The organism is Paenibacillus sp. MDMC362 (assembly GCF_003269305.1).
Taxonomy (GTDB): Bacteria; Bacillota; Bacilli; order Paenibacillales; family Paenibacillaceae; genus Paenibacillus_AQ.
In genome coordinates, this window is the sequence record NZ_QLYT01000063.1 from 1 (window position 1) to 50,117 (window position 50,117).

The window sequence follows — 50,117 nt, forward strand, 5'->3', positions numbered from 1 at the left end:
GCAGATGCCACCTCCATATTCTGAATCAATTCGTTCAGCCTCCTTTCCGATCATTTTGTCCGGCCTGACAACTATATTAAACCACAGCCGAAGACTGGACTAAAGTGAACAAACAGGCTTAATTGTTTTTTACCAGCATCGAGACGAAAGATTCACAAATAAACGAAAACCTGAGAACCCTTGTCCCGCCTTATTACTTACTTCCACGTAAGTATCTCACTTATAAGTACGTACTTCCGGAAAGTAAACTATCTGCTCTACAATGGGCGTAGTCATTAACCAATACACTCATAAGGAGAGATTGACAATATGGAACTTCAATTGGCATTGGATTTGGTGAATATTCAGGAAGCAAAGGAAGTCGTGGCGGAGGTAGCGGAGTATATCGATATCGTGGAGATCGGCACGCCGGTTGTCATTAACGAAGGGCTTCATGCTGTCAAAGCGATTAAAGAGGCGTTCCCGCATCTGCGCGTGCTGGCTGACCTGAAAATTATGGATGCCGGCGGTTATGAAGTGATGAAGGCATCCGAAGCCGGTGCGGATATCATTACGGTGCTCGGCGTATCCGACGATTCCACGATCAAAGGCGCGGTAGCGGAAGCTCTCAAGCAAGGCAAGCAAGTGATGGTGGATATGATCAATGTAAAGGACATTGAAGGCAGGGCGCGGGAGATCGATGCTTTCGGCGTGGATTACATCTGCGTTCATTCCGGCTACGACCACCAGGCGGAAGGCAAAAACTCATTCGAAGAATTGGCGGCGATCAAACGTGTCGTGAAACAAGCCAAAACTGCCGTTGCGGGCGGAATCAAAATGGAGACGCTCCCTGAGGTGATTCAGGCGAATCCCGATCTCGTCATCGTCGGCGGCGGAATTACAAGCCAAACCGACAAGAAGGCCACAGCGGCTCAAATGAACGAGCTTGTGAAGCAGGCATAAGTCACCATGAGTCATAACATCTTTCAACATGCATCCGTCATTGCCAAGGAGTTATCGGAATCTGTACAGCAGGTGGATGCTGGCGAGATCGAGGACTTGATTGAACGGATCATGCAGTCCGATGCCGTCTTCTTGGCAGGGGGAGGAAGATCCGGTCTGATGATCCGGGCTTTCGCCATGCGGTTAATGCAGATGGGATTTAAGGTTCATATCGTCGGCGATACGGTAACACCGGCCATCGGAGCGCGTGACCTGCTTCTTATCGGTTCAGGCTCCGGCGAAACCCAAGGATTGGTATCCATGGCTCGGAAAGCCAAGGAGATCGGGTCCGCCGTTGCGGTCGTAACCGTGAGACCCGAATCGACTATCGGCAAGCTTTCGGATGCCATGGTCCAACTTCCGGGAACAACGAAGGAGCAGAATCAGGAATCACTTGTCACCGTTCAACCAATGGCTTCTTTATTTGAGCAGAGCATGCTGATCGTGCTCGATGCGGTTATCCTGAGATTGATGGAGAAAAGCAAGCTTCGCTCCGACCAAATGTTTAGCCTGCATGCCAATTTGGAATAAGAAGAACCGGAGATGATGATAGGTTTGCCGCTTTGATGATATCACCGCAACCGTTGTATAATATAGAGAAGAAGGGGTGATGCATTATGGCAAACGAGGTCAAGCAGCGAATTAATCTGAAGGAAATAAACTGCCATAAGGAGTTAACCCTGGCGGTCATCGGCGGCAAATGGAAACTGATCATCCTCTGGCATCTTGGCTTGGAAGGCGTGAAACGCTTCGGTGAACTGAACCGAATGATTCCCCACATCACGCAAAAAATGCTGACCAATCAGCTTCGTGAATTGGAGGAAGATCAGCTGGTCCACCGCGTGGTTTACCCTGAGGTTCCCCCTCGGGTCGAATATTCGCTTACACCTTACGGGGAGAGTTTGATGCCTATTCTAAAATTGATGTACGATTGGGGAAAAGATTACGGCGAACAAGTCATCTGGAAAGACGGCGAGTTGCCTGTGAATAAAGACGATGAACAGGCAGCGGAGGAAGCAGTCGCCCAAAAGCTGTAATTTCTCGAACCTGCTGCATGCGAATGCATGAGCAACGGGATCGTCACAATTTCATCCGGCAGTAAAATTCATACTTCCGAGGTTTATTTAACAAGGAAGCTGTCGTTTTCGAGCGGGAGCCGAGTAACAGCACGATTTTTCTTAAGATAACTTAGAGCAATGCTAGTATGGAAAAGCCCTCCTTATATGTTAAGGGGGGTTATTGAGCGTGATGATTCTGAGTTCTGAAGCATTAAAATAAACGGCGAGCCAATGGGCTCGCCGCCGCTGGTTTGCTCTTCCTTGATCCATATAATTGTTGCCGGCTTTCAAGGTATTCAGTGAGTTGATTAAACGTACCGCCAAATCCTTGTTTCACCATCGGAGCCATTTCATCAAATGCTGCTAGTTCTTCTGCAGTTGCGTTAACAGGTCCCCCTTGCATGGTAAGCGTGGTTTTTCCATCGTTTTCTTAGGAATACCCTTGAGGCCCCCACCATTTGCCGAAGATTTCAGGGTCGGTCCATACTCTAAAAACCAGTTCCCTGGGGGCATTGAAAACACGTGACAGAAGTAAGCCTTGTTAAGGGGACTTTTTATGGGAAGTTTATAAGATAAAATCCGAAGTAAATAGGGATATATCCATTTAATAAAAAAAGCCAAACTCGTCTGAACGAGTTGGCTTATTAAAAGCGACCGCAGTCTGTTCATTATTTGTTTATCGGTTGGCCGGCATATGCTTGGACATTTAGCGGAGCTGTGAGGTATTTTGGAGCTTTAGCTACAAATGCCTGAAAATGGCTGCTCGCATTGTGGAGCCCCACAGCTTCCTGGTCTTTCCACTGTTCAACCATGAGATACGTGTTATCCTGCTCCGTATCTTTAAGCAGCTTATAAGATTCATTTCCTTGTTCCGCGCGGGATGCCTCAATAAGTTCTTTTACGGATTCCAGAAATTCTGCCTCTAGTTCACTGTTTACTTTCATTTCTGCATGAATAATAATCATCGCGATGACCTCACTTCCACTCCGCAATACGATCAATAGGAAGACGGGTCGTCAGACGCGCTTCTTTGGCAGCTTTACCTACAGAGATGAGCATTACCGGCACATAACGTTCTTTCTCCATACCAAATGCCTCCGCAATCCGCGATTTGTCGTATCCGCCAATGGGGTTCGTGTCATATCCACGGGCACGAGCAGAAAGCATAAGCTGCATGGAGACCAAGCCGCTATCAATAAGGATCATTTCACGGAAAGACTGTGCCGGAATACGTCCGAAGAGATCGGTATAGTTTGCCATCATCTGATCTTTAATCTCTTGTGGCAGATAACCGCGTTCCACAGCGCTACCCATAATTTCATCTGCATTGTCGAATGCGTTCATATCTCCAAATACAGCAATGACTGCGGAAGAAGTTGAAACTTGCGTTTTGTTCCCTGGTGCAAGCTCTTCAAGCGTCGCTTTACCTTCCGGGCTATCAACGACAAGAAATCTCCAAGGCTGAAGATTAACGGATGACGGAGCCAAAGTCGCTTCTTCCAAAATTTCAGTCATTTCTTCACGGCTGATTTTGACCGATGGGTCGTATACCCGCACGGAGCGCCGGGAAGTAATAATTTCTTTATAATTATTGTTTAGGGAAGTTACAGTCATGATATTCTCTCCTTTAATCTCTATAAGTTAATTGGTCTTACTTGGTTCTTTCATTTGTTGAATTTGGCTGTTCAGTTTCTGTAGTGTTTGAACAAACGCAAGTCGCTCTGATTCCGTAAGGTCTGCCTGCAGTTCCTCCATAAAACGATCTTTCTCTGCCTTAAAAGCTGCTACTTTACTTTTGCCCGCTTCAGTTAGCTGTACCAACGTAATCCGGTTGTCATTCTCACATCTGGTTCGGAGAAGTATTCCTTCCGCTTCCAGCTGCTGAACATGACGGGTCACCGCGGCTGGATCAATAGACACTGCCTTCTGCAGATCCGATTGGCTAATTTGGCCCCCCGTCAGTTTGCATAGGAGTTCGAGCCGATTGGGGCTAACTCCAGCACATCGTTCAAACCGGGTCGAAATATGCTTGTTTAAATGCATTAGCAAATACAGCAGGTCTTCCGTATGGCACGTAGCGATTATAAAGACCCCCTTCAATTCATTGACTCGTCAATGTTTGATGGGTCAATCATATACTTTTGTTTTCTGAAAATCAAGTCTTTTGCATAAAAAACTGAATCGGATTTCATGTATAATAGAAAGTAGTTTCCTAATTCATAGAGTTGAGGAAAGATAGTTATTCATGGAGAATGTAATGCTAACGCATGAACAACATAAATCAGGAGGACAAGGTTATGGCAAAAGCAAAAGTTCCCAAGAGACCCACTAGAGATGAGTTTGTACTGGAAGAGCTCGGAAATCAGCTTACGGAAGCTTACCAGGAGGAATCGGTCATCGTACTGACGGTCTGGGGATGGGAAGAAGCAGTCCGCGGACAAATCGATCAAATGGACTCCCGCACAGGGAAGGTGCACATGAAAGAAAATGGCGTCATTACGAAGGTTCCTTTTATGGATATTATGGAAGTGAATTATCCCAGGGACTAATTGGAATTATATCGAAAAAGGAGATCCTGCGAGGATCTCCTTTAGTTTATCTCTGTCTAACTATAACCATCTATTCGCTGTCATTGTACCACGCCACTGAGCAAGCTTTCCCACTCCTGAACGATGTGGTTTTTGTCCAGACGATGGCCGATCAGCGTAAGATATCCACGTTGAAGCTGCAGCTTGCTTGGCTTACATTCAAGCTGTGAACCCGCCCACTGAACTAGAGAGGGACCCGTCGAGAGCTGGATGTAGCCTTTGGCCCGAATCAGGCTGGAGCCAAGTGCAGCGAGAAACGTCTCGATCGCGCTCAACTGAAGCGGGAAGGGGGATGGAGCAGATAAGGTCAAAGTATCCATGCCCGTGAAGGATGTGCTGCGGTGTCCAGACTCTTCTCCGTGCAGATGGCTATGGTGGTCATTGGCAGGTCTCTCTGGCTGGTGATGCGCATGCTTGCTGTGATCACTAGTCAACGGTGTGTCTTGCGTACGATCCGCAAGATTCCCTGGCTTCCCTTGCGAAGGTGGAAACGAATGGCTCGGGTCCTTAGAGGGCTCAAGCTGAAGCTGTAGCGTCGAAAACACTTCATTTTCATCCAAACGGCTGTAGTCGGTTACGGCCAGACTTGCCGCCGTGTTTATTTTTCTGATGGAGGTCATGACTTTGTTGATCTGTTTATCATCGCATTCCCCCGCCTTGTTAAGGATAATCATATCCGCGAAGCTAATCTGTCCCCGCAGGGTGCGCACCAGTTCACGACTGGATGCAAAGAAGCTGTTGTACTCGAGGAATTTGCTGCAGTCGGCCAAGGCAATTTTGCGCTGGATTGAGATTCGATCAGCCAGGGACGGATCCTGCAGATCCTCAAGAATCTGTTCAGGATTCGCCACGCCGGTCGTTTCGATGAATATGAGATCCGGCTTCTGATCGAACAGGGTTTGTAATGCTTGACCCATCTCGTCTCGCCTGGTGCAGCAGATACATCCGTCGAGCAGCTTCTCAATCGGAAGATCGGGGATTTGGCCGGAAACCGTATCGCCATCCACATCTTGTTCGCCCATCTCATTCATAAGCACGGCGGTTCTCCACTGCCGCTTGGCGGCATATTCCAGCAGTCTGAGCAGCAGCGTGGTTTTGCCGCTTCCCAAAAATCCGCTTATCAATACAACGGGTATCTTGTTCATTTATTTGTTACCTCCTTGGTCGGGGTTATCGAATACAGCTCGTCAAACTCTGCGACGGAGTCCGGATTCGTGAAAATGTAAGGGGATGCCGGCTGCTCGATCGGCTGAATCTGCTTCGCTTGAATTTGCAGAGTCTCTTTACCATTTAAGGTGGCTACCTGGATCGTGCCATCAATCTGGACCCACGTATCATTTGCGAACGACGCAGCATTCGTGCCGCGCACAAGAACCCCGAACGGTACGGCGTCGGCGGTGCAGCACATCACGAGGAATCGGCTGACGGCAAAGGTATCCTCATTCATATGTCCGTCGCGGAAGACGAAACCTTGCACCGAGATGGTTTTTCCTTGAAAATGCTCCTTGTACATATCCATGGCCCCGACAGTTTCCGAGAAAATGTCCGGTTCTACCTTAATGACGGGCAGCGAATATAAGCGCTTGGCAAGCTCTGCAAACTCCACACTATAGATGTCCTTGGCAACGAATCGTTCGTTCAAAGCGATATTTTCATCTGCCCCTTGATCCAAACCGGGTAATCGATTATCCGTCCCTGAAAAGGCGGACGTGTTGCGGTCATCGGTTTTACGCCGTACATCGGGATTCGGATAGGTGTAGATCATTCCTTTTTTGGATGCCATATCGCTGCCCAAGGCTTGGTCCGGCAGGAGCAGGCCAAACAGCAGCGGCACCGAGAATAACCCGTATACCGTTACGTTTTTGACAAGGCCGGTAGGCAGAGGGTGCTCGCAATCACACACCTCTCCGGAATCGCCCGAAAGAGAATGCCACATCATTCCGAATGCAATGAACAACAAGGGAACCGGGCAGAGAAGCAGCAGGGTCTGCATATGAGGCGCAAGGTAATATTCGAGCGAATCTGAAGCATTCAGATGCATGATATAAGCGGCGAGAGCCGCAACAAGCAGCGACCGGAGCATATAGTGAATCCGTATCCTCAAACTGGACTTCATTCTCCCAATCACCTCCAATCTCAAGCGGATACCTGATGATCCTACACGGTCCCGGTAATCTCGTTTGGTTTTTCGTCAATCTTTTATCCTTAGGCAGCTATCCACCCAAGAGTGCGTTGACGGCTACAGAGCCGATAAAGACAAGCGTCATCACCAGCAGGCTTAAACCGATCACGAATTTAGTCTTGAAAGTAGTCGACAGCATAAGCAAGCTTTTGAAATCCAGCATCGGGCCGAGCACGAGGAAGGATACGAGCGGACCTACGGTGAAGGTGTGCGTGAACGCCGATGCCACAAATGCATCCGAAGTCGAGCAGAGGGACAGAATGAAAGCAAACCCCATCATGAACAGGTAAGAAGCGGCGGGACCGTTCCCCAATGCCAGCAGCTCTTCTCTAGGAATGAAGGATTGGATGCAGGCTGTCAGGAATGCGCCAAGAACCAGGTATTTGCCCATTTCGATCAATTCGTCCCCGGCGTGGACAAACAGACTTCTCCAGGTTTTGGGATGCTCGTGCAGCTTGCGTTGACCAACGGCCGAATTTTGTTCGGAAAACTCTTGTAAGGAACGCTTGAGCGGGTTGTTCCTAGAAAATACATAGACAAGCAAACCTACCGTTACCGCGACTGCAAAAGCCAGTCCCATCCGGCCGATCGTTACCTCGGGATGTGAACGGAAGGCCATGATCGTCGCAGCGAACACAATGGGGTTCAGGATAGGCCCGCTGAGAATAAAGGTTACAGCGATGTAGGCAGGCATCCCCTTAAGCATCAATCTTCGGACGACCGGGATCATCCCGCATTCACAGATGGGAAAAACGATCCCCAGCATGGAAGCGAACAGGACGCCGATGACCGGATTTTTGGGCGTGATCCGACGCACCCACTGTTCTTTAACGAACAGCTGGAGAAGGGACGACAGCAGCACTCCAAGCAGCACAAAAGGAAGCGCCTCAAGGAAAATGCCCGTAAAAACCGTTTTTACCTGCTGTATGTCACGGCTTGATATTAGACCTGAATCGTTCTGCAGCCATATCGTCAAGACCGGTATCACGAAGACAAGCGGAATCATGAAGGGCAGCATTTTGAAGATTACCGGATTTTTCATTCGGGCCTCCTGGAGCGAATTGTTCTTAGGACATTCTATGCTTGTACCATCGGCAACATACTAGATTCTTGCAAATTAATCAAAAGAATTACGATTTAACACGTCAACTTCATGACCGGTAGCGCGAAGTCCAAAGTCGTGGTATATTTAAAAAAGTTATCTGTGTGTTACTGGCGTAGCTTGGGGTACCAAGAGGGAGCACATAGGATCATATGCCGTACGCCTGGGCAAGAGGTAAGGAGACGATCAGTCGCCTTGCCTCTTTATGTTTTTTAATACAATGGCGAAGGAGCGGATTAGCATGAGTAAGGAACCCGTAATTTTGGATGGAAAAAAGGTATCCGATGATATTAAGGATAAGCTGGCGGTGAAGGTACAGGAATTGAAGCAGCACGGGATAACGCCTTGTCTGGCAACGATTCTAGTTGGCGATGATCCAGCTTCGGCGACCTATGTGCGGATGAAGGGAAATGCTTGCGAGCGCCTTGGCATCATATCCAAGAAAGTGGTGCTGGAGACATCGACATCGACCGAGGAGCTGCTCGCCGCGATACAAGAGCTGAACGAGGATCCGAATGTCCACGGTATTCTGCTCCAGCATCCGGTGCCGCATCATATCGATGAACGGGCGGCTTTTGATGCCATAGCCATTGAAAAAGACGTGGATGGTGTGACCACGCTCGGTTTCTCGCAAAATGCGTTTGGTTTTGCCGATTATCCGTCTTGTACGCCTGCCGCGATTATTGCGATTATGGATTATTATGATCTGCCGATCGAAGGGAAGCATGCCGTGGTGGTCGGACGCAGTCCGATTCTGGGTAAGCCGGTATCAATGATGCTGCTCAATCGCAATGCTACCGTTACGATCTGCCACTCGAGAACGAAGAACCTCGGGGAGCTTGTGTCCCAGGCGGATATCGTGGTTGCGGCCGTAGGCAAGCCTAATTTCATTCAGGGGAACTGGATTAAGCCGGGAGCCGTTGTATTGGATGCCGGCTACAATAAAGGGAATATCGGCGACTGCGATTATGAAGCCTGCGCAAAGGTGGCATCTGCGATTACACCGGTACCGGCAGGTGTCGGCCCCGTTACGATTGCTACATTGCTGAAGCATACCGTCGAATCGGCCGAGCGAACCGTGCAAGCCTAAGGGAAATCCATAGACCATTTGTTTATGAATGAAGGGTGCGCCGATGAATTGTCCCCTTCGAATCGTTTACTTTCTAGCAAGAGCCTGGAACTTGGAAAAGATATGGTTCCTGCCATAATAGGCTTGGAGTCCCCATTTCACGGATTCCTGGACGTCATGGTATAGTTAGGAAAAAAGCGAAACGAAGGGGAGAGATTCATGCACAAACGAAACATGATCCATTGTACTGCCCAACTAGGAGCTGTGGAGGACCATCTGTTCGTTGCAGCGCCGCAAGCGGCTCTCGGGAGCACCGAATGAAGAACACGATTGCAGATATTGCCAAAAAAGCCGGAGTCGCCAAAAGCACGGTCTCCCGTTTCTTAAACGGAGGCTCCGTCAGCAATGCAACACGCCAAAAAATTGAGCTGGTCATTCAGGAAACCGGCTATATTCCGAATTCGTTTGCACAAAGCTTGAAAGCGAAGAAAACCAGCATGATCGGCACCATTGTACCGCGTCTGGATTCATTCTCAGCATCCCAGACCGTTGCCGGCATGGATGAAGAGTTAAGGAAACACGGTTATCAGCTTCTTATTATCAATGCAAGCCAGGACTTATCCAGGGAGATTGAAGCGCTGTATGATCTCGCCAGGCAAAAAATATCTGGCATTATTTTATTTGCCACTCAAGTGACGGAAACCCATCTTGCCGCGATTCAAGAGATCGGCATCCCTGTCATCCTGTTAGGACAGCAGCATAAGGATGTTCACAGCATGATTTATAACGACTATGCCGCAGGCTATGACATGGGCCGATATGTGCTGTCCAAGGGACATCGCCATATTGCCTATATCGGGGTGACGGAACAAGACGTTGCTGTCGGAGTTCAGCGGAAGGAGGGGTTTCTGAAAGCGGTAAGCGAGTACAGTGAGGCGGAAGCGGATCTCTATGAGAGTGGATTTAAGATGTCGGATGGTGTAAAGACCGCATGGTCCATTTTTGAATCGAACCGAACGATGCCAACTGCCGTGGTCTGCGCAACGGACAACATTGCGTTAGGCGTTATGAAAGCGGCACATATGAAGGGCATTCAAATTCCTAACGAACTCTCCGTTACCGGATTTGGCGGATACGACGTAACCGAGGTGATTCATCCTGGATTGACAACGGTTAAATATGGATATTCCCAAGCGGGTCATCTCGCCGCACAGCATATTATGAAGCTGGTCAACGACGAGCCTGTGGATTTTCTGACGGTTATGAGCTGCGATATGATTCATCGCGAAAGCGTTGACAATCTAAAATAGGTATTTTATACTGAAAAAAGCGGAACCGGTTCCAATACTGCATTTGCTTGGTATTGGAGCTGTGTTCATTATTTTTACTCCTTATTGGAACCGGTTCCACTATAGGTGAGTTAGGCAGATGTTCATGGATAGCATGAACCGTTTGATTTTTTTAGTAAGCCCATTTATAAGGAGAAGAGATATGGACAGAGAACAGAAATACCGACGCCTGGATCAGGCTTCTCCCGAAGAGCTTTCCTCCCTAAGGGAGAAAGTGAAATTAAGCGAATGGAGGCAGAGGTTTCACGTACAGCCCATCATGGGCTTGCTGAATGACCCTAACGGGTTTTCTTATTATAACGGGGAATATCACTTATTTTACCAATGGTTTCCGCTGGGTACGTATCACGGCTTGAAATACTGGTACCATACATCCTCGAAAGACCTGGTGCATTGGCAAAACCGAGGCATCGCCATTGAACCTGGCCACTCGCAGGATGCTTATGGCGCTTATTCGGGCAGCGGAATCGTGAAAGACGGCAAACTGTATCTGATGTATACCGGAAATGCGCGGGATGAGGAATGGAACAGGCAATCTTATCAATGCATGGCCGTGATGAACCGTGATGGATTGGTCACGAAGCTCGATAAGCCGCTGATCGACCGTGTGCCGGACGGATATACCGAACACTTTCGGGATCCGAAGGTATGGAAGGACGAAGACAAATACCGGTTCGTCATCGGCGCCCAAAGGGGCGATCAGACAGGAACGGCTGTCGTATATGAATCACCGGATTTGCTGGATTGGACATGTAAAGGGGAAATCCAAACCCGTCTTGAACATTTCGGCTATATGTGGGAGTGCCCCGATTATTTTGAACTGGAAGGACGGGGCGTGCTGCTGTTTTCGCCGCAGGGGCTGAGCCCGCAAGATGACGCATACCGGAACATTTACCAATCCGGATACATCTCGGGCAAGCCGCTGGACCGGAGCACGCTGGAGTTTGAACACGGCTCGTTTTACGAGCTGGACAGAGGTTTTGACTTCTACGCACCGCAGACCATGCTGGACGAGCAAGGCCGGCGCATCATGGTAGGCTGGATGGGTTTGCCGGAGGTCGTCTATCCAACTGACTCGCATGGCTGGGCGCATTGTTTGACTCTTCCGCGTGCGTTCTCGTTCCGTGAGGGCAAGCTGATCCAGCAGCCGGTCCCCGAGTTGGAAGTGCTCCGCAATAAGGCCAAGGAAGCAGCGGATACACTTTACAGTGAAGTGAAGAGTTATGCAGGAGTTGAGGGAACCGTATTCGAGTTGATATGCGAGTTTCATGCGATCGAAGCGGACGCCGTCGGCATTGAATTTCGAGCCGGCGAAACAGAGCGGACAGTCATCTGGTATGACGCTGTCAGGCAAAAGGTTACACTGGATCGCTCATCATCAGGTGCAACGATTGTGAGTGATTACGGAACGACACGAACCTGCATGCTGCATGCCAAAGCAAACACGATCAAATTCCATCTTTTTGTGGATATTTCTTCGGTAGAGGTGTTCGTTAATGATGGCGAAGAGGTATTTACGAGTCGGATATTTCCAAAGCGGGACAGCCGTCATATACGATTTTTCGCAACAAACGGCAGCACTGGCTTGAAGGTCAAGAAGTGGGATCTTGCCCAAGCCGTAAAAGATATAGAAGGGGATGAATGAACATGGCAGCGGATAATCGGAACATTGCAAAGCAGGTAGTGGAGGCCATCGGTGGCAGGGAGAACATCGCTTCCTTTGCTCACTGTGCTACGAGACTTCGTATTATGGTTCACGATCAGAAGAAGATTGACCAGAAGAAGGTCGAGAATATTGATAAGGTCAAAGGCGCTTTTTTCAACTCCGGCCAATATCAGATCATTTTCGGAACAGGAACCGTCAATCAGATTTTTGAAGCGGTTGAATCGCTTGGCTTGGAGAGCACAAGCAAGGATGAGTTGAAATCCGAAGCGAAAAAATCAGGGAATCCGTTCCAGCGGGCGATTCGTACGTTCGGTGACGTGTTTGTGCCGATTATCCCGGTACTAGTCGCCACTGGCTTGTTCATGGGATTACGGGGATTGCTGACCCAGGACACCGTGCTTGCCTGGTTTGGTGCGACACCGGATGATATCTCGGCTAATTTTCTGCTCTTCACCCAGGTGCTGACGGATACGGCTTTCGCTTTCTTGCCGGCTTTGGTCGCCTGGTCCGCGTTCAGGGTGTTCGGGGGCAGTCCCGTGCTGGGTGTCGTCCTTGGTTTGATGCTGGTTAATCCGGCTCTTCCCAACGCTTATAGCGTGGCAAACGGTTCGGCTGAGGCACTCATGATTTTTGATTTCATTCCGGTCGTAGGGTATCAGGGCTCGGTTCTGCCGGCATTCTTCATTGGACTACTGGGCGCGAAATTCGAGAGATTTTTGCGAAAACGCATTCCTGAAGCGATTGATTTGATCGTTACGCCGTTTCTAACCTTGCTTGTAATGATAACCCTCGGCCTGTTTGCGATCGGCCCCGTGTTCCACTCCCTGGAAGAGGTGGTCCTGAACGCGACGACTTTCTTGCTGGAGCTGCCATTTGGCATTGCAGGTCTTGTGATCGGCTTCTTCAATCAGATTATTGTGGTCACAGGCGTGCATCATATTTTCAATTTCCTTGAAATTCAGCTTCTTGAGAAGACGGGAAGCAATCCGTTTAATGCAATCGTGACTAGCGCCATGGCAGCGCAGGGGGCAGCTTGTCTGGCTGTCGGACTTAAGACGAGAAACAAAAAACTAAAGGCTTTATCCCTGCCGTCCGCATTCTCGGCCATGCTGGGAATATCGGAGCCGGCGATCTTTGGGGTCAACCTCCGTTACGTCAGACCGTTCGCAATCGCCTTGATCGGCGGTGGCGTGGGCGGTTTCATGGCTTCCATCTTCCAACTCGAGGCTACGGGGATGGCGATTACCGTAATTCCCGGTACGCTCTTATACTTGAACAGCCAGCTTCCTCTTTACATTTTGTGCAATGTTACCGCGATGGCTTTAACTTTTGTGCTGACTTGGCTGTTCGGATTCAATGATAAAATGCTCGATGAGGTTCGCTCGGAAGCAAAATAAGCCCTCAGAAGAAGTCCGTCTGCATAAGGCGGACTCTTTTTGTTGTCGCTAGATAAGAAAATGACGGCAAATTGCGCTTATGTTCATGTAGATGGTTATCTTGGATTCATCGATATTAAATACCATAGAGACCGTGCTCCTGTACGGTTTTTATGCATTATCGGGAAGTGTCCGAACGACCTTGCTGAAATAATGTCTTGCTCTGAAATGCTTTTCATCATTTACAATATGGTTACTGGCTAGAATATACGGAAGAGGGGCGAGTTTCATTGAATAAGAAAATCATATTTTTTGATATTGACGGGACGCTGCTGGATCATGACAAGAAAGTTCCGGTTACAACGAAGGAGTCCATTCGGGAGTTAATGGGTGCCGGGCACATCGTCGCCATAGCGACAGGGCGCGCTCCTTATCATTTTGAAGAGCTGCGGGAGGAACTCGGTATCAATTCCTATGTTTGTTTGAACGGTCAGTATGTGGTTCATGAAGACAAACCGATATATGGAAATCCATTGGCGCAAGATGCCTTGCAGAAGCTGACGGAGCAGGCCGTTGAGTTTGATCATCCAATCATATATGCCGGCAGCGAAGCCATGAAGATGAACGTAACCGAGCATGTTCATATTGATTCCAGCTGGGGGGAACTAAAACTCACGATCCCTGAATATGATCCGGAATATTATTTGGGCAGAGATATTTATCAGGCTATTGTATTCTGCACGGAGGATGAGGAAGCGGCTTACGTGAACAAATTCGAGGGCCGGTTCGATTTCGTTCGATGGGGTCCTTATGGAATCGATGTGTTGCCGTCCGGGGGATCCAAAGCCGAAGGGATCAAACAATTGATTCAGCTGCTGCACATTGATCTGGAAGATACTGTGGCCTTTGGCGATTATCTAAATGATCTGGAGATGCTGTCGTACGTGGGCCACGGTGTGGCGATGGGCAATGCGCCGGAAATCGTCAAGAAGGCGGCCAGGCATATAACCAGGGATGTTGGTCAAGACGGTATACAGTACGGCCTTCGTATGTTGGGCCTGCTGGGCAAGGAACCGCAGGAAATCGTGTAGTTAATTTAGGATAAAAATCATGCAGCGTGTCAGTCTTCGTTCCTGCGGGACGATAAGGACTGGCATGTTTTCGGTTTGAAGTGCATTTCGAGAAGCGCATTTTTGACGATGGAACGAAGGAGTAACATCGCTGTGAATATAAGAGCATTTAAGAAGGTTATCTTATGACCCGGGATTGTCCGGCCGTAAGATAACCTTTTTTTTTGATGAAAGTGCAGGGTCTTCACGTGGCCTGCTGCCTGGTTTAGCAGCCTTGCAACAAGTATAATTGAAAAATAATTGTTAATAATTATTAATTGTCTATATACATTAGTGTGTGACGTACAGTATAATGTTACCAGGAGTTGATGATATGTCAGAGGATCAAGATATTCTGAACAGTTTGGTGCAGGAGCTTCGGCGAGGAACCATCATACTTGGTGTCCTCAGCCAATTGTCGGAACCTCAGTATGGATACTCATTGGTGACCATATTGCAGGAGAAGGGGATCAGCGTGGAAGCGGGTACCCTGTATCCCTTGCTGCGGCGGTTGGAAAAACAAGGCTTGCTGGATAGCGAGTGGGATACGAATGAAGCTCGTCCGAGGAAATATTACATCATAAGTCAGACAGGGAAAGAAATATATCGCCAGCTTTACCATGAATGGAAAGATATGATGACAAGTCTTAAAGGGCTTGTTGATGACAAGGGGGAGGTTTAATAATGGATCTGATTAACAGGTATATTTATGCAGTGACGCAGAAGCTGCCCGAATCACAAAGAGCCGATATTGAAAAGGAACTGCATGGGCTCATCGAAGATATGCTGGAAGACAGGGGCGCAGGCGTCGGGATTGCAAGCACTGAAGATGTGGAAAAGGTGCTGCTCGAGCTCGGGCCACCCGGAGACATGGCAGCTAGATATAGAGGAAGAGAACGGTATCTCATCGGCCCCGGTTTAATTGACAGTTATTGGTCCGTCCTGCGAATTGTATTGTACTCGGTGGCCGTCGCGCTTGGCATCGCGTATATGGTTGATTTCTTTACAAGCTCGGATCCGAACGCCGAGAAGCTTCTGGAATATTTAGTCTCATTGCTGAGTGTGGCTATTCACGGGTTCGCATGGGTTACCGTTATTTTTGCCTATATCGAATATCGCGGTGCTCGGCAAGTTTCCAAAGACGCTTGGCAACCATCGGATTTGCCTGTAATTCCGGAACCAGCCGTTCGGATTAAACCGATCGAGTCGGTGCTGGGCATTCTATTCTCCGTGCTGTTCTTCGTACTATTTACGTTTTCCATTGACCTGATCGGTGTTCATCGGTTTGATGAAAACTCGATCGCCATTCCGGTGTTTGATCAGGCTGCGTTTGCCAAGTATTTGCCGCTGATATGGCTTCTTACCGCCTTCAGCATATTCAATGAAGCCAGGAAATTAATCACAAGAAAGTGGACGCCGCAGATTGCCGTCATGCATGTCATATTTAACGTTGCTTCCGTTATCGTTGCGGTGATCCTGTTCTCCGATATGACGATTTGGAATCCGATATTCATGGATCAGCTCGTTCAAGCGGGTCTCGTAACACCGGGAAATGAATCATACGACCTCGTAAAATCAATTTGGGATCGATCCCGAGATGGTCTTATTTACGTCATCGTGATCATTACCCTCATTGATACCGTGTCCGTTCTGATGAAGCGGTTTCGGCGGAAGGAAGGAAATACAGCTTTAACTAAATAAAGACATAAGTATTGAAGTAAAGGGTGTCCCAAAAGATCTTGGATCTGGCGGGATGCTCTTTTTTTGCTATTAGGAGCCACTCCTTATACGAATCGTTCCATTAACGACACGCAGCTTATTGGATAAGCATAGGATAAGGAACGAAGCAAATAATTTTTTGACAAAAATGTGAATGATATGTGTCAAAATTATGTACAATGGTGTTATAATAAGGTAAGAGTCAAATGAAAACCCTTACAGAATGAACGGAGCTGATTATGATGAAATACGCAATCCATTACTCTACAAGAATGAAAGACGTTATTTTATTTTCCTTTGTCATTAGCATTATCCTGTTTCAGGTAGCTACCTTGACCCAATATTCCTATCCTGTCCTATTCTATATGCAGATGGCGGTGAATGTCGTTGTTGTTGCGGCACTAGCAATTGAAGGGTATGCCCGATTGGTGAAACGGGAAGTGAATATTCAGGATAATTCGGATACGATTACAATCAATGGCGTAGAGATTCATGCCGATCAGATTCGTGAGATCAAGGTTTCCGGATGCCATAAAGCCGCATTCCAGATAAACCTCAAGAACAAGAACGTGAACCCGATGTATTGCTGCTTTAAATTTGAAGAGAAGAATTGTGAAGGAATTCGAAGTCTTACGCGTTGGGCCGAGCGGAACCAGGTTTCCGTGCGTAAGGTCGGACCGCAAACTCGTTCCGGGTTGGTACTCACATCAAACCATTAATTGACGAATAATGATTTATATTATGAATAGAAGCACCTGAACCTTGAAGAGTAGGTTCAGGTGCTTCTTTGTTGTCGTTGTAGAGGAGGGGTGTTTTTCCGGGCATCCGTATCTATAGAAACTGAAAGTTTAACCCATGTTAAGATCCTGTTTCAAGGCAGGTTCATTTGGTCAGAAATACAGCCAAGAATGCTTTTGCTCGATTCATTAATAAGCAGGCGTTCTTGTTAATTTTGCAACTTAGCTGCTGCAGCCGCCGCCACAGCCACTCCCGCAAGAGGACCCGCTGCTGCAGGATGAACCGCTGCTGCAAGAGGATCCAGATCCGTCGCCTGAAGATCCATCACCCGAATCGGATCCGCCGGACCCGCATGCCGAGGCATAGGTGCATGAGGAGCTGCTATTATTTTTATGAAGCTCGCGCTCATCAGGGATCATGTGGTCACCAAATTGTTCCGGTGCGTTCCAGGCAAAAAAGACGGCCGCTGCCAGGAGCACATCGCTATTTTGGAAATTGACCGACTTCTCTTGTCGCTCCGGCCTCTCTTGGGCGGTTCTAACCCGATCCTGCAGATCCTGGATGATTGCATCAATGGCCGTGCGGGCTGCAGGAATCTTCTCATAGGTCCAGGCATTAAAGCGCTTCTGTTCATGATTCACGGTGAAGTGGCGGGAAGTTACGGCCTCCAGTTCTTCGCGCGGCAGCGGGACCCGGAAGAAAGCTCCCCATAGCTTGGCGCTATATTCATGCCAGCCAAATAATTGTACATATACCGTATCAAACCACGCGCGTTCATTCGGAATAGGCACATGCTCGCTCCCGGTGTTTGGAGCGTGGTGAAGCATTTTGCCAAGAAAGCGTTCCGAGAATTGTTGGTACTCGTATGTATACATCAGCATCTCATGCCATACTTCATCCACGTCTTTACTGAACATCGGGACACGATCCAGCACCGCGCACATGATAAAGAACCGTTTAAGCTCCTGCCATCTCCATGCATACTCCTGTTCGGACAGATTCGGATGCTCACTCATCACCCGTTGCTTCAGCATGTTCTGATAGGTGTAGGGAAGCGCAGCCTCCAGTCTTCCGACAAGCTCGCTCGCCGGGCTTCCTGCCTTGACGATCGGCGGCAGCTGGGGTGTTTTCCCGCGTCGGAGCTTATTGCCTTTAGGGAGCTGCTGGCTGCTGTGTTTGCGTAACGAGCGTTTCACGAAATAAGAAATAATCCATACATCCACCGCAACAAATAAAATAATCAAAATCCAGGTTGTTGTGTTCATTACATGTTCCTCCTTCTTTATAGTGTTCGGAGGTCGGCTTATTATTTCTCTCCTAAGTAAATTATGGCAAATGTGATGCGTGTTGGCAATTGAAATTGGAGAAGATCATAACTTGAATTTAGGGGCTTCTTTATGATACATTCCGTGTGTATCAAGCGAGTGTTTGATCATGGAGCCATGATCTTGATGGATGGCAATTACGTTTACTTTAGGAGCATACATATGTTAACAGGTTGGAAACTATCCGTATTAGGTATTCTTGTTGTAGGCGTTACCGGCATCGTTGCGTCGATTACCGGTCTGATTGAGCCCGGCCGGGCGATAGCGCTTTTCGTTGTATTCGTACTCTTTATTGGGGCGCTGGAGCTGCTGGAACGAATCAAGAGCCGCAGAAAGAAGAAGGGGGAAGTGCGATCTTCCAAATAAAAATGCAAAGACAGCAAGGAGGGAGCTTGTGAATTGGGTAGCCGTACAGCCGTACTACAAAATCAACCGAGTGGTGGATGGTATCGAACAACGGACGGAAGAGCAGGGGCGGGAGATGTTCCTATATGAGGATCGAATTGTAACGAAATACCGGGAGTTCCCGATCAACCAGGTCTTTGATCTGTCGTATCGGCCTATGGGAGACGGCGGTGGTTTCTTATATTTGCACACCCAGCAAGGCGTGTATTCGTACACGGTAAAGGATGATCCAGGTTCTTTTATATCGGCATTTAAAAATCTCTAATGGCATGATCCATAAATAAAACTGGTCTCAGGTCCAGTTCATATCCTCGCCTACAGCACGTTTGCGAAAGCCACGTTGTCATATAAGCTGATACTATATTCTAGGGACGGATTAGGGGGACAGGAGTGGATACGCTATTAGATTTTATTGAACAGATCGGGCACTATGCATTATTCCTCGTATTGTGCCTTGGCTTGGTCGGTCTCCCCGTGCCTAATGAAGTCGTGGCAATGACAGGCGGAGCGTTAGCGGCATCCGAGATTTTAACGCCGGTTCCGTCTTTTATCATGACCTTTCTTGGCGTGTGTTCGGGATCGACGGTAGGTTACATGCTTAGCCGCTTTACCGCGAGCAAGCTGTTAAACCGTGCCCAGGAAAAGTCAAAGATACGCCAGTTTCTCGATGTATCCGAACGTTTGACCCGTCAATATGGCAATTACGCCATATGTATCAGCGCTTTTTTGCCCATCCTGCGCAACGTTACTCCCTATGCGGTTGGCATGAAGGGGATGCCGTATCGCAGATTTGCGGTGTATTCATATTCCGCGTCCTTTGTATGGACCATCGGTTACTTCTCTTTGGGCATGTTTGTCGGAGATCAGGTCGTCGATCATATTGGGGCTCTTATTGACCGGTATGGGTATTATGCTGCGGGAATTGTCGCGGTGCTGGCCATCATTCTGATCATTTCCTCGGTAATTCGAAGAAATAAACGAAGCAAAGAGAATGAAGAAGTTCAGTTTCACGGATAAATGCCGTAGGCCTGTTTAATTAGGGCTCATCCGGCAGGGGCTTGGGTGACGTGCGAATGATTTTTACGTATTCTCGGGGTAAGAACCATGGGATTTCTTGAATTTGATAAACTCTGGTTGACTTGTTATCTTGTTGATAGCCGGGATGCGTACGTTTATTCGTTAAGATGGCGGCTGCCAAAATTGCAAGAAAGATGAAAGCGCAAACAGCGGCTTTTTTGATTATCATGGGAATCACTCCTTTACAAACAGTGATTTCCCAATGGACCTCTTTTCATTCCAAGATACCTTTGACAAAGCTTTGATCTCAAGATATACTGATTTTCAGTGTGATTCGAAAAAATACCATATGGTTTTACCTGGAGGAGCCTGCCATCAACGGGCTCTTTTTGTGTTTTTTTGGAGTTATAGCTAAATAATAGGGAAATACTACTAATGAAGGAAAAATCGGACTGTAGGAGGAGTAGACTTTGTCTTTGCTGCACATCGCCGTCATGGCACCTTTTATTGTAGCGCTTGTGGTTATGTTGACCTACAAGCTCATTGGCCGTGTCCACACCGGATGGGTCATTTTGCCGGTACCGGTTGTCCTGTTCGCCTATTTTTTAGGACTTATCCCAACCATTCAGGGAGGTGAAGAGCTTCAAGCTGTCCTGGTATGGATTCCAAGCGTGGGAATAAACTTTACCGTTTATTTGGATGGGTTAAGTTTGATTTTTGCACTTTTAATATCTGGTATTGGTTCACTCGTCGTTTTGTACTCCATCTTCTATATGGATAAGAGTAAGGAAGCAGTCCACAAATTTTACATTTATCTGCTTCTGTTCATGGGCGCGATGCTTGGTGTCGTGCTCTCCGATAACCTGATGGTGCTGTACGGTTTCTGGGAACTGACAAGCATCTCGTCATTCCTGCTGATTGCATTCTGGCATCATCGCGACCGCTCCAGATACGGAGCTTTAAAATCCATGCTGATTACCGTATTCGGCGGACTTGCCATGTTTGCTGGGTTTATTCTCCTTTATATCATGACAGGCTCCTTTAGCGTCCGGGAGATCGTAGCTAATGTGGGAAGCATTGCGGGAGACGCGCTGTTCATTCCGGCCATGATCCTGATTCTGCTGGGGGCATTCACCAAATCCGCTCAGTTCCCGTTCCATATTTGGCTGCCGGATGCGATGGAGGCACCGACTCCGGTTAGTGCTTATCTGCACTCTGCTACGATGGTTAAGGCCGGTATTTATCTTGTGGCACGTTTTAGCCCGGTGTTTGCCGGTCAAGCCTCCTGGTTCTGGATCATTGCGATTACGGGCTTGACCACGCTGATCTATGCTTCGATCCGAGCGATCAAGCAGACGGACCTGAAAGCGCTGCTGGCATTCTCCACCATCAGCCAATTGGGACTGATTATGAGCTTGCTCGGTCTTGGCTCTGCCGCAGCTTATTATGGGGGCGGCGTGGACACGCTGCTCTATACGAAAGCAACGACAGCGGCCATCTTTCATCTGATGAATCATGCGATATTTAAGGGCGCTTTGTTTATGGTCGTCGGCATCGTGGATCATGAGACGGGCACCCGCGACCTGCGGAAACTCGGAGGTTTAATGTCGCTCATGCCGATCACGTTCACCGTGGCCGTCATAGGCGCATTTTCCATGGCCGGTCTGCCTCCGTTTAACGGATTCCTGAGTAAAGAGATGTTCTTTACGGCGGTCCTTCAAGCGTCTCAGATGAATTTCTGGAATGCCGAGACCTGGGGTGTGCTGATACCGATCGTTGCCTGGATCGCCAGCGTATTTACGTTCCTGTACAGCATGATCCTGGTTTTCAAAACCTTCACCGGCCGCTACCAGCCCGAAAAGCTGGAGAAGAAGCCGCACGAAGCACCGCTGGGAATGCTGATTCCCCCGGTTATTCTGGCATCGCTGGCCATCGTGTTCGGTCTGTTTCCGAACCTGCTGTCTCATGCACTGATTGAACCGGCGATGGCCGCCATTCATCCGGGGCTGCTCGTGGCGGAGGATCGCTTCCATGTGCATATCGAAATGTGGCACGGCTGGACCATGGAAATTTACATGACCATCGGAATCATTGTTCTCGGTACCGTTCTATGCAAGCTTCACGCCAGAGCGCGTATCTTGAACACAACGCTTTTCAAGCGGTTTACATTGAACCATCTGTATGACGGGGGATTGCGCGTTCTCGAAAAGGGCGGCAAATCGCTGACCTCAACCTACATGACAGGTTCGCTGCGTCACTATGTGATCTATATCTTTGTGTTTTTCATAGCTGTTCTTGGCGGAGGACTGCTGCTGGTCGATCATATCGGATTCGATATGACGGACTACGCACCGATGTCCTTCTATGAGGCCGTTGCCATACTCGGCCTGGTCATCCCTGTCATTGTGCTCCCGTTCGTACGGACACGATTAATGGCGATTATATTAACCGGGGCTGCGGGTTATATGGTGACCTTGTTCTTCGTCCTGTTCCGAGCACCAGATTTGGCGTTGACCCAGATGGTTGTCGAGACTGTTTCCGTCATGCTGTTCCTGCTCTGTTTCTATCATCTGCCGAAGCTGAAGCGGGAGAAGGTGCCAATGAGCCTGAAGTGGAAAAATCTGCTGATATCGGTAGGCGTCGGTGCTGTCGTAACCTTGATCGCGCTGGCTGCAAGCAGCGGCAGAACCTTCGACTCGATTGCGGATTACTTCATTAAAGAGAGCTACCACTCGGCCGGCGGTAAAAATATCGTCAATGTCATTCTGGTGGACTTCCGCGGATTTGATACTTTGCTGGAAATTATGGTTCTGGGCATTGCGTCTCTCGGGATCTATGCCTTGATAAAAGTTGATTTGGGTGAAGGGGTTATAGGTGAACGGGATCGTTATGAAGGGGCATATCTGCCCGACAGCAATGATGTTATCCTGCGCACCATATCCAAGGTGGTCGTCTTTATCGTCGTAACGTTCTCGTGGTTCCTGTTCAACTCGGGACACCATGAGCCGGGCGGAGGATTTATCGGGGGGCTGATGACTTCAGCCGCACTGGTTCTGTTATCGATGGCTTTCGGCATGGACATGACCCGCAAAATCGTGCCTTTCGAATTCCGAAAGGTTACGGCTGCAGGACTTGCCATTGCCCTGCTTACAGGGATCGGTTCTTTTGCCTTTGACGCACCGTTCTTAAGTCATTCCTTCGATTATTTCAACCTGCCGTTGCTCGGGGAAACCGAGCTGGCTACAGCGGTTCTCTTCGACCTCGGCGTCTATTTAGCCGTCGTTGGCGTGACGATGACCATCATCAATTCGATTGGGAGGGATAACTGACCATGGAACTGTATATGTCACTTGCCATCGGAATTATATTCGCGGTTGGGATTTACCAGATCCTATCCAAAAGCTTGCTGCGGATCATTCTCGGTACATCACTGTTAACCCATGGCGTCCATCTGCTGCTGCTCACTATGTCCAGGCTGAAGACCGGTGCTGCTCCGCTGCTTGGCGAGAAGGCTTCATCCTATGTTGACCCCGTTCCGCAAGCGTTGATCCTGACATCCATTGTCATCAGTTTTGGCGTCACATCATTCTTCTTCGTATTGGCGTACAAAGCGTATCAACGCTTGGGAACGGACAACATGGAGGAGCTAAGGGGGATGGATGATGAATAATGTAATTGTTCTGCCTCTCCTTATTCCGTTAGTTACTGCCGTAATTCTTATTTTTTGCTCCAAATACGTTCGCGTTCAGCGCTGGATCAGTGTGGTCAGTGTCGTACTGAACCTGCTTGTGGCGTTGTTCATCGTGAATCAGGTAAACAACGAAGGCATCCAAACGCTACATATGGGCGGATGGCTGCCGCCTTATGGGATCGTGTTTGTAGCCGATATGCTCGCGGCACTGCTGGTGCTCACGACGTTGATTGTGGCTGCTGCCTGTCTGTTCTATTCCTTTCGGAGCATCGGGGAAGAGAGAGAGAAGCATTACTTCTATGCCTTTTTTCAATTTTTACTGGCCGGAGTGATCGGATCGTTTCTGACAGGGGATCTGTTTAACCTGTTTGTCTGCTTTGAGGTCATGCTGATCGCTTCCTATGCGCTGATTGTGCTGGGGGGCACCAAGCGGCAGCTGAGAGAAACCCTCAAGTACATGCTGATTAATATTATTTCATCCACCTTGTTTGTTGCAGCCGTTGCTTATTTGTACGGCACGGTCGGCACGCTGAACATGGCGCATCTGTCCCTGCGCGTGGCAGAAATACAGCAGGACGGAATCTTGTCGGTCATCGGCCTGTTGTTCCTGATTGTATTCGCTCTGAAGGCAGGCTTGTTCCTGTTCTTCTGGCTGCCCGGTTCCTACAGCGCGCCTCCGGCGGCAGTTACAGCTTTGTTCGGCGCGCTGCTTACGAAGGTTGGATTATATGCGATTATCCGTACCTTTACGCTGATCTTCCATCACGATACCGGCGGCATCCACGCTGTTATCGGCTGGATGGCCGCGGCAACGATGATTTTGGGAAGTTTGGGTGCGGTTGCGTATAAGGATCTTGGACGAATCCTGAATTATAACATTATTATCAGCGTCGGCTTTATCGCCTTCGGCATAGCTTCGGCATCTTCAGATTCCTTGAACGGGGCTGTATTCTACTTGATGCATGACATGATTGCAAAGGCGCTGCTCTTTATTCTTGGCGGAATCATCATTGCCAGTGCGGGTGCTAACAAGCTGAGTGATATGGGTGGCCTGATGAAGAGCCATCCCTTGGTGGGATGGATGTTCTTTATCGTTGCATTGGCTCTGGTCGGCATCCCGCCCCTTAGCGGATTCCTTGGCAAGGTTCTTATCGTTCGCGGTGGTTTGAGCGAGGGGCATTATGGGTTGACGGGGCTGGCACTGGCATCAAGCCTCGCGGTCTTGTATTCCCTGATCAAGGTATTTATGGGGGCATTCTGGGGCGAATCACCCGGGCATACGGAATCGCAGCCAGTCAGAATCCATCGGACAGCTTATGTGGCAGCTATTGGACTAACGGTTATGGTGATTGTCCTTGGAGTGGGTTCGGAGTGGATTTATTCCTATACCTCTCAAGCAGGCGCCGTATTATCCGATCCATCACTATATATTAACGCTGTACTAAAGGAGTAGTGGATATGGGCCATCAAATCCTGTTAAATATCATCATTGCCGTTGTCTGGATGTTCCTGAACAATAACTGGTCCCCCCAGCACTTGATAGTCGGCTATCTGATCGGTATGTTGCTGATATATCTGTTGCGCCGCTTTTGGCCAAACGATTTCTATTTGCGCAAGCTGTGGTCTATCCTGCTGCTGCTGCTTTTGTTTCTAAGCGAGCTGTTTAAATCGAGTATCACCGTCATCGGTCAGATTATAAGACCGAAGCTGAATGTTCGCCCCGGCATCTTCGCCTACGAAACGGAGCTTAAGTCCGACTGGGAGATTACGGTCTTATCGTGCCTGATCTGTTTGACGCCAGGAACGCTTACCCTGGAAGTCTCTCGCGATGGTCAGACGCTGTATATCCATGCGATGGATATCGAAGATGTCGAAGAGCTCTCGAATCAGATCCGCGGTACCTTTGAACGCGCGATCAAGGAGGTGACCCGAACATGATCCATGGCATGCTGATCGCCTCATTGGTGATTTTGTCGCTTGCTATTCTGGGCTGCCTGTACCGATTAATCAAGGGACCTTCCATGAACGACCGGATCATGTCGCTGGATACGATCGGAATTATCCTGTTGTCCATGATCGCTGTCCTGTGCATGCTGTTCCGGACATCCGTGTACTTTGATATCATTCTGTTGATCGGAATTCTTACGTTCATCGGAACAACCGCGCTTGCCAGATATATTGAGAGGGGTGATGTCATTGAACGCACAAACGATGAGTCAGATCGGTGAGTTTCTGATCGCGCTGATGGTGCTGCTCGGAGCTTTGCTGGGTGCATTGAGTGCATTCGGCCTTATTCGGCTGCCGGATGTTTATATGAGGTCCCATGCAGCTACGAAAAGCGCCACACTGGGCGTCCTCTTGATCCTTGCCGGCGCATTTCTGTATTTCACCTTCTACCTGGAGCATGTCAGTGCCAAACTGCTGCTGGGAATCGTATTCGTATTTATTACGGGGCCGGTAGCGGGTCACTTGAACGGGAGAGCGGCATATCGATCAGGCGTGTCCATGTGGGAGAACAGCGTTCACGATGACCTTAAGCCTGAACTGAAGCGCGAACGTGAGCGGATGCGAGCTTCCCGGAAGGGTGAGCATTCCGAGAAAGGATGACCGTCAACCGTAAACAAGGTCCCGATTGAATGATCGAGAAGATGAGATGGGCTTTCCAAGCATATGGGAAGCCCATTTCTTGTTCCATGTTTGGCTCATGGGTATCATTTTGTGGTAAAATTGACCAAAACAAGGGAGAATATGTACAGATGGTATTGGAAACAGATCAAACGAAATTAAGACAGCTGTCTTCCTTTCTTGCCCGAATGAATGGGGATCGTCATCATCATGTCGGATATTGCGGCGAACAGGAAGGGGAGATCTACAGCACGCTGCTGGAAGATTTTTCGGAAAATGGCCGACTGAGCAGCCAGCGATTTACCGTGATCTATGATCAAGATCAGATGGTGGGTGCATTGGGATTCGATGTGGACGAAGAAGAGGGAACTGCTGAAATATGGGGGCCTTTTATCGATGCGGAAGACGAGTTATGGCATCGATTGGCGAATGAGCTATGGGTTGAAGGAACTATGAAGCTGAATGGCAGCGTAACACGCTATTTCGGATTTTATAATGCAGCGCATCCGTCCGCTGCGAGGTTTATGGAGGACAAAGGGGGAAGAAAGACAGGTGTGCATCATGTACTGAAAATCCAAAAATCCACCTTGTTGGCGAATGCCGCGTCTGGATTGCAGGATATCACGCCCGAGTATTGGGATGAGTTCGAGAATCTGCATGGCACCGCCTTCCCGAATACCTATCTCAGCTCGGAGTCTATTTTGCAGAAGCTGGATGAGTATCATCGGCTCTTCATATTTACGGAAGAAGGCCGTTTCGTCGGGTATGTTTATGTGGAGGGAGACCCCGATTTCCAGGAAGGAAATATTGAATACATCGCGGTATCCGAACAATATCGGCGCAAAGGGTATGGCCGGCTCTTGCTTGATCAAGCGCTCCATTATTTATTCCAAGTCCTGCAGCTGCAAGAAATCTCATTATGCGTGGACCAAGACAATGCAGGGGCGCTCCAGCTGTATCATCGTGCGGGCTTTGAGACGGTGCATAAACTGGCGGCTTACGTATTGGAGTGAACATAATGGTTTCCAACATGGCACGTCCATAAATAACAAGACCCGCCCATCCCAGTAACCGGGACCGGCGGGTCTTGTTAAACATCTAACGCTTCGTTTTTTTGCTGCTGATGACGACGCTCCCGGGCTGATCATCGTGATGGTAACGGTTTTCCATCTTTTTGCCGGCCAGCCACAGCAGCCAGAGGACGATGGCCGCGATAAGAATGCGCCAAGGCTGCTGGATAAAGGCTTGCCAGTCATGTCCAATGAATGCCACCATAAAAATCATCACGGATTTACCTGCCATAACGGCTATCGTGAACGTCGTTGCCGATATCGTGCTGATGCCGGATGCGATATTGATCAGTGAGGAAGGCGTGAAGGGGAAGCAGTACAGGATGAAGATCGGCGTAAAGCCCTTTTCTTCAATCCAATGGAAGAAGCGCTGGGATCCCGGCATTCTTTTTTGGATAAGCAATCCAAGCTTGCCTCCCAACCTACGAACAATCCAGAACACCGTAACGGATCCAAGACAAACGCCGATCCACGACAGCAAGAATCCCCACCATAATCCATAGGCCGCGGAGTTCCCCATCACCAGTACGATAAGGGGCAAAAAGGGAAGGAACGCCTCTATAAATGGAAGCAAAATACCCGGGATGGGACCCAGCTGCGAGTACTGCTGAAGCCATTCCTGCACTTGATCCATGTCAATTTCTTTCATATGGGTCCACACGTTCTGAAGCCATTCCAACATGATGAGTAAATCCTCTCCCTGCCTAGGGTAAAATTATGTATTTTCCGGTCGATCACGGATGAAATATATTATAGCATAACCAGAATCAATATTATAAATTGCAAGTATTGAAGCGGGAGGAGGGATACAGGTAAAGCTTAAACTCCCCTAAAGCCATGGGGAGTTTAAGCTATATCCGTTATCGGTTCTTATACAGATTGGGCAGGCAGCGCTTCCTTGGTTTCAGGATTCGAATCCGGCGGGTGATCCGGCTCGATTCCGTTCCAATCGATTCGGTTCTTGCTGCGCAGTGACCAGACGATCAATAGGATGATCCCGATAATGACCGAACCAATCGTTACCATATAGTTGCCCCAGATCGAAAGATATTCGATCTCGATGAATGCATATTGGGAGGGTACCACGACGTACCGGACCATCTCCAGCCAGGCCAGGTGAAAGCCGATGCTCATCCACAGATTGTCGGAAACGATGCGGCACAGCTGCAATACCGTACCAAAAGCGACTAAATTGATGATATACTCCACCGTAATCAAATCCCATGTCCCTATTCCTAGGGCCACCATGAATCCTGTTACGGTGATAGGCGCAAGCACGAACATTACGACCTGAAGGGTCAAAGCAAGCCAGCGCGGAAAACGGGTGTTTAAGTTTCGGTACACATAACCGCGGAAGGTGATTTCTTCTGGAAAGGCTTCATAGAAAAAGGCAATGGGAACGTTGATGAGGATAACGAGCATCGTAACGATTGGGAAGTGGAAATCCACGATCCGGAGCCATCCGGCTGCGCTGCCGATCAGCAAGGCTGCAGCCGTGACCAGGGCAAGGAAACCGATGCCGAGAAGGAAATAACGAAAACCGGAAGGAACAGAGCTAAGACCAAGTCCGCTCCAGGGACGCTGGTCGACATAACGCCTGAGCAGATAAATCAGCGGCACGGATAAGCTTGTTGTTACGACGGCAAGGAGGATTTGGAGCCCAAGCGTGGGGATGTCGTATGAACCCGCTACCGTGGCTATCACAACTGCTAGTCCGAGCCCTGCAACAAAAGCCAGCCATCCAAGGGCGACACGCCAGAACAGGTTTAAACGGCCCTCACGATCACGAAATGCCCGAGAGATACCGTGTTTAGCCCTCGATTCAGTTAATGTGCGGATGACGAACTCGCTCCTCTCTTAAGAACACGCTGCCTGTGTTCCTATTCTTTTTGACATTAATATATATAGTATTTCTTCTAACAAAGTGTTCCATAGAAAGAACCTATTTTTACGAAGGTAGGCATTAAAGAAGCAAATAAAAGATGCTGAAATGTTGTTTATAGTACGTTGTATTAAAAAAAACCGGAAGTGTATAATGGGATTATGCCGAAAATCGTAGATCATGATAAACAAAGACAACGGGTCGCTGAGGCTGCCCTGCGGGTGATTCAGAGGGGCGGACTCGAAAAAGCGACGGTACGCAATATCGCCGAAGAGGCGGGGTTATCCGTAGGTTCGCTGAGACACTATTTTACCAGCCAAGCTGAGCTGTTGGCATTTTGTATGAACCTGATAATCGAGAGGATTGAAGAACGCTTTTCTACTTTATCCTTGAAGGGACCCGTGTTTGAGGATGTAAAACAAGTATTGATGCAATTTCTGCCGATGGATGAGGATAGGACGATGGAAATGGAGGTGTGGATGTCGTTTGTTGCCAAATCGCTAGTCTATCCCGAGTTAAGAATAATGACCGACAATATGTATGATGGATTAACCAAGGCGTGCCATTATGCGGTGGATACCCTGGTCGCACATAAGCTGGCAAAACCGGGGCTGGATCTTGATTATGAGAAGGAGCGCATATATGCATTGGTGGATGGATTAGCGATTCATCATATCATGAGGCCGCAGCAACTTGCCAAAGAAAAGGTCGAGAGGATTCTTGAGCAGCATCTGCGTTCCTTATGTCTGAATGACAAGGCAATGGACTAAAAGACCCATGTCACTTAGCGTGTCAACATTGACATGCCATTCCTTTTTTTAATACAATGGTTCTTCGACAGGCACTTCGTGTGAAAAAAGATACAAAAGGAGAATGGCATGGTCAAACAACACAAAAATCTGACAGTCGGCGAAATTCTGAAACGCTTCATCTTTATTACCATCGGTGCAGTTCTGATGGCTGTGGCGCTTGAAATATTCCTGGTGCCCAACGAAATTATCGACGGGGGAATTACCGGTATTTCTATCGTATTATCATCGATTACGCCCATTAAACTGGGTGTGTTCCTCTTCATTATCAACTTGCCGTTTCTGTTCATCGGTTATAAGCAGATCGGCAAAACGTTCGCATTTTCCACACTGTACGGGATCGTGGTATTGTCGGTGGCGACAACCTTCCTGCATCATGTAGACCCGTTTACGAACGAGAAAATTTTGGCGGTGCTGTTTGGTGGTTTGATCCTTGGTCTGGGGGTAGGGCTTGTTATCCGTTACGGCGGAGCTCTTGACGGTACGGAGATCATTGCGATCCTGTTGTCCAAAAAGCTGCGCATGCCGGTCGGGCAGATCATCATGATGATCAACGTGTTTATTTTTATAACGGCAGGGTTTGTATTTGGTGCAGATTCGGCCATGTATTCGATTTTTTCATACTACATAGCGGCAAAAGTGATGGATATTGTGGTAGAGGGCTTGGACGAGTCCAAATCCGTTACGATTATATCCAATGAATATGAAGAAATCTCAAGTGCCATCATGCAGCGTCTGGGCCGCAGCACGACGATGATCTATGCCAAGGGCGGATATTCGAAAGAGGATACGCAGATGATTTATTGCGTCATCACCCGGCTGGAGATTGCGAAGCTGAAGACGGTTGTGCAGGAGATTGATAAGAACGCATTTATTTCGATTCAAAATGTCGCGGATGTGCTGGGTGGGAGTATGGCGAAGTCAGATATTCACTAGGTGCACGTACACGCTATTAATGGAATAGGTTGATTAACGAACGGCGGTTTTTTGCAGATCCTCTTCTGCAGAAGGCCGCCTGTTTATTTAGGAGATAACCTATATGCGGACAGTATACTGAAAAAGCACGAATCGAGGAGAAGGGATTGCCTGAGTGTCTCATCGAAGCTCCATGAAAGCCGCAATCTAAAAGCGCTCAGGCTATCCATCCATCATTTCCGTACTTCAAAAAATTCGCATTCATCCCGCTTATGATAGCCGAGCGAGCTGACGCTGGATTGCGTGATGACGGTTTCGTCGGTGAATCGGATGACGAGACTGCCGGAGTCAATCAGATGATTATCCTTGAAGATGCGTATACGGATCTGCTGCTCCATAACTTCCTGAAAGTCCTGGTCGGTTAATAGCGGTCTGACTATCGGCATGGGTCATCCTACTCCTTACGTTTTGAATGGTGGATTGTTCGTAAAAGTCTTATGCTAAAGGGGGATTGGTATGACACTTGCGGCAAACGGGGAAGTAGGTATCATTCCCTCCGATCAGGATCTGCTCGCCGGTATATACGGGTTTACCGTCAATGACGCGAAGGTTCATAATCGCTTTACGCTCGCAGAACCAGCAGATCGTCTTCATTTCCTCGATTTTATCGGCGTAAATCAGCATCCAGCGGCTGCCTTCAAACAGCTCGTTCCGGAAATCATTCTTCAATCCGAAGCCCATGACAGGCACGTTGAGCTCATCTACGATCCGAACGAGCTGCAGGATGCTGTCCTTGGACAGGAACTGGCATTCGTCAACCAGAACGCAGTATGGCTTAGGCTGATGCTCCTTCACAATCCCGTAGATGTCGGTCGTATCGGATATAGGTATCGCTTCGCGTCGCAGGCCGATTCGCGAGGATACATACCCAACGGCATCCCGGTCATCGATAGCGGATGTAAAAAGGAGCACCGGTTTGTTCTGTTCTTCGTAGTTATGGGCGACTTTCAAAATTTCGATGGATTTACCACTGTTCATAGAACCGTACTTAAAAAATAATTGAGCCATGCTTTCGTTCCCTTCCTATAAGTGCAACGTTGCTTCTTTGAGTGTAGTGGTACAACTTCGTTATTCTTACTATATAAGATATGACATGCAGAGTATATTGTCGCATTATTGGGCGTCTTTTGTCCATTGCCTGCAAGGACTATATTCTGACATATTTGACTTAATCGCGGAATGGAAAAAAGGGGCAGGACTTGACCTCGCAATGATGGCGGGGTTATTCACAACATGGCACCAGGCTTAATCATATCAAGGTATAATATTTTTGAATGACGTTGTCAGAAATGACGAACTTCTCTGGTCATATAAGTAGTCAACGCTACGAAAGAGGGTTTGAGCAATTGGAAACGCCAGCAGACAGAACGGTCCAGTGGGATGAGATGGAAGATCAGGAGTTGGTAAAATATGCCCAGGCAGGGGAGCGGGAAGCTTTCGGAGAGCTTGTTCGGCGTCATCGGTCCAAGGTTTATGGCTATGCGAGAGCTATAACCCGGGAGTCCTACCTGGCAGAGGACGTTGTACAGGATGCATTGGTCCGGGCATTTTTGCACTTGGGCAAACTGGTCGATACCCGGCGTTTCCTGCCCTGGGTGCATCGGATCGTACGGAATCAGGCCTATACCCGGCTTAAGGGAAGCTCCGCGATGAAAGAGCAGACATTCACCGAGCTTGAAGGCAGGGGAAGGGATGATAGCGCCGGGGGTGCAGATCAGTGGAGGAATCTGGACAGCATTCTGGGAAGGCTCCATCATTCTTCAGCCGAAGCGACCGCAGGATTCAACGTGCCGGAGGAACGAATCGTCCAGCAAGAGACGCTGCGTGTTTTAACGGACATCATTCAACGCCTGAAGCCACGCGAACGGCTTATTTTCGAATCTCATTTTTTCGATCAGCTGTCCCCGCAAGAAATTGCTGACTTGTTTCAGCTCACTTCGGCCAATGTGTATCAGATTATTTCGAGATCACGGAAGAAAGTGATCCAAGAAAAAATCCGCGTCACCGTTGACTCTTATATTAAGACGAGAAGGGACTTGGGAATTATGAATAAGAAGATTCTACAGTACGAAGGATCGTTGAAAGAAATCAAAACTTGGACAACCGCTGCGGATGCCACGTATAAAATGCTGCAATTTACAGATCGGAAGCTATCCCTGCCGATGGTTATGGGGCTTACAGGTCACGCATTCCGAATCAACATCATCCCGGATCAGGTTCACATTGCAGGTCCGACTGCGTATTTTTTTGGCGAAGTATTATCCCGGGGTCTTCATAATATCGGCTTCCATTCCAAATTCATCGACGGCATGTCGGACGGCATCGGTACCAATGCGAATCTGCTGGATCCATCTGCCCTGGATAAGAGTGCCATGGGCAAGCGCAGCATTCATCAGGAGCTGCCAAGGGCCCTTGATTTGATTCATAGCTCGCTGGACCGCGGATACCCTGTGCTGGCATGGGATATTTTCTTTCCCGAATTTGGTACGCTGTATGGCTATGACGATGAGTCCAGAACCCTCTATGGGGAAGTATGCGGAAAAGCGGATACGCTCGCTTATGAGAATCTCGGAAGGAGTGTAATGGAAGAGCTGTTCGTTCTGGCCGTTGAGGGGTCGGTCGATTTAACGCTTCAGCAGCAGCTTCGACTTGCGCTCGAAACCGCCATCGAACAATATGAGGGGAAAGAAAGCGTGGTACCGACGGCAGTGAAGGGGATTGCGGCATATGATGCTTGGATCGAATCGCTGCAGGGTCGGAAGATCGAACCGAACGGCCATGCATACAACATCGAGGTATTAAGAGATGCCCGGTATTACGCTGCTGAGTTCTTCAAGGAACTGATAGCAGCATGGCCAGATGCGAATACCGAAGGACCGGAGCTCACGCAGCAGTTTAAAGAAGCCAGCGTTTTATATACGGGAATGTGCGAGAAATTCAGTGTCCTGCATCAGATGTTCCCGTTTCCGGTAGGCGGAGAGCCTAATTCGGATGATCAAGAAACGACAGCGATAACGCTGGTAGAGGATATTAAAGCTCGGGAGATCGAAGCCGTTGCTAAATTGAGAGAGATGTTTGCAAAGTTGTCTTCTTAATTAGTGGTTGGTATTTACAATGTTGAGTTTTTGTCTTAAGATAAGACCATAATTCAATATCAAACAGAGTCAACCCCACTTTTTACTGTTTTCTGGATTCCAAAACAGTGAAAGTGGGGTTTTTTGTTGCGTAAGGGGGAGGTTCACGTTGTTGCATTTGTTGAAAAATTCATTCTTCGTATTTTTGGGAGCCTGCTGTTTCGGAATTCTGTCAACGGTTGTAAAGCTTGCTTACCAGGAAGGGTTCTTATTTCAGGACGTAATGATCAGCCAATTCGGGACAGGCTGGCTCATTCTGCTGCTGCTGATGCTGTTATTTGGACGACAAAAGGTCACGGGCAAGCAATTCCTAAGGCTAGCCGGGGTTGGGTTATGTACATGTCTTACAGGCGTCACGTATTACCTTGCCCTTCAGAGCATTCCGGCATCGATCGCCGTCGTGCTTCTATTTCAATTCACCTGGATCGGCGTCATTATCGAAGCTGTTGTGAAACGGCAATGGCCGGATAAATCCACTGTCATCTCCGTTATCATCCTGTTCGTCGGGACGATGATGGCTGGGGGGATGTTGGGTGCAGGCGAGATTCAATTGAATTGGAAAGGGACATTATTGGGGCTGACCGCGGCATTGATGATGGCTTTGTTTGTCTTCTTCAGCGGCCGGGTCGAGACGCAGATGTCACCCATTACCCGGAGCTTTTATACCTCAACGGGTGGTCTTATTCTGCTGACGATCCTGTTCACGCCGAAAGCGTACACGGAGATATCCCTGTTTGACAACGGGTTATGGCTGTTCGGCTTAATCTTAGGCGTATTCGGCGTTGTTCTTCCAGTTCTGCTATTCGCACTCGGTGCGCCCAAAATCAGTACGGGATTGGCAACCATTCTTGGTGCCGGAGAGCTGCCCGTTGCCGTTATTGCTTCGGTGCTGGTGCTGAGCGAGCAGGTGACTGCGCTGCAATGGATCGGGGTTATCGTGATCCTGCTGGGCATTGCGTATCCGCAGATAGCGGCGCAGAAACGGGGCGGATTGCCGGCGGTACAAAGATAGGTGGCACAACGATAACAAGCAGCACGATGTTGGCATAGGATAAAAGACGTTGCGACCTCCCGGTTGCAGCGTCTTTTTGACGTTACAACACTAAAGTTGCAGTGGCACCTCAATATCAACTACTATTTAAAGAGGGAACAGAACTTCTGGTATGTTAGCAGCGTGTTTTGTTTTTATTTATTACTCGAGTCATCACGGCTCTGAATCACACAATCGAAAGGAAGTATCCCATGAATTCTTTGCAAATCGAACAGCTTAAAATCATTCGGAATGAAATTACCCGATTCATGATGAAATACAAATTCGCGCTAGATGAGATCGAAACCAAAATGGAGATATTAAAAGAGGAGTTCCAGGCTCTTCATGATTATAGCCCGATCGAACATACGAAATCCCGCCTGAAGTCCCCGGAGAGCATCATGAAAAAGCTGCTTCGAAAAGGCGGAAACATCTCTCTCAGTTCCATAGAAGATAATATCAAAGACATTGCGGGTCTAAGAATCACCTGCTCCTTCATTACCGACATATACAAAATCAGCGACATGCTGCAGAAGCAGAGCGATTTAACGGTATTAAACGTCAAAGATTATATCAAGAATCCGAAGCCGAACGGATACCAAAGCCTGCATCTGTTAGTGGAAGTGCCTGTGTTTTTCTCCGACCGGGTGGAGAAGGTATGCGTTGAAGTCCAAATTCGAACCATTGCCATGGATTTCTGGGCGAGTTTGGAGCATAAAATTTTCTACAAATATAATAAGTCCGTTCCTCAGCATCTGCTGGAAGAGCTTAAGAAGGCTGCGGATACGGCTAACGCGCTGGACCGTCAGATGGAGCAGTTACACCATGAGGTGCAGGCCATTAAGGACTCGGAAAGCGATGATTCGCTGCTGGAGGAACTGAAGAGCATTCAGATCAACAACCGCAAGTATGAGCTTCCGGCGGGCTTGCTTGAAGTATTGACCGAGGATAAATAAAGTTCCTGGCGAAGCAAAAAAAAGAATGATACATCTGTTTCATCAACCGTGCACCGGGTATATATATCCTAAGTGGGAAGTGGAAACACACATCAACACCAGACGGATAACAAGACGTTAAGTCGGAATTACCGAAAGGATTTGATACCCATGTACAACATGACGAGGAATAAGGACGACACAGCCTGAATGATTCCAAAGTACACCTTGAGCAATGGAAAGATTGCGTTAGAATAGAATAGACCGCTTCCCACGGAAAAAAACCTGCGAGTGATCTCGCGGGTTTTTTTGCTGGCGACAACCATCCAAGCATGCCCATGGAGCCCCGTACGTGAAGCAAAGGGAGCAGTACGCGTGATGTCTGATGCTGTTTTCTCGCGACGGAAAGTCGGTAGTTAGGTATAACGGTTCTGTTCACAATATTGAGGGAATGGCGTCCTCGGAAGTACGGGCTCTATGATATACTTAGAAATTGGATACAATGGTAACGATCAGGATTAAGATGTTATGAACCTACATAATAGAGGTGTATGTACAGTGACAACTACCGTAGTCATCGGCGGCGGCATTACCGGACTTTCGACCTTATACTATCTGCAAAAAGAGTTGAATCAACATCAACAGGATATGGAACTGGTGCTTGTCGAGGCAAGTGAAACGCTGGGAGGCAAAATCCGTACCGTTCAGAACGGTGAATTTATTATGGAAACCGGAGCGGATTCGATCGTATCCCGGAAAACGAATGTGGCACCACTTCTGCAGGAGCTTCAGTTAACGGACCAGGTTGTGTATAATGCCACGGGGACTTCTTTCATATATACGACTGCAGGTTTGAAAAGAATCCCGGATGAGAGCGTATTCGGCATACCGCTTAGCCTAAAATCCTTGGCCGAAAGCGAGCTTGTTTCTGCCGAGGGAAAGGTGGAGGCGCTCAAGGACTATTACACGCCGAATGAAACGTTTACCAAGGATGATTCTTTGGGAGAGTTTCTTGAAGCCTTCCTTGGCAAGGAAATCGTGCAGAATCAGATCGCTCCGGTCATATCGGGCGTCTATTCCGGAGAGCTTCATGACCTGACAATTGCGTCCACGTTTCCCTATTTACTGGAGTATAAAAACACGTACGGCAGCATCATGGGTGGTTTGGCCGAGAATAAACAGAAATTCCTTGGCTCAGGCAATAAGAAATTTCTTTCCTTCAAAGACGGAGTCTCCGTATTGATTGATGCATTGGAACGGACCGTGATACAAGCAGGCGCGAAGATATACAAAGGCGTTGCCGCAGAGAAGCTGGAGAAAGCAGCCAGCGGCTACGGGGTGACGTTGGCAAATGGCGAAAAGCTTGAAGCTGATTTTGTTGTTTTAAGCACGCTCGGAACCGCCGCAAAGGATCTGCTGCAAGATCCGCTGCTTCATGAGGACTTTGACCAGCTGTATACCAAATCGCTCATCAGCGTGTATCTTGCCTATGATATTCAAGACGAAGAGCTTCCCTATGATGGAACGGGATTCATTACGGCCAAGGGAACCCGGTTGAAGTGTGATGCTTGCACCTGGACGAGCCGGAAATGGGAGCATACCTCCGAGAACAAGCGGTTATTGATGCGATTATTCTACAAGAGCTCCAATCCGCATTATGAGGAGCTGATCCGTTTGTCCGATGAAGAATTGAAACAGATCGGGATGGGCGATATCAGCCAAAGCCTTGGCATTAAGGCCGAGCCGATCTCTTGTGAAGTCACCAAATGGCATGACAATATGCCGAATTATCATTTGAAGCACCGGCAAATCGTGGAGTCATTGGAACAGAAAATGGATGACCTGTATCCTAACGTTATGCTGGCGGGGTGCTCCTATTATGGAGTGGGTATACCGGATTGCATTGCAAACGGGGAGAAGACGGCAGGTCTGATTCTGGAAAGGATGCTTGGATGACAATCTACATTGCGCTGCTTAGAGGAATCAACGTAGGCGGACACAATAAAATCAAGATGGCCGATTTAAGAAAGATGCTTGAATCGATGGGACTAGCTCGCGTGCAGACCTACATCCAGAGCGGAAACGTGCTCTTTGAATCCGGGGAATCCAAGGAAACGCTGCGCGTTCAAATAGAGCAGAGCATACTTGAAACGTTCGGCTTCCCGATATCGGTAATTGTTAGAACCTCCGAGGAAATCGAGGGGATCGTTCGGAACTGTCCATTTTCGGAAGAAACGCTGCGTCAAGCGGAGGCAGCGTCGGAGTTGGAGAGTCTTTATGTTGCCATGCTGACGGAAGCGCCTGCTGCTGAAGTTGTGGAGAAATTAAGGCTTTATGTGAACGAAAAGGAAATCTTCGAGGTGATCGGTGAAGAGGTTTACTTACTGTTCAAGGAAAGCGTTCGGAATTCCAAGCTGGCGGTTCAGTTGTCGAAGCTCGGCGTGCCGATGACGATGCGGAATTGGAAAACGATGAACAAGCTGGTACAACTGTCCCAGACGATGAAGAGTGTGTGAGCGGCCGCAATCATGTATACAAATGAAGGGGTACATAGCTGATCTCCATATTCGATAGAAAGTTCGGGCCAAAGTGTTTCACTTCCCGAGGACCGGGTAAATATAGAACAAGTGGGAAGTGGTATTGTCAATCGACGGACGGAAGAACATCATGTCATTCCGAAAGGCAGTTGATTCGCCATGAACACTCGTAAAAGGAGAAGGAGAGCGAAGTTTCTTCGATTCTTTTCAGGTAAGGCACCCTAGCAATTGGAAAATGGCTGCATAATGAATAACAAATTCGCTTCCCACTGATAAGGATCCTGCGATATCATTCGCGGGGTCTTTTTTTTGTGCAGAATAAGCACAAACTGCATCCTATGAGAAAGGATGATGAACAATGCTTGCCCAAAGATGAAACGGATAAGAAATGAATAGATCGGAAGTAATGATCTTTAAACGCCATGCCGGTTTCGTTTGTGGATCTTGAGATATGGATGCTTACTTAAGATATAGTGATGAAGGTCTGTTCGGATATTATCCTATTTTACTAGAAGGCTAGCTGATTTCCGGGACTTGCGTATCATTTATCAGATTTTACATAAAGTGGTTTAAAAAACGAAGGGAATATGCAATTATTGATCTTAGGAGGTGAAGTGCTAAATGGATCTCTCAAGGGGATAGCCTAAATCAGATAGAGTGAGGGATATGATATTGAAAGCGCTTTAATTAAAATTTGGAAATCCCATGGAGACCTGGAGAATTGGGAAACTGAATTGATTGTTCAAAAAATCATTTCTAGGAGGTTTTCCATTGTCTAAGATCGTCCTGAATCGATGTATCTCCTGCTTCTTGATCCTCTGTATCGTGTTGTCGGCCTCGTTTACCGGATTTGCAGAACAGGCTTCAGCCCAGTCATCCACCTTGCCTAACAACATGCCTGAACTCCTGATCACCGAGCTTGTTCCTGATTCCACGAATGTAGGAACCGCCGACGGATATGAATTTATTGAAGTATATAACAATACCGATCAAGACATCGATTTCAGCCATTACAAAATTCGTTATCGTTACTTGGAGAGTGATACCCTTTGGGCTCATGTACCCGATGAGGTGATGATTCCATCCAGAGGCACGCTGGTGTTCTGGATCATTAATGCTCAGAACAGCAAATCCACGATTGCTGATTTTAATAAAAACTACGGCACCAACCTGATTGAAAACACCGACGTTGTCAAAATATTTTCAGGCGGCATGTCCAATTCACGCATGCGGGAGCTCGTGGTTGTAACAAATACCGGCCGTCCGATTGTGTCCGCATTTTACAATGATGGGGAGGTCCATAACGGAGCTGATCGTGGGATATTCTATAAGTATCCCGAAGATGGCAGCCTGAAGATGCAGCGGATCTCCCAGCTGGAGCATAAGGCTACGCCGGGTTCGCTGCAGCATTCCGAGGTGCCTGCAGAGCCGGTACATATTGATGTGACTAAGGAACCGACGGTCACCAACCGGACGACAACAACCAATGTGGAACCGGGTGAAAATCTGGAGATTACGGCAGAAGCGCACGATGATCGTATGGTTACTTCACTTGGGCTATCTTATCGTGTCGATGGACAGAACGATTACAAGGTTGTACAGCTTCAGGAAGGGAAGCAAGGCCTTCGTCATACGATTCCTTATCTGGAGCTGCTGGGACACACCAAGCTGGAGTACTTTTTCACGGTGTCCAACACCTTTAAGAAAGTAGAGAGTCCTAAATATGAAGTCGACCTCACGGGGAACGGGGCCAGCGCCAGCCTGAATGTTGACGATCAACAGACGGTCACCGGGATAACGTATATTCGGGGTGCGGCAGACGGGGCAGCGCCTGCGGATCTCGAGCTTCATATCGACGGGCAGCCGGTTCAAGGTACACCCGTGATGGAGCATTCCGCTTATTTTGTTTTTGAAGGCGATGGTATTGACGATGGGATCAACACGGTGAGCGTAGGCAAGAACGTTCTGTTCAAGACAGAGCCGAATATTGACGGTTATCAAACCATCGTTGCCCCCATCGAACCGCAATGGCTGACAAGCGGCACAAACGAAATTACCCTGCGGGCCGGCGATAATGAGAAGACCTATTTCGAGGATGACAAGCCGACGGGGAACATGGATGATTTTAATGTCCGCAACGTGCGGCTGTTGTTAGGAGACGGGACAGAAATCCGGGATCCGCAATTTAGCGATCCAGCGCTTATCCACGACCTAGGGGACGATGGACGGTTTCTGCCATTTGTAACGTTTCAATTCGATGTTTCTGCCGATAAGGTAAAGGCCCTGTCTCACGCATGGGATACCACGACGTTTACAGACGGTCTGCACAAGGTTGATTTGCATGTAAAGGGTAAGTCTGAAGCAATTGCCAACATACAGGTAGATAACAATGGACCCGAAATTAACGTGACTGTTGAAGAAGGCAAGAGCTATAAGGGAAGCATTCCCATTGATGTGACTGCACAGGATAGCGTATCCGGCGTTGAACAAGTGGAGGTACTGCTAGATGGTCGAGCCATCCAGGTGCCATACGATACTTCATCGTCCGAGCTTGAACCAGGCGTCCATAAGCTGGACATTCGGGCAGTGGACAAGATTGGCAACATCTCGGAACGTACGGTAACGTTTAACACCGCACCGGAGCATCCGAATGCACCCGAATTGGTCTCACCAGCAAATATGGAGAGCGGAACCGGGTTATCGCCGGAGCTTAAGGTTCAAGTCAGCGATCCATCGGATGACGAGCTTGAGGTCTCCTTCCATCAGGCATATCCGTATCATGCATTAAGTGGCGATCGCGTAAAATTATCCAAGAACGCCTCGGATGAAGAGCCTCCTAAGGATAGGTTCCCGGCTGGCGAAACCGCGCTGACCGAAGAGGAATTAAGGCTGGTAGCTGAATCCAACGATCAATATGTCACGGTCGATTCCACGTCCCAGTTCCCTTATATCCGGTTTGAGGTAGAGCTGGAGCATGCCGTGGAGCCGGGTGACCGCGTTGAAGTTACTTGGGAGGGACATACGATGTCGGGCCGCAAGGTCACGATGTATGCGTGGAACCACAACCTGAACAAGTGGACGGAGATCACCAAACATATTGCGCAGTCTGAAGATGATTTTACGCTTCGAGGCGAACTGCCGGCGGCAGACTACGTCCAGAACAGCAAAGTGGATGTCATTGTACAGGATGAAATTCCTTCACGTGAGGATTATGATTACACTTTTGTATGGGTATCGGATACCCAATTCTTAACGGAGCTGTACCCGCATATACAGCAGAAGCAATTTGATTGGATTGTCGATTCCATCGATGATATGAACATCAAATATCTGTTCCATACCGGTGATATCGTGAACGACCCGACAGCTGAGTATCAATGGAAACGTGCCGATGATTACATGAAGATGCTGGAGGATGCACATCTGCCGCATGGCGTGCTTGCCGGGAATCACGATGTGGGAAGCTACGATTGGGACTACACGACCTACAGTCAATATTTCGGGGAGAACCGTTACAAGAATCAGCCATATTACGGAGGTTCCTACAAGGACAATCGCGGACATTATGACCTTGTATCCGTTGAAGGCAACGACTTCATTATGATGTATATGGGATGGGGCGTTGAAGACGAGGACATAAAGTGGATGAACGAGGTTCTCGCAGAATATCCGGACCGTATCGCATTTCTGAATTTCCACGATTACATGCTCGCGAACGGAACTCGTTCCGGTATAGGCAATAAATTGTACAAGGAAGTTGTCGTACCGAATCCCAACGTGGTTGCCGTTCTAAGCGGCCATTACACGGGAGCCAGTCTGCTTAAAAATGAATTGGATGATAATGGTGACGGCAATGTGGACAGAACCGTCTATCAGATGCTGGCAGACTATCAAGGACATGCCGATGGCGGCAGTGGTTACTTGAGACTGCTGCATTTTGATAAGGAAAGCAATCAGATTTATGTGAATACGTATTCGCCATACTTGGATAAGTATAATTATTATACAAATCCGGGTGTGGATGAATTTACGATGAACCTGGATCTTGAACCGAAATTAAAGCGGGTCGCAACAGATTCAATCCAAGTGAATCATCTGAGAGGGGAGTCCATCGGTACACCGCAGAACGTGGCTAGCGGCACTGAGGTTGTTCAGCAATGGGCAGGACTGCAATCCGATGGAACCTATTCGTGGTATGTCGTCGCACAAGACAAATTCGGGGGGAAAACCCTTTCGGATGTGTGGACATTCACGACAGATGGAGGGAATCTCGAAGCTCCGACCAACCTGAAAGCACTGAGTGTGACATCGTCAACGGTTCAAATCGGTTGGGATCCCGTGAGCAGTCCAGACCAACATGCGATGAATTATAATGTATATCAGGACGGAGAACGCGTAGCAACTGTCACGGATAGCGTATATGAAGCGGCAGGGCTGACCCCGGACACGCTGTATGAATTTAAAGTAACCGCCGTGGACAAGGAAGGCACGGAATCGGCTCCGAGTGAGATATTAACGGTCATCACTCAAGCCGTAGAAATTCCGGGTGCGCCTGTGTGGACAGCCGGGGAGCTTAAATTTTCGGACATCACCTCAAACGCTGTATCCATGAGTTGGCCGGAGGCGGCCGCAGATGATGGCGTGGATGGATATCGTGTATATCTGAAAGGGCGGAGTGCACCGGTTGTTACCGTGACAGATGATGTGTATTCGCATACCGCTTCCGGTTTGGAGCCGGACACCCGATATCATTTTACCGTAAAGGCCTATAACGCTGCGGGAGAGAGCGCCGGACTTCATAACTCGGTCACAACACCGGCAGCAGCAGTAGACAAAAACGAGTTAATTGGATTAATTGCATCGGCACAGCAAAGGCTTGAAGAAACACGGGAAGGCACATCGCCGGGGCAGTATCCGGGAGAAGCAAGGTCTGCACTCCGTGCAGCCATTGAAAGAGCCAGCGCCATAGCGCAGCAGGATCATGCAACTGCCAAGGAAGTACAGGACGCGATCAGCGATCTGCAAGCCGCGATCCGAACCTATAACGCTTCGGTGGTACCTTCAACCGTGAACCCTCCATCATCAGGATCAGAGTCGGGTTCGGGGTCCTCTGGAGGCCACGTACTATCTGGAGACAACCGATTAAAAGGACTTGAAGTGATCATCGGCGGCAAAGCAGCTGAGCTCTCCCCTGCATTTAATGAGAACATCACAGAGTACCGTCTTGAGACGGAAGCCGAATCCGTGCAGCTCCGTGTGGATGCGGCGCATAACAAGGCAACAGTTCTTCTGGGACAAGAATCCTTGAAGAAGGATCAGGTTATCGAGTTGAAGGAAGGGGATAACCTGTTGAAGCTGATGATTCGGGCTGAGAACGGTACGACCCGCACTTACCAGTTGACCATTCATCGTAAGACGAAGCCGGTGACCGAAGAACCGAAGCCGGAGCCAAAGCCAGTGATGTTAACCGACATCGCGGGACATTGGGCTTCGTCGGCGATAGAGGAAGCCGTTCAGCTCGGTATCGTTGGCGGCTATCCGGATCATACCTTTAGGCCGGACCGGCAAGTAACACGCGCTGAATTTATGGTGATGATGGCCAAAGCATTGAATGGACAAGGGGATGCTGGGAAGCTGAATTTCAAAGACAGTTCCATCATCGGATCCTGGGCGCTTAAAGCGATTCAATGGGCTGTATCCGAAGGTATTGTGAAGGGATATCAAGACGGCACATTCAGACCGAACCAATCTGTCAGCCGTTCTGAAATGGCGGTCATGATCACACGTTACCTGGACCTTGCCTTACCAGAAGCAGCAACGGAATTCCTTGATCAGCAAGCCATTCCGGCTTGGGCAGAGAAGGAAATCGCTGCCGCCACCGCGGCTGGCATCGTGAACGGGCGCTTAGGTAACCGGTTCGCCCCACGGGATTCCGCGACCCGGGCGGAAGCCGTCATGATGATTCTTCGTATGCTGGAGAACATGGAGAAGAAGTAAGAAATAAGAACGGATATGAGGCTGACACTAGAGCTGGAGCTTTAGTGTCAGCCTCTTTCGGGTTGTACATCAGAAAAGCCCTGCGATTGCCGCAGGGCTTAATAATTGAATATGAAGGTGGATTATCATGGCATTTCAGACTTACTTCAAACCCATCGTCCACCGCGAAATACAGGTTCAATCGTGCCGTCAGCCAGCACGCCATCAATGTCCAGCTCGGCCGATCCGATCATGAAATCAACATGCGTCAGACTGACATTGGCTCCGCGAGCGAGAAGTTCTTCCTTGCTCATTTTGGTACCGCCCTCGATATTGACAGGGTAGGCGCTGCCCAGCGCAAAATGGCACGACGCATTCTCATCGATACCCGTGTTATAGAAGACACGGTTCAGCTGGGAGATTGGCGAATCATGCGGTACGAGTGCCATTTCTCCCAGATAAGACGCGCCTTCGTCCGTTTCCAGCAGTGTTGTGAGATGCTCCCGCCCGGATTCGGCTTCATACTCGACAACCTTGCCGTCCCTGAATGTGAGCTTGATCCCCTCCACCAGGCGGCCGTTTAGATTAAGCGGCAGCGTACTTGTTACGGTCCCGTTCACGCCTGTACGGTGTGGCATCGTGTAGATTTCTTCGGTCGGCATGTTCGCCACGAAATATACGCCGGCTTCATTCTCGTCGCCGCCGCCGAGCCAGAGATACCCTTCCGGCATGTCCACGCGTAGATCCGTTCCCGGCGCACGATAGTGGAAGCTTTTGTAGCGTTTGGCATTCATGTGATTCTGGCGTTGCTTCAGCTGAGCAATATGATCCCGCCAAGCGGCAACCGGATCTTCACTGCCCACCCGGTTCATCTGGAATACCGCATCCCACATGGCTTGAATCCGATCCTCTTCGGGAAGATCCGCGAATACCTTATCGGCCCAGGCACGGGTGGGGGCTTTAATGAGCGACCAACTGATTTTATTGTTGCGCACGTAAACCTGGTATTTCTCGCTGGCTACGGCAGCGGCTTTGACGGCTGTAGATACTTTGGTCGAATCAATGCCGCGGAACAGCTCCGGATCCGGAACCTTAATGCGCAGAATGGCGCCTCCGCCTTCAGCAAGCTGCTGCATGGCGTCGGCCTGCCACTGCGGATAATAACCGAAGGAGTCAGCGGGTGCTTTCTCGTAGCGAATGCGGGTGATTCTCTCATCATCCCAGTCGACTTGCACATATTTGGCACCGGCATCGTATGCCTTGGCCACGATGCGGCGTGTCAACTCTACGGCTTCGATTGGAGCATTGACGATCAGCACTTGGCCTGGCTGAATGTTTACGCCTACCTTAACGACCAGCTCCGCGTATTTCTCCAAATTTTTCTCGAAATTGTCCATATGTAGATTTCCTCCAATTCAGATGTACACTTTTATTTTAACATGTTAAGGAGGTATGCAGATAATGGATCTCATCATCGAAATGAACGGCCCCGAGCATGTTGACGCTCGGGACCGCGTATGTCGTCAGACGGGGACCTGGTTCTTTTTCTTCATCGTAAGGGAAATTTGCCGCTCAAGCAGCTTTTTCAACTCATGGAGAGCAGCGATCTGACCATCCACATGACTTAACTTCTCTTGGTAAATGGACAGCATTTCCTCGCAGTACTCGTAATCATCCGGAGATGTAATTTCACCATTGAATAAAGCTCTGATTTGATCCGTCGTTAATCCCAGCTTCAAATACAATTGAATCATTTTGACCCGCTCGATAGCAGATGTGTCGAACTGACGGTAATCATTATCAAGCCTGTGGGCTTCAAGCAGGCCTTTTTGTTCATAATGCCGGATGGAGCGTGCACTGACCTGGCTGATTTGCGATAATTCACTGATCTTCATTCCACATGAACCTCCTTGCATGAGTTGGATATCCCGATTATACGCTACCAGGTATGAGCGCATAAAGTGTCTGGGCTTTATTTATATGTAATTTGAGAAAAAGAGGAATCGGGGATAAAAGTGTGACAGTCACCTGTCATACTTTATGAATTACAATGACGACAGTAAAGAAGGAAACCTACTTAGAAGGAGTGTATGAGAACTTGAAGACACAATCAACCAACAAATTACCCATCGTGCTTGCCGGCCTGCTGCTCGGCATATTAATGGCATCCATGGACAATACGATCGTAGCAACCGCTATGGGGAATATCGTCGGGGAACTAGGAGGACTTGATCATTTTGTATGGGTGACCTCCGCTTATATGGTCGCTGAGCTTGCGGGAATGCCGATCTTCGGCAAGCTGTCCGACATGTATGGGCGCAAAAAATTCTTTGTATTCGGGATGATTGTATTTATGCTGGGTTCCGTGATGTGCGGTACGGCGAACTCCATTACCGAGCTGGCGCTATATCGTGCCGTGCAAGGTATTGGCGGCGGCGCGCTGATCCCGATTGCATTCGCGATTATGTTCGATACGGTTCCCCTCGAAAAGCGGGGTAAGCTTACCGGGTTATTCGGAGCCGTGTTTGGATTATCCAGCATATTCGGACCGCTCGCAGGCGCGTATATTACCGATCAAATTACATGGCAGTGGATATTCTATATTAATTTGCCAATCGGCATCGTCGCTTTCATGATGGTGACGCTGTTCTATAAAGAATCGCATGAACGCTCCAAACAGCCGATTGATTGGATGGGCGCCACTACGCTCCTGACAGGCGTCATCTGTTTCATGTTTGCTTTAGAGCTTGGCGGCAAGCAGTTGGCGTGGAATTCCTGGATTATCCTGGCGTTGTTTGCTGCGGCGTTTGTCATGCTGGTCCTCTTCGTGCTTGCGGAGAGAAGGGCGGAAGAACCGATCATTTCGTTTCGTTTGTTCAAGAATAAACTTTATACCTCCAGCGTGCTGTGCGGCTTATTCAGCGGAGGATCCTTCATTGTGGCTTCCGTGTACATTCCAATCTTCATTCAAGGCGTACTCGGCGGAAGCGCAACGAACTCGGGGCTCGTCCTGCTCCCCATGATGGTGGGTTCGGTCATCACGGCTACGGTGAGCGGTTTTCTGATGAGTAAAATATCGTATCGTAACATCATGATCCCGACGCTTGTCCTGTTCACGGGAGGGATGGTGCTCGCATCGACGCTAACCGCGGAATCCAGCAGGTTCATCGTAACCCTGTACATGGTTCTGATCGGACTTGGCATCGGCGGCTCGTTCTCCGTTCTGAGTACTGCCGTGATGCATGGTTTATCCTATAAGCAGCGTGGAATGGCGAGTTCTACCTTTAACTTTACGCGGTCGCTTGGGATGACGATTGGGATTACGGTGTTCGGGTTGATACAGAGCCGATCCTTTGCCGGTTCCTTATCCTCGGGATCGAGCGTGATGAACACTGAGTCGCTGCCTGGAGGATTTGATCTCAAGGACCCTCACATCTTATTGGCGCCGGAGACGAGGTCGCTGATCCCGGCCGAGCTGCTCAAGCCGATCTCGGACTCGCTTGCTTCCTCCATTGCGGCTACGTTTGCTTGGGCAATCGTTCCTGCAGCATTAGCACTTGCGGCAGCAACGTTAATGGGGCGCAAAAAGTTGGATGAAACAGCGGAATTAAAGCGGGAGACGGTCGTTGGTTCAGAAGAGGAGAGTGAAACTCCGGAAGATGAAAAGCTGGCGATGGTGCCGTAGTGGTTACGGTATGGCGATATGATCTGGGGTCAAAATAAAGAAAATTCTGCTTACAACAAATAAGAGGGTATCCCAATAGATCTAAGATCTTTTGGGATACCCTTTTACCGTTAACTCTTAATGGCACCTGCTGCAATATCGGAAATGAATTGCTTGCTGATGAACAGGAACAAAACGATCAGCGGAATGACGGCGAGCAGCGTACCGGCAATGACCATCGAATAGTCGGTCGTGTATATTCCGTTCAATGAGGAAAGCGCAACCTGCAGGGTGAATTTGTTCTCATCATTTAGAATAATCAGCGGCCACAGGTAGTCATTCCATACGCCGATGAACGTGAAGGCAGCCAGGAACGATAGGGCGGGACGCAGAATCGGCAGCGATATATTCCAGTAGAGGCGGAAGAATCCGCAGCCGTCGATTTTGCCTGCATCCAGCAGCTCCGAGGGCACCGACTCCTGTGCATATTGCCTGATCCAGAAGATCCCGAAGGCGTTGACCATTCCGGGAATGATCAGCGCCTTGTAAGTTCCTACCCATCCGAACTCTGCCATAATGACAAAGGAGGGCACCAGGGACAGCTGGGCGGGCGCCATCATGGTGGCCAGCAGCAGCACAAACAGCCATTTTTTGCCCGGGAAATGGAATTTGGCGAACGTGAATCCGGCCAGGGAATCAAAGAATAAGACCAGCAGCGTACAAGCGGAAGCCACGAACAGGGTATTCCAGAAGGCCCCGAAGAAATCAATGCTGCTCAGCACCCTCGACACGTTATCAAGCAAGTGAGGACCGAACCATAGTTTCGGAGGAAAGCTGTAAATATCCGAAGTGGTTCGGGTTGCCATGACAAGCAGCCAATAGAAGGGGAAAATCGACAGCAGCAGTCCGGCGATTAACCCGATGTGAAGGAATATGGATTTCCATTTGAACATACGATTCACCCCCATTTCAGTCATTGGACGGACTGCCTTGCACCATTTTCCAGTTCACGATGGAAAAGATCGCTATGAGCAGGAACATGCCCCAGCCGACGGCAGCGCCATATCCGAAATAGTTATTCACGAAGGCTTCACGGTACAGGTAGAGGACGATGGTCATACCGCCGCCGCTGACGCCGCCATCATTACCGACAAGCACCTGCGGCTCGGTGAAGATCTGCATGCCGCCGATGGTCGAGGTAATGACCGTGAAGAGAATGATGGGCCTTAGATTGGGAATGGTGATTTTGAAAAAGGATTGAATGCCGGAGGCTCCGTCGATTTTGGCTGCTTCGTACAGGACGGTCGGGATGCTCTGCAGCCCGGCAAGATAGATAATGGCGTTATACCCTGCCCATCTCCATATGACCATGACCGAAATGGCAAGCTGTATGCCCCATGTTTTATTCAACCACTCGATGGAGTTCAGGCCGAGCAAGGACAGCATATAGTTGAGAAGGCCGTAATTGTTCGAGAATACGGTGCCGAACACGATGGCAACCGCCACCAGTGAGGTGACGTTCGGCAGGAAATAGCCGATCCGGAAGAAGGTGCGGAACCGGACAAATGATGCATTAAGCAGGAAGGCAACGACCAGCGCGATAAACAGCATCGGTATCGTGGAGTAGATCCAGATGAGCAGCGTGTTGCCGACGGCTCTCCAGAATTCCGGGTCGGTGAGCATGAATCGGTAGTTGCCCACCCCGTTATAGGTCATCTCCCCGATGCCGTCCCATTTCTGAAAGGACAGGAACATCGAGAAGGCAATCGGGAAAAGGCCGAATATGGCAAATAGAATGTAAAAAGGGGAGATCGCCAAATATTCTTTGCGGTGTTTCCATATCTGTGCAGACAGTCGGTCTTGAGATTTCGGATGTTTAGGAACAGGCTTATGTTCCACGGGCGTATGATTCAGCATTGGATTATCCATCGTACTGTAACCTCCTCAAGCGGTTGGTATTTAAGTACTTATAGAGGTTGTTCAAAAAGTCCGCTTTTGATAAGAAAACCTCTATCGAGGCCACTTCAAGGATGAGCGACCGCGATGCAGAGGTAGGTTTTCTTGCGATATAGAATTTCATCAGTTCCACTGATAACTCATAAATT

Annotated in this window: 49 protein-coding genes and 1 riboswitch; of the genes, 31 read left to right on the forward strand and 18 right to left on the reverse strand. The window is 48.7% G+C overall.

All coding sequences use genetic code 11. The annotated features are described in order from the left end of the window. Nucleotides 1-309: 309 nt before the first annotated feature. From hxlA to DP091_RS26295, 3 genes are all read left to right on the forward strand, one after another. The gene (gene hxlA, locus DP091_RS26285; protein ID WP_113061096.1) at nt 310-942 is read left to right on the forward strand and encodes a 3-hexulose-6-phosphate synthase; all 633 of its coding nucleotides are present in this window, start codon (nt 310-312) and stop codon (nt 940-942) included. Between the two features lie 6 nt (nt 943-948). After that, on the forward strand, nt 949-1,512 hold the full coding sequence (hxlB, locus tag DP091_RS26290) for a 6-phospho-3-hexuloisomerase (protein WP_113061097.1): 564 nt from the start codon (nt 949-951) through the stop codon (nt 1,510-1,512). Between the two features lie 86 nt (nt 1,513-1,598). Beyond that, nucleotides 1,599-2,018: a winged helix-turn-helix transcriptional regulator gene (locus DP091_RS26295; RefSeq protein WP_113061098.1), complete on the forward strand. Its 420-nt coding sequence runs from the start codon at nt 1,599-1,601 to the stop codon at nt 2,016-2,018. A 451-nt stretch (nt 2,019-2,469) separates the two neighbouring features. Here the strand turns inward: DP091_RS26295 and DP091_RS32415 are convergent, their stop codons facing one another. The 4 genes from DP091_RS32415 to DP091_RS26315 form a co-directional block, all read right to left on the reverse strand. Beyond that, nucleotides 2,470-2,568, reverse strand: coding sequence for an SRPBCC domain-containing protein (locus DP091_RS32415; protein ID WP_373456953.1), 99 nt, complete (start codon nt 2,566-2,568; stop codon nt 2,470-2,472). Between the two features lie 139 nt (nt 2,569-2,707). Beyond that, nucleotides 2,708-3,004, reverse strand: coding sequence for a putative quinol monooxygenase (locus tag DP091_RS26305; protein ID WP_113061099.1), 297 nt, complete (start codon nt 3,002-3,004; stop codon nt 2,708-2,710). Nucleotides 3,005-3,014: 10 nt separating this feature from the next. Continuing rightward, entirely contained in the window at nt 3,015-3,653 is a 639-nt protein-coding gene (locus tag DP091_RS26310) for a nitroreductase family protein (protein WP_113061100.1), read from the reverse strand. A gap of 27 nt (nt 3,654-3,680) precedes the next feature. Continuing rightward, complete coding sequence (locus DP091_RS26315) at nt 3,681-4,082, reverse strand: MarR family winged helix-turn-helix transcriptional regulator (RefSeq protein WP_258394706.1); 402 nt, start codon at nt 4,080-4,082, stop codon at nt 3,681-3,683. A 254-nt stretch (nt 4,083-4,336) separates the two neighbouring features. On the opposite strand from DP091_RS26315, the gene DP091_RS26320 reads away from it, so the two are divergent. Continuing rightward, nucleotides 4,337-4,588 (forward strand): YolD-like family protein, encoded by a 252-nt coding sequence (locus tag DP091_RS26320; protein WP_113061102.1) that lies wholly within the window; start codon nt 4,337-4,339, stop codon nt 4,586-4,588. Between the two features lie 80 nt (nt 4,589-4,668). Here the strand turns inward: DP091_RS26320 and DP091_RS26325 are convergent, their stop codons facing one another. The 3 genes from DP091_RS26325 to DP091_RS26335 all read right to left on the reverse strand — a co-directional run bounded on the left by DP091_RS26325 (nt 4,669) and on the right by DP091_RS26335 (nt 7,851). Then, nucleotides 4,669-5,772, reverse strand: coding sequence for a CobW family GTP-binding protein (locus DP091_RS26325; RefSeq protein ID WP_113061103.1), 1,104 nt, complete (start codon nt 5,770-5,772; stop codon nt 4,669-4,671). Next, nucleotides 5,769-6,743, reverse strand: a complete 975-nt coding sequence (locus DP091_RS26330; protein WP_113061104.1) for a TIGR03943 family putative permease subunit — start codon at nt 6,741-6,743, stop codon at nt 5,769-5,771. The genes DP091_RS26325 and DP091_RS26330 overlap by 4 nt, the downstream gene beginning before the upstream one ends. A gap of 97 nt (nt 6,744-6,840) precedes the next feature. Further along, nucleotides 6,841-7,851, reverse strand: coding sequence for a permease (locus tag DP091_RS26335; protein ID WP_113061105.1), 1,011 nt, complete (start codon nt 7,849-7,851; stop codon nt 6,841-6,843). Nucleotides 7,852-8,007: 156 nt separating this feature from the next. Next, a riboswitch (ZMP/ZTP riboswitch) is annotated at nt 8,008-8,087 on the forward strand. Nucleotides 8,088-8,152: 65 nt separating this feature from the next. Between DP091_RS26335 and DP091_RS26340 the strand changes: the two genes are divergently transcribed. The 8 genes from DP091_RS26340 to DP091_RS26375 all read left to right on the forward strand — a co-directional run bounded on the left by DP091_RS26340 (nt 8,153) and on the right by DP091_RS26375 (nt 16,918). After that, nucleotides 8,153-9,001, forward strand: coding sequence for a bifunctional 5,10-methylenetetrahydrofolate dehydrogenase/5,10-methenyltetrahydrofolate cyclohydrolase (locus DP091_RS26340; protein ID WP_113061106.1), 849 nt, complete (start codon nt 8,153-8,155; stop codon nt 8,999-9,001). 296 nt (nt 9,002-9,297) lie between these two features. Beyond that, a complete protein-coding gene (locus DP091_RS26345) occupies nt 9,298-10,290 on the forward strand; it encodes a LacI family DNA-binding transcriptional regulator (RefSeq protein WP_113061107.1) in 993 nt (330 codons plus the stop codon). 181 nt (nt 10,291-10,471) lie between these two features. Further along, nucleotides 10,472-11,974 (forward strand): glycoside hydrolase family 32 protein, encoded by a 1,503-nt coding sequence (locus DP091_RS26350; RefSeq protein ID WP_113061108.1) that lies wholly within the window; start codon nt 10,472-10,474, stop codon nt 11,972-11,974. After that, nucleotides 11,971-13,392, forward strand: coding sequence for a sucrose-specific PTS transporter subunit IIBC (locus DP091_RS26355; protein WP_113061109.1), 1,422 nt, complete (start codon nt 11,971-11,973; stop codon nt 13,390-13,392). The genes DP091_RS26350 and DP091_RS26355 overlap by 4 nt, the downstream gene beginning before the upstream one ends. Before the next feature lie 269 nt (nt 13,393-13,661). After that, nucleotides 13,662-14,462: a Cof-type HAD-IIB family hydrolase gene (locus DP091_RS26360; protein WP_113061110.1), complete on the forward strand. Its 801-nt coding sequence runs from the start codon at nt 13,662-13,664 to the stop codon at nt 14,460-14,462. 352 nt (nt 14,463-14,814) lie between these two features. Further along, the gene (locus DP091_RS26365) at nt 14,815-15,162 is read left to right on the forward strand and encodes a PadR family transcriptional regulator (RefSeq protein WP_113061111.1); all 348 of its coding nucleotides are present in this window, start codon (nt 14,815-14,817) and stop codon (nt 15,160-15,162) included. A 2-nt stretch (nt 15,163-15,164) separates the two neighbouring features. Continuing rightward, nucleotides 15,165-16,181 (forward strand): hypothetical protein, encoded by a 1,017-nt coding sequence (locus tag DP091_RS26370; protein WP_113061112.1) that lies wholly within the window; start codon nt 15,165-15,167, stop codon nt 16,179-16,181. 257 nt (nt 16,182-16,438) lie between these two features. Then, nucleotides 16,439-16,918, forward strand: coding sequence for a hypothetical protein (locus DP091_RS26375; protein ID WP_258394704.1), 480 nt, complete (start codon nt 16,439-16,441; stop codon nt 16,916-16,918). A 240-nt stretch (nt 16,919-17,158) separates the two neighbouring features. Here DP091_RS26375 and DP091_RS26380 read toward each other — a convergent pair whose 3' ends face one another. Next, nucleotides 17,159-18,202 carry a glycine-rich domain-containing protein gene (locus DP091_RS26380; protein ID WP_113061114.1) on the reverse strand — a complete coding sequence of 348 codons (1,044 nt, stop codon included), beginning with the start codon at nt 18,200-18,202 and terminating at the stop codon, nt 17,159-17,161. A gap of 222 nt (nt 18,203-18,424) precedes the next feature. Between DP091_RS26380 and DP091_RS26385 the strand changes: the two genes are divergently transcribed. The 3 genes from DP091_RS26385 to DP091_RS26395 all read left to right on the forward strand — a co-directional run bounded on the left by DP091_RS26385 (nt 18,425) and on the right by DP091_RS26395 (nt 19,684). Beyond that, on the forward strand, nt 18,425-18,628 hold the full coding sequence (locus tag DP091_RS26385) for a hypothetical protein (RefSeq protein WP_113061137.1): 204 nt from the start codon (nt 18,425-18,427) through the stop codon (nt 18,626-18,628). 28 nt (nt 18,629-18,656) lie between these two features. After that, on the forward strand, nt 18,657-18,932 hold the full coding sequence (locus DP091_RS26390) for a hypothetical protein (RefSeq protein WP_113061115.1): 276 nt from the start codon (nt 18,657-18,659) through the stop codon (nt 18,930-18,932). Between the two features lie 125 nt (nt 18,933-19,057). Then, the gene (locus DP091_RS26395; protein WP_113061116.1) at nt 19,058-19,684 is read left to right on the forward strand and encodes a DedA family protein; all 627 of its coding nucleotides are present in this window, start codon (nt 19,058-19,060) and stop codon (nt 19,682-19,684) included. A 19-nt stretch (nt 19,685-19,703) separates the two neighbouring features. Here DP091_RS26395 and DP091_RS26400 read toward each other — a convergent pair whose 3' ends face one another. Further along, nucleotides 19,704-19,913: a hypothetical protein gene (locus DP091_RS26400; RefSeq protein WP_113061117.1), complete on the reverse strand. Its 210-nt coding sequence runs from the start codon at nt 19,911-19,913 to the stop codon at nt 19,704-19,706. Nucleotides 19,914-20,154: 241 nt separating this feature from the next. Between DP091_RS26400 and DP091_RS26405 the strand changes: the two genes are divergently transcribed. The 7 genes from DP091_RS26405 to DP091_RS26435 all read left to right on the forward strand — a co-directional run bounded on the left by DP091_RS26405 (nt 20,155) and on the right by DP091_RS26435 (nt 27,013). Further along, nucleotides 20,155-23,013, forward strand: coding sequence for a Na+/H+ antiporter subunit A (locus tag DP091_RS26405; RefSeq protein ID WP_113061118.1), 2,859 nt, complete (start codon nt 20,155-20,157; stop codon nt 23,011-23,013). A gap of 2 nt (nt 23,014-23,015) precedes the next feature. Beyond that, nucleotides 23,016-23,354 (forward strand): Na(+)/H(+) antiporter subunit C, encoded by a 339-nt coding sequence (locus DP091_RS26410; RefSeq protein ID WP_071220369.1) that lies wholly within the window; start codon nt 23,016-23,018, stop codon nt 23,352-23,354. After that, nucleotides 23,347-24,828, forward strand: coding sequence for a Na+/H+ antiporter subunit D (locus DP091_RS26415; protein WP_113061119.1), 1,482 nt, complete (start codon nt 23,347-23,349; stop codon nt 24,826-24,828). Before DP091_RS26410 ends, DP091_RS26415 begins: the two co-directional genes overlap by 8 nt. Nucleotides 24,829-24,833: 5 nt before the next feature. Continuing rightward, complete coding sequence (locus tag DP091_RS26420) at nt 24,834-25,313, forward strand: Na+/H+ antiporter subunit E (protein WP_113061120.1); 480 nt, start codon at nt 24,834-24,836, stop codon at nt 25,311-25,313. Continuing rightward, nucleotides 25,310-25,603, forward strand: coding sequence for a Na(+)/H(+) antiporter subunit F1 (locus DP091_RS26425; RefSeq protein WP_071220372.1), 294 nt, complete (start codon nt 25,310-25,312; stop codon nt 25,601-25,603). The genes DP091_RS26420 and DP091_RS26425 overlap by 4 nt, the downstream gene beginning before the upstream one ends. Next, nucleotides 25,587-25,982 carry a monovalent cation/H(+) antiporter subunit G gene (gene mnhG, locus DP091_RS26430; RefSeq protein ID WP_071220373.1) on the forward strand — a complete coding sequence of 132 codons (396 nt, stop codon included), beginning with the start codon at nt 25,587-25,589 and terminating at the stop codon, nt 25,980-25,982. The genes DP091_RS26425 and mnhG overlap by 17 nt, the downstream gene beginning before the upstream one ends. A gap of 149 nt (nt 25,983-26,131) precedes the next feature. Beyond that, entirely contained in the window at nt 26,132-27,013 is an 882-nt protein-coding gene (locus tag DP091_RS26435) for a GNAT family N-acetyltransferase (protein ID WP_113061121.1), read from the forward strand. Nucleotides 27,014-27,098: 85 nt separating this feature from the next. Here DP091_RS26435 and DP091_RS26440 read toward each other — a convergent pair whose 3' ends face one another. Both DP091_RS26440 and DP091_RS26445 read right to left on the reverse strand, forming a co-directional pair. After that, a complete protein-coding gene (locus tag DP091_RS26440; protein WP_113061122.1) occupies nt 27,099-27,752 on the reverse strand; it encodes a TVP38/TMEM64 family protein in 654 nt (217 codons plus the stop codon). A gap of 188 nt (nt 27,753-27,940) precedes the next feature. Beyond that, entirely contained in the window at nt 27,941-28,774 is an 834-nt protein-coding gene (locus DP091_RS26445) for a CPBP family intramembrane glutamic endopeptidase (protein ID WP_306438135.1), read from the reverse strand. Between the two features lie 339 nt (nt 28,775-29,113). On the opposite strand from DP091_RS26445, the gene DP091_RS26450 reads away from it, so the two are divergent. Both DP091_RS26450 and DP091_RS26455 read left to right on the forward strand, forming a co-directional pair. Beyond that, complete coding sequence (locus tag DP091_RS26450) at nt 29,114-29,722, forward strand: TetR/AcrR family transcriptional regulator (protein ID WP_113061124.1); 609 nt, start codon at nt 29,114-29,116, stop codon at nt 29,720-29,722. A 108-nt stretch (nt 29,723-29,830) separates the two neighbouring features. After that, nucleotides 29,831-30,697: a YitT family protein gene (locus tag DP091_RS26455; RefSeq protein WP_113061125.1), complete on the forward strand. Its 867-nt coding sequence runs from the start codon at nt 29,831-29,833 to the stop codon at nt 30,695-30,697. A 212-nt stretch (nt 30,698-30,909) separates the two neighbouring features. Here the strand turns inward: DP091_RS26455 and DP091_RS26460 are convergent, their stop codons facing one another. Beyond that, on the reverse strand, nt 30,910-31,122 hold the full coding sequence (locus DP091_RS26460; protein ID WP_071220380.1) for a hypothetical protein: 213 nt from the start codon (nt 31,120-31,122) through the stop codon (nt 30,910-30,912). Between the two features lie 49 nt (nt 31,123-31,171). After that, nucleotides 31,172-31,744: a thymidine kinase gene (locus DP091_RS26465; protein ID WP_113061126.1), complete on the reverse strand. Its 573-nt coding sequence runs from the start codon at nt 31,742-31,744 to the stop codon at nt 31,172-31,174. Between the two features lie 338 nt (nt 31,745-32,082). Between DP091_RS26465 and DP091_RS26470 the strand changes: the two genes are divergently transcribed. From DP091_RS26470 to DP091_RS26495, 6 genes are all read left to right on the forward strand, one after another. After that, the gene (locus tag DP091_RS26470) at nt 32,083-33,831 is read left to right on the forward strand and encodes an RNA polymerase sigma factor (RefSeq protein ID WP_113061127.1); all 1,749 of its coding nucleotides are present in this window, start codon (nt 32,083-32,085) and stop codon (nt 33,829-33,831) included. 151 nt (nt 33,832-33,982) lie between these two features. Continuing rightward, the gene (locus DP091_RS26475; RefSeq protein WP_258394705.1) at nt 33,983-34,882 is read left to right on the forward strand and encodes an EamA family transporter; all 900 of its coding nucleotides are present in this window, start codon (nt 33,983-33,985) and stop codon (nt 34,880-34,882) included. A gap of 230 nt (nt 34,883-35,112) precedes the next feature. Continuing rightward, complete coding sequence (locus DP091_RS26480; protein ID WP_100537787.1) at nt 35,113-35,856, forward strand: GTP pyrophosphokinase; 744 nt, start codon at nt 35,113-35,115, stop codon at nt 35,854-35,856. 537 nt (nt 35,857-36,393) lie between these two features. Then, nucleotides 36,394-37,791 (forward strand): protoporphyrinogen oxidase, encoded by a 1,398-nt coding sequence (locus DP091_RS26485; RefSeq protein ID WP_113061129.1) that lies wholly within the window; start codon nt 36,394-36,396, stop codon nt 37,789-37,791. Beyond that, the gene (locus tag DP091_RS26490; RefSeq protein ID WP_113061130.1) at nt 37,788-38,351 is read left to right on the forward strand and encodes a DUF1697 domain-containing protein; all 564 of its coding nucleotides are present in this window, start codon (nt 37,788-37,790) and stop codon (nt 38,349-38,351) included. Before DP091_RS26485 ends, DP091_RS26490 begins: the two co-directional genes overlap by 4 nt. Nucleotides 38,352-39,143: 792 nt before the next feature. Next, on the forward strand, nt 39,144-44,369 hold the full coding sequence (locus DP091_RS26495) for an S-layer homology domain-containing protein (protein WP_113061131.1): 5,226 nt from the start codon (nt 39,144-39,146) through the stop codon (nt 44,367-44,369). Between the two features lie 146 nt (nt 44,370-44,515). Here DP091_RS26495 and DP091_RS26500 read toward each other — a convergent pair whose 3' ends face one another. Continuing rightward, nucleotides 44,516-45,745: an aminopeptidase gene (locus tag DP091_RS26500; protein WP_113061132.1), complete on the reverse strand. Its 1,230-nt coding sequence runs from the start codon at nt 45,743-45,745 to the stop codon at nt 44,516-44,518. A gap of 126 nt (nt 45,746-45,871) precedes the next feature. Next, nucleotides 45,872-46,243 carry a MerR family transcriptional regulator gene (locus tag DP091_RS26505; RefSeq protein ID WP_113061133.1) on the reverse strand — a complete coding sequence of 124 codons (372 nt, stop codon included), beginning with the start codon at nt 46,241-46,243 and terminating at the stop codon, nt 45,872-45,874. Nucleotides 46,244-46,446: 203 nt separating this feature from the next. Here DP091_RS26505 and DP091_RS26510 point away from each other — a divergent pair, with 203 nt between their 5' ends. Beyond that, nucleotides 46,447-48,033 (forward strand): MDR family MFS transporter, encoded by a 1,587-nt coding sequence (locus DP091_RS26510; RefSeq protein WP_113061134.1) that lies wholly within the window; start codon nt 46,447-46,449, stop codon nt 48,031-48,033. A 110-nt stretch (nt 48,034-48,143) separates the two neighbouring features. On the opposite strand, the gene DP091_RS26515 is transcribed toward DP091_RS26510, so the two are convergent. The 3 genes from DP091_RS26515 to DP091_RS31640 all read right to left on the reverse strand — a co-directional run. Beyond that, complete coding sequence (locus tag DP091_RS26515) at nt 48,144-48,965, reverse strand: carbohydrate ABC transporter permease (RefSeq protein WP_113061135.1); 822 nt, start codon at nt 48,963-48,965, stop codon at nt 48,144-48,146. A 16-nt stretch (nt 48,966-48,981) separates the two neighbouring features. Then, a complete protein-coding gene (locus DP091_RS26520) occupies nt 48,982-49,941 on the reverse strand; it encodes a carbohydrate ABC transporter permease (protein ID WP_113061136.1) in 960 nt (319 codons plus the stop codon). Next, the coding region (locus DP091_RS31640; RefSeq protein WP_220091185.1) for a hypothetical protein at nt 49,934-50,117 on the reverse strand (184 nt) is incomplete at its 5' end. The genes DP091_RS26520 and DP091_RS31640, both read right to left, overlap by 8 nt.

Bases quoted from the DNA above. Each gene is read 5' to 3' on its own strand.
- DP091_RS26385 (WP_113061137.1), top strand. From the start codon at position 18,425: ATGTTAACAGGTTGGAAACTATCCGTATTAGGTATTCTTGTTGTAGGC.
- DP091_RS26315 (WP_258394706.1), bottom strand. From the start codon at position 4,082: ATGCATTTAAACAAGCATATTTCGACCCGGTTTGAACGATGTGCTGGA.
- DP091_RS26450 (WP_113061124.1), top strand. From the start codon at position 29,114: ATGCCGAAAATCGTAGATCATGATAAACAAAGACAACGGGTCGCTGAG.
- DP091_RS26520 (WP_113061136.1), bottom strand. From the start codon at position 49,941: ATGGATAATCCAATGCTGAATCATACGCCCGTGGAACATAAGCCTGTT.
- DP091_RS26345 (WP_113061107.1), top strand. From the start codon at position 9,298: ATGAAGAACACGATTGCAGATATTGCCAAAAAAGCCGGAGTCGCCAAA.
- DP091_RS26505 (WP_113061133.1), bottom strand. From the start codon at position 46,243: ATGAAGATCAGTGAATTATCGCAAATCAGCCAGGTCAGTGCACGCTCC.
- DP091_RS26500 (WP_113061132.1), bottom strand. From the start codon at position 45,745: ATGGACAATTTCGAGAAAAATTTGGAGAAATACGCGGAGCTGGTCGTT.
- DP091_RS26380 (WP_113061114.1), bottom strand. From the start codon at position 18,202: ATGAACACAACAACCTGGATTTTGATTATTTTATTTGTTGCGGTGGAT.
- DP091_RS26325 (WP_113061103.1), bottom strand. From the start codon at position 5,772: ATGAACAAGATACCCGTTGTATTGATAAGCGGATTTTTGGGAAGCGGC.
- DP091_RS26355 (WP_113061109.1), top strand. From the start codon at position 11,971: ATGAACATGGCAGCGGATAATCGGAACATTGCAAAGCAGGTAGTGGAG.
- DP091_RS26400 (WP_113061117.1), bottom strand. From the start codon at position 19,913: ATGATAATCAAAAAAGCCGCTGTTTGCGCTTTCATCTTTCTTGCAATT.
- mnhG (WP_071220373.1), top strand. From the start codon at position 25,587: ATGAGTCAGATCGGTGAGTTTCTGATCGCGCTGATGGTGCTGCTCGGA.
- DP091_RS26370 (WP_113061112.1), top strand. From the start codon at position 15,165: ATGGATCTGATTAACAGGTATATTTATGCAGTGACGCAGAAGCTGCCC.
- DP091_RS26320 (WP_113061102.1), top strand. From the start codon at position 4,337: ATGGCAAAAGCAAAAGTTCCCAAGAGACCCACTAGAGATGAGTTTGTA.
- DP091_RS26515 (WP_113061135.1), bottom strand. From the start codon at position 48,965: ATGTTCAAATGGAAATCCATATTCCTTCACATCGGGTTAATCGCCGGA.
- DP091_RS26305 (WP_113061099.1), bottom strand. From the start codon at position 3,004: ATGATTATTATTCATGCAGAAATGAAAGTAAACAGTGAACTAGAGGCA.
- DP091_RS26295 (WP_113061098.1), top strand. From the start codon at position 1,599: ATGGCAAACGAGGTCAAGCAGCGAATTAATCTGAAGGAAATAAACTGC.
- DP091_RS26340 (WP_113061106.1), top strand. From the start codon at position 8,153: ATGAGTAAGGAACCCGTAATTTTGGATGGAAAAAAGGTATCCGATGAT.
- DP091_RS26455 (WP_113061125.1), top strand. From the start codon at position 29,831: ATGGTCAAACAACACAAAAATCTGACAGTCGGCGAAATTCTGAAACGC.
- DP091_RS26415 (WP_113061119.1), top strand. From the start codon at position 23,347: ATGAATAATGTAATTGTTCTGCCTCTCCTTATTCCGTTAGTTACTGCC.
- DP091_RS26350 (WP_113061108.1), top strand. From the start codon at position 10,472: ATGGACAGAGAACAGAAATACCGACGCCTGGATCAGGCTTCTCCCGAA.
- hxlB (WP_113061097.1), top strand. From the start codon at position 949: ATGAGTCATAACATCTTTCAACATGCATCCGTCATTGCCAAGGAGTTA.
- DP091_RS26440 (WP_113061122.1), bottom strand. From the start codon at position 27,752: ATGTTGGAATGGCTTCAGAACGTGTGGACCCATATGAAAGAAATTGAC.
- DP091_RS26365 (WP_113061111.1), top strand. From the start codon at position 14,815: ATGTCAGAGGATCAAGATATTCTGAACAGTTTGGTGCAGGAGCTTCGG.
- DP091_RS26435 (WP_113061121.1), top strand. From the start codon at position 26,132: ATGGTATTGGAAACAGATCAAACGAAATTAAGACAGCTGTCTTCCTTT.
- hxlA (WP_113061096.1), top strand. From the start codon at position 310: ATGGAACTTCAATTGGCATTGGATTTGGTGAATATTCAGGAAGCAAAG.
- DP091_RS26425 (WP_071220372.1), top strand. From the start codon at position 25,310: ATGATCCATGGCATGCTGATCGCCTCATTGGTGATTTTGTCGCTTGCT.
- DP091_RS26335 (WP_113061105.1), bottom strand. From the start codon at position 7,851: ATGAAAAATCCGGTAATCTTCAAAATGCTGCCCTTCATGATTCCGCTT.
- DP091_RS26410 (WP_071220369.1), top strand. From the start codon at position 23,016: ATGGAACTGTATATGTCACTTGCCATCGGAATTATATTCGCGGTTGGG.
- DP091_RS26420 (WP_113061120.1), top strand. From the start codon at position 24,834: ATGGGCCATCAAATCCTGTTAAATATCATCATTGCCGTTGTCTGGATG.
- DP091_RS26480 (WP_100537787.1), top strand. From the start codon at position 35,113: ATGAATTCTTTGCAAATCGAACAGCTTAAAATCATTCGGAATGAAATT.
- DP091_RS26460 (WP_071220380.1), bottom strand. From the start codon at position 31,122: ATGCCGATAGTCAGACCGCTATTAACCGACCAGGACTTTCAGGAAGTT.
- DP091_RS26375 (WP_258394704.1), top strand. From the start codon at position 16,439: ATGATGAAATACGCAATCCATTACTCTACAAGAATGAAAGACGTTATT.
- DP091_RS26465 (WP_113061126.1), bottom strand. From the start codon at position 31,744: ATGGCTCAATTATTTTTTAAGTACGGTTCTATGAACAGTGGTAAATCC.
- DP091_RS26330 (WP_113061104.1), bottom strand. From the start codon at position 6,743: ATGAAGTCCAGTTTGAGGATACGGATTCACTATATGCTCCGGTCGCTG.
- DP091_RS26310 (WP_113061100.1), bottom strand. From the start codon at position 3,653: ATGACTGTAACTTCCCTAAACAATAATTATAAAGAAATTATTACTTCC.
- DP091_RS26490 (WP_113061130.1), top strand. From the start codon at position 37,788: ATGACAATCTACATTGCGCTGCTTAGAGGAATCAACGTAGGCGGACAC.